The following is a 42794-nucleotide window of genomic DNA, read 5'->3' on the forward strand; positions in this document are numbered from 1 at the left end:
CCCACTCCCCACCCACTCCCCACCCCTTGGAGAAGACCGTGCCGAGCAAGACGTTGCGAGAACTCGCCGGTGCCGACACCAGCACGCCGGCCACCCTCGCGTCCTCGACCCTCGTCCTCGTCGACTACCAGAACACCTACACCCGCGGCGCGATGGAACTCGAAGGCTGGCAGCCCGCCCTGGAGGCGGCCGCGGACCTGCTGACCCGGGCCCGCGCGGCCGGCGCCGCGATCATCCACGTCCAGCACGACGACGGCGAGGGTTCGCTCTACGACATCCGCCAGGACATCGGCCGGATCCACCCGAGCGTGGCGCCGATCGAGGGCGAACCCGTGGTCGTCAAGCAGGCCCCGGACTCCTTCCACGGCACCGACCTGGGCAAACTCGTGGACGAGGCCGGGAACGAGTCCGTGATCATCGCCGGGTTCATGACCCACATGTGCGTCGCGTACACATCCGCGTCAGCGGCGCTGCGCGGCAACAGGCCCACGGTCCCGGCGGACACCTGCGCCACGAGGTCGATCGTCGACGTCACCGCCGACGAACTGCACCGCAGCGCACTGGCGGCCGTGGCGGACGCGTACGGGGTGGTGGTCGCGTCGGGGAGGGAGTTGGTCTGACGGGCCGGGACGGAGGGGACGCGACGGGTAGGACCCGACACGCCCGACCCCCGGACCCCAACTCCCGGACCCCGGGGGCTGGCTCCCCTTGACCTCAAGCAAGCTTGAGGAAGGAGCCTTCCGTCATGGACACCGAAGAGACACAGCGCCGGCAACAGCGACAGTTGCAGACCCTGACCGACCGCGCCGAGATCACCGACCTGCTGGACCGCTACCTGCGTTCCCTGGACGACGGCGTCTTCGACGAGGAATGGGCCGGCGCCTTCCACACCGAGGACGTCACCGCGGAGATGCCCATCGGCACCGTCCACGGCCGCGATGCCCTGCTGGCCCGCGTCCGCCAGGGAATGGCCCTGTTCGACCGCACCGTGCACCTCGGCACCAACACCGTCATCGAGATCGACGGCCCCCGGGCCACGGCCCGCGGCGCCCAGCTCAGCACCCACGTCCTGGCCGACGGCTCGTCCGACGTCTTCATCTCCGCCGGCCACACCGAAACCGAACTGACCAGAACATCCGACGGCTGGCGCATCTCCGCCACCTCCCTCCGAGTGACCTGGACCCGGGGCACTCCCCCGCGCCTACCCGCCGACCTCGACCCGGCCCGCACCTCCTAGCCCCGCACCGGAGCGGCCACCGCAGAGCCACGCCTGACCTGCGCAAACGAGAACCTGCCCACGACCGATCCCGCATCCGCTAGGCTAGGCGCCGGATCTCCGCGAGATCCGTTTGTTCGTCGCCTTCGTGGGATGTGTGGGAAATTCCGTCGCCGCAGGTCAGACCTGGTGGCGTGCGACGCCCCAAAACGCATCAGCCTCGAATCCCAAACGCTTTTCAGCGTTTTCGCAGCTCACGACGTGTGCACAGGGTGCTGTGCGATGCCCGGGTTCAGTGCAACCTGTGCACGCCGACCAGGGCAGGCCGCGGCTTTCGGTACACACGGCACTGCCCGAGTGAACCTGTCACCCCGGGGACGGCACCCAGATTGCTACTTGAGTAGCTAGCCGTCAGCCTGGACCGCATGGCAACCTCCCACGCTCCGTCAGCCCCGTCGGTAGTCGACCGTCGCATCCTCCTGCTGCTCCTGGATGATCAAGATCGCCTGATGCTGTGCGGCGGGTGCTGCGGCGGCTGGACAGTTCCGCAGACACTGCTCGCCGCCGGCACTGGTTTCAAGGACGGGGCCACCCAGCATCTCACCGAGCGATTTCACATCACGAACCCTCGCTTCGGATCCCTCTACGGCATTCACGAAACACGGGATTCGGACTGCTGGGAACATGATCAGAAAACCGTTTCCCGCGTTTACGTCGTGCGGATCAGCGCGGAAGAGTCGGACTCGTTTCAAGCGATGTCTCCGTCACACGCCCGATGGAAAATCAGCGAGCTCAAGGCTCGCCATCGTGACGTATCCCCTGAAGGGGTAGCTCTTCTGATCGCCGGATACGTGGAAGGTTGGCTTCCGGACGGCCCCATCTCGCTCTACTGATCTGGAGTTACTGTGCCTCTGCACGCAATCGAGATCATCCTGACTCGGACCGTACGCGGAGTCGAGCTAAAAGCAGCGCGGCGGATCAGCGGTATGCCGATGGCAGCGTCATCCAATGGAAAGAGCATCGCCGTTCTCGTATCTGCACGAGACGAGGAGCGTGCCATCAAGAAGGTATGGAGACGACTCCAGGACTCCCTTCCCATTGACGTGCTGTGCACTCTCTTCCCAGGCCCGGACGGGATGCTACGGATGAGCATCCCCTTCGCGCCTGGAGTGAAGAGACGAATCCGTGCCTGGGCCAAAGCATCGGGAAAGAGCACGGAGGAGTTCTTGAGCCAGGCGATCAAAGAAGCATTGGCTCGCGATCGTTCCACGGAAGCAGCCCGTCAGGGATGTGCGTTGAATGTCATGCTCCACACCTGTGCTTGGCTGGATTCACCGCTGAGTGTCCCGGACCACGTCCCCGTTTCGCGACTGCCGACGTCGCTCGGAGACCTTGTCCGAAGGATCTCCGATTCCGGAAAGCGCATCGTGTTCACCGACGTCACCGGGCCCATTGCCTCACTGATCAGCGAGCGGGAAATGAGGGGACTCGAGGACGCTCTCGCGATTGCGGAATGTGAGGAACGGAAGACCGACTCCTCGTCCTTCACGCCGCACGACGAAGCGGTTCAGGAGACGCTGGCCGATATCGAGGCCGGGGAGGACAGGGACCCACATGAAACTGGCTGATCCCCGCGTACTGGTGTGCGGCGACCGGCGGTGGGCCTGGCCCGGCACGGTCGCCGCGGTGTTGGACCGCCTGGAGGCGCGTGCCGGAGATCGGCTCGTCGTGATCGAGGGCGCCGCGTCAGGTGCGGACTGGGCGGCGCACATCTGGTGCGAACGGAACGGACTCGGCGATGACCGACACCGCTGTCACCCGGTGGACTGGCAGGCCGAACGACGCGCGAACCCGAGGACCTGGCGCTCGGCCGGGCCAGAGCGGAACACCCGGATGCTCTTGCGGGAGCAACCACAGCTGATCATCGCCTTCCATGCTCGCCTGGCCCCCGGGTCTGGCGGCACGTCGGACATGTGTCTGCGCGGTCTGCTGATCGATGTTCCCACCTGGCTTGTGACCGGGCCGGACCCCGATGTCGGAAGGTGGCTGCTGCTGGAGGAGTTCCCTGAATGGCGCAGGGGCCGTTTGCGTGACGAACTCGATGTGGCCCGGCAGGCCTGGCTCGCTGTTCAAGGTGACGACGATGCCAGCGGGACTGAATAGGGGATGCTGACAGGTCCCGCCCCCGGGCACGTGGGACGAGACCCTCGGACGATCCTTGGCAGTGGCCAGTCGCTGGTTGAGCCAGCGTCGACGACATCTGGGGCCACAGGCCCGCCGTGTGCTGCCAAGCAGACATCCGAACGCTGGAACGACCTGTTGTCGGTGGTGCCGTTTATCGTGTTACCCAGGTGAAGTACCGGTACAGGCCGCGCACTTCAGGGGGACGTGGGCACAAGCCCGAGAGCGGGGCAGCAGTGGCACAAGGGGACAGCAGCCGTATAGAGCCGGACGACCTGATCCGGGACCGCGAGGTCGACAACGCCCAGGGTGACCGGCTGGCTCACAGTCACATCGCTGAGCAGCTGTACGACGTGGTGCTGTCCGTCCCCACGCCGACCAACATCGCCGTATGGGGACCTTGGGGCAGCGGCAAGTCGGGGGTGGCGAATCTCCTGAGAGGGCTGCTCGAGAAGCAACGGGACGTGCGCTTTGTGCGGTTCGACGCTTTCAAGTACGCGGAGAACCCGCTGCGCAGGAACTTCATCATGGCGGTCGCCACCGCCCTGGGGATCAAGGACGCAAAGTTCCACGACGAACTCTATGGCGGACGGGTCGCCGTGAAGCTTCAGTTCGAGCGGGGCGCTGTGTGGCGCCTGCTGAAGATGTTCGGCTGGATGTTCGGCGCTGTTGTCGCTTTCTTCGCCATCACGATGGCGCTCTTTGCCTGGTTGCACGGAGGGGCCTTCCGGCCGACGTTCGCCAACATGCTGGCTGGAGCACTGAAGGCGGGTATCGCGCCGGCGGCCCTGCTGACGTCTCTGATGGTCCTGGTCTCGCGGACGCTCACACGCGAGCACAAGACGGAAGCAGCCGACAGTGATGAGCAGTTCGAAAGGCTCTTCGCCGACCTCGTCACGCGCTCCCGCGTAGAACGGCTCGTCGTCTTCGTCGATGAGCTGGACCGCTGTAAGCCCTCCGATGTCGTGGCGACGCTGGACGCCCTGCGCACGTTCCTGGGAGCTGACCGCTGCGTCTTCGTCGTCGCCGCCGACCAGCAGGTTTTGGAAGAGGCACTCACGCGTGCTCTGGAACAGGCCACGCCCCAAGATGCCGTCAACCCGTACTACAGCAGCGGAAGCGGCTACCTGGACAAGGTGTTCCAGTACCAGCTCAGTCTCCCTCCGCTGCTGGTGCCGAAGGTGACCAGCTTCGCCGCCGACTTGGTTCGTGGGCGGGGCGGGGTGTGGGCGGCAGTGGACGTCAACCTTGTGGTGAGCATTCTCGTGCCCTCGCATGTGCGCAGTCCCCGCCGAGTCAAGGCGCTGCTGAACACATTCGTCCTGACGTACCGGCTGGCTCAGCGGCGGGCTGCGGACGGACTGTTGGAGATTGACCCTGCCAGGCGGGTGGAGGAGATCGCCAAACTGGTCTGTCTTCGGGTGGAGTTCCCATTGTTCGCCAGGGATCTGCTGCTCGATCACCGGCTGTGCGCATTCGTACTGGCGCTGGGTGCCAACCCCGAGGCCGATCTGGGCCCCGTGAGCGAGCGAGTCAAGGACGCCGCCCGCCGCTACGCGAACCTCAACGCACCCGTCGACCAACTTCTCAGTGCCCCTGAAGACCTTGACGAGCACGAGAACGAGGACAGGAAGGCGGCCGACGTCCGAAAGCACCACGGCCAGCAGCTGGTGGCCTATCTCAAGAAGACACGGAACGTGCTGGGCCCAGGGCGTGATCTGATCTTCATGGAGACCAGCGGCAGTGTGTTCCAACTGCCTGCCACTGTGGCCGAGACGTTGGAGCAGCAGGCCCAGAACGCCGAGTTGGACGCGGTGCTCTCCTCCGTCGGCGGTCTTCCGGCCGAGGACCGCTCTGCCGCGCTGGCTCTACTCCTGCAGCAGGCGCGGGACGCGATCGGTCTGGAGGAGGAGAACGTGGCCCATGCCGTCCTGGCCGTCTGCGGTGACACAGCCGTCTCCCTGGACGGCACGGCGGACACCGCGGTCGAGACACTCACCCCGATCCTGGCGAATTCCCCGCACGCGCTGCCGGACGAGGTGCTGCCAGGATGCTGGCGTCTGGCAGTGGCAAGTGACCGTCCGGCGGCAGTCGAGATGCGCACGATCGTCCTGGGGCACTCTTCCGTCCGAGACAGCTCCGCCACCGCCGCCATGGTGATTCGCCAGGTCGAGCCGGCCCTCGCAGCAGACCCCGGCCTCGTGCAACAGCTGGTGTCGCATCATCTGCTGGGTGAGGAGGAGGACATGGCTGACATGCTCGCCGCACTCTCCTCTTCCCAAGCGGCGATCCTCATGGAGCAGGTCGGGCCCCACGTCGCCAAGGAACTGCGGGTGCTGATCGAGACGCATGAAGAATGGACGAAAGCGCAAGGCCAGCCGACAGCTGTACCGTCGGCCCCGCCTACAGAGCCGGCGTCTCCCGACGAGGCACTGCGGAGGCTGGAGGAGCTTCTGGAGCACTGGTGCGAGGAATGTCCTGAAGCGGCACACGCCGTTGTAGGACTGCTGCTGGCCTTGGACAGCAAATCAGGCCGGGACATCGTCGAGCGAAACGCGAACAATATCCCCATCGTGCAGGAGCCCGCCTTGGCCCGGGCGGTGCTGTCCAGCGTCCACCGACGTTCGATCAGCCACTGGCCGACGTGGCTGGGTCTGCTGGATCCGCGATCACCCATCGCCGAAATGACCGTCGAGTTCGACACCTCGCTCAAGAAACTGTGGTCACTGGCCAGCGCGCCCGACAGCACTCCGAAACCCGAGGAGGTCGGCCGCGCCGCGGACAGCTTGATGAGGCTCTTCGACGACCAGCCTCCGGGCCGACATCCGCACATCACGCCTTTCGTCCTGCCTTCGCTGTCCCAACCCTCGACCGACGAGGAAGCCGAGGAGCAACTGCGGCTGCTCGTCGTGCTACAGCCACTGGAGAACAGCGGGCTGCTGCAGCGTGCGGCCTTCGTCCGCCATCAGGCGGCAAATGTCACCCGGTTGCTCACCGACGGGGAGAGCCTCCTCGTTTCCGACGACAGCACGATCGTGACCTACATCGAGTCCCTCGTGAACGACTGCCTGCGTGACCTGGGTTCTCCTGGTCCGGCTCCGTTGTCCCCCGAGGAAGCCCGCGCTCTGGTAACTGCACTTGACGAGGGCGGCTGGCTGCCCGGGAATGAGCACACCCGCCTGCAGGTCCGGGCTCGCCACCTGCTGGTGACCGGCGGCGTTGCCAGGGAAGGTCTTCAGCCGCTGCCGACGGCGGCTGACATGGCCGACTACGCCAGACGCTGTCCCGAGTACGCCGGCGAAACACTGGCCGCGTGGATCGCGCTCGAACAGCCTTTGGCATCGGAGCTGCTCAAGGCCGTCTCGGCGGGGCTGCGGCAACTGTCGCCGATGCAGGCCGACGCTGCGTTGCTTCAGGCAGTGGCGTCACGGCTGGCTGCTCTGCCCGCGCAGGACCAGGCCGGCTTCTGGAGAGATCTGCTGGCAGGCCCGGGCACTCGTCTGCCGGCGCAGATGCTGACCTCGGCCGGATGGCCATCGCTTCCGGACGCCCTTACGGCCGAACTGCTGATCGAGCGGTACGCCCGCGCCTCAAGGAATCCCGACCGCCGCGCCGTTCTCGACCTGTGGCGGGCCGCGAACGTCACGACCCCAGGCGCCCGCCGCGACCTGATCCAGACGATCCTCCTGCCCATGCTCGAGGCCAACCAGGGATCTGCAGAACTCGCCATCCAGTACCTGCCGCAGCTGATGGAGTCCGTCCCCAAGGGGATGGGTAAGGCCGCGCGCGAGGCCGTCGAAGCCAGCGGCAAGAAGTGGCGCAGCCTCGAAGAGCGCGGCATCAAGGCACTGACGGCCGTCGGCTACCGCACCGAGCGCACCGGTCTGCTGAGAACGCGCCGCATCAGCCGCAGCAACGACGACTAGGGGGCCGACGGGGTCAGTCACCCCCCAAGGCCGCACCGTACAGTTGTTTACGTAGAGGCGCTGGTCATGCGGCCCGGCGGTTCTGATCGGTCTGGGCTCGTGCTTCCTGTCGGTCTCCGGCCGACCGAGCCCGCACTCGCGGCCGCACCTCGCCGCTGCTACGTCGACGTGGGATACCCGGCGAGGACGTCGAGCAACCCGCGCACCCTGTCCGTCACCTCGGCCACGGAGCGACGGGAGCAGTCGACGCGGTACACGGTGATGTCGGGCCGGATCTCCCGCAGCCACGTCAGCACCGCGTCATAACGCTGCCGCGTCGCCGACAGGAACGCCGCAGTCTCATGGAGTTCGCTGCCTCGCGTGCGTTCCCCTGTGCGTCGCAGCGCCTCTGGCACCGGCAGGTCGAACAGCAGGACACCGTGCGGCAGAGCGACGCCGAACCGCCGGCTCAGCACGTCCAGGATCTCCCGCCGCGGCCGCGTCCCCAACCTCAGCAGCTCAGTGCCCAGCGGCCAGGGATCCGTACTCCCCGAACACGTCCGGAGCCAGTCGCGCACAGCCCGCGCGGCGTCCGGGTCCTGCCTGTGCCACCATGCCTCCACATCGCCGCCGGGATCGGGGTGCGCTTCGATACGCCCGAACAACGGCAGGTACACGAGTGGGTCGATAAGTGGGTGGCGGTCAGCGAGCAGGAACCGGCTCCGGCCCACCGCCTGCCGCTCCGACGGGCCGTACAGGCACAACTGCAGGTACAGCACGGCGACCTTGAGCTGCACTCTGCCCAGTGCGTCCGCCGCCGCCGAGGCGCCGGCCAGCGCCGTGGACAGGTCGGCACAGGGGCTTCGCGGGTCCTCGTGGGCCCGTATGGCGTGGATGACCGCGATGTCGTCCCGCTCGTGCAGGTGGCGCAGCACCGTGGTCTTGCCGGTGCCGTCAATGCCGACCACCGCTGCCCGCGTCTGCTTCATCTCACCCGCCGTCCTGTGCCTGTTCGAGGTGCCACAGGCGAAACGCGGTCCGCGTCAGCCGCGGCAGGAAGCCGAACTCACGCTGGGTGTGCCCGGCGGCGTACAGCGCCAGACGGGTCGTCAGGAACTCCCGCAGGGCGAGCCGGTAGCCACGCCGCCAGTCGCAGCCGGCGACCAGCGCCGCCGCTGCCGGCGACACCGCCGCCACCGCCCGCGCGTGCACCGTCAGGAAGCGGTCCACGTCGGCCGCGGTCGCGTCCGGGGGCAGGGTGAACGCCAGCAGTTCCACAACGTCTCGCTGGGGCAGGCCGACGGTGGCGAGTTCCCAGTCGTAGGCAACCACCCTCCCGTCCTGGACCGCGATGTTGCGCGGGTTGAGGTCGTTGTGGATCAGTGTCCGGGGTAATGCGTACAGCTCCTGCGTCCAGTGCTCGGCCTCCTCGATGATGCCGAGCAGGAGACCCTCGCGACGGGGGTCCAGCAGGCCTGGCAGGTCCGCGGCGGCGTGCCGCACCAGCGCCTCCCACAGCTCACGGGACTTGGCCAGGTGCGCCGGCTCCGGGACCCGGTGCAGCCAGCCGTCGGCAAGCAGGTCCTGGTCGTGGCCGAGCCAATGTCCGTGGACCCGGGCGACGGCGCGCAGTACAGCGTCGATCCGGTTGTGGGCCCATGGGCCGCCGTCGTCGCGTAGCCGTTCCATGAGGATGACGTAGGCCTCGCGCTCGTCGTCCTCCAGCAGGCCGTAGCAGCGCGGGAGCAAGTCCGTCAGCGCGCTCTCCGTACGCCGGTACACCGACAGCTCACGGCGGTGGGCATCGGTGAACTCGGCGTCGGGACCCCAGCGGCTCCAGGCCCGGTGCACCTCCGGTCCGCACAGCGAGAGCACCTTCGCGATGCCGGCGACGATGTCCTCCCCGCGCGGCTTGATCTTCGCCACCAGGTCGACCGTGACAGGTGTGCCCCCACCGGGGGTCCAAGTCACCGTCAGCGGGTGGAGGCCGGTGACCTTGCGGCGCTCGGCGAGCGCACCGAGCTCGCTGGAGATCCCGTCGCCGACCAGCTGCGGGGCCTGCTTCACCCGGGCCACGTGCAGGCCTGGATCTCCGAGCCCTTGCGCGAGGACCGGTTGCAGCAGCGCCGCGTCGAGGTCGCCGGCCTGGAGGAAGTCGACGCGCCGGGCTCGGCCGAGCCGCTGGTGCGCTTCGGCGAACTGGCCGCTGACCACCGCCGACATGGTCGATACGTCGAGGGCGAGGGCGAACCCGGCGACGATCTCCGCGAACCGGCGTACGCCGCCCGCTCCTGCGCAGCCGAGCGTCGTGAGCAGGTCACGCTGGTGCGGCAGCGCCGTGCCGCCACCGACGGTGCCGACGACCAGGTTGGGCAGCAGGATCGTGGCGACCAGGTCGTCGCCGTCCATCTCCAGGGAGAAGATCGACACCCCTGACTCGTGGACGCAGGCCACGTCCTGGCCCGTCGCCACGAACAGCGCCGCCACGATGTTGGCCGCGTTGACACCGTAGCCGGTCGTTCCGCCCTGCTGCGCCCCGAGGACCGTCGTGACATGGCTTTTGACCATGGCCTCCGGCGCGGTCTTGAGGACGGCGGCCACCACGTCGCGACGCAGCCGGCACTCGGCGGTCACCCGGGTGCCGCGGCCGGACAGCAGGGATGCGGCGGTGACCTTCTTGTCGCCGCTGAGGTTGCCCTCCAGCAGCATGGCCCGGGGGCGCAGGCCGTCCTCGCCGGCGAGCGCGTCGGTCAGCCAGCGGCAGATCTGCCAGGTCGCCGCCGTGGTCATGTTCTGCCCGGCGGCGTCCGCGGTCTCGAAGACGAAGCGGACGTGCAGGTGACGGCCGATCTGGTACGGATCGACGTCGACCAGGCGGGCGTGGCGGGACACCAGGCGGACCTGCTCGTCGAGTCGGCCGCGCTGCTCATGCAGCCAGCCGGTGAAGCGCTGCGCGGTGGCGATGTCGGGGAACTCGAAGGCGGGCGCCCTGGTCATCCGCTGCGCGAGCACCTTCGTCACCACACCTCCGGACTGCGTGAGGGCGCGGGCGCCGCGAGACGCGGACGCGACGAGCGCGCCCTCGGTCGTGGCCAGCGGAGCCGTGACATTCCCGCGTGCCGCGTCCCCCACGAACAACAGGGGGCCGGCGAGGCCCACGGGCACCTCGACCGAACCGACGAAGTTCTCCACGTTGCCGACCAGGTTCTGCGCGTTCAGGCCGGTGGTCTCCAGCGACTCCAGCTCTGTGCCACTGCGCTCGCGCAGCCAGGCCAGGCGCTGTCTGCGGGCGGCTTCGGTGTACTGCCCTCGGCCGGGGATGACGTCGGTCATGCGGCGGCCTCCGGCCGGGTGGCGGTAATCCTCGCCCACGCGTTCTCGTCGGGCAGGAAGACCCGGTCCTTGACCCGAGGCGGGCGTTGCCCGGCGCGCACGGCGCGTTCCCACTCCCGCAGAAAGGCGTCCTCGTGCACGGTGATCACCTCGGCCGGTGCGATCAGCCCGGACTGCCGTCCGGCCCGGTAACCGTGGCACTGCTCCGTCAGCCGCGCGTCAAGAGCCGTGGCCAGCTCCGGTGCCGCCGGCCCCGCGAAGGCGACGGCGACCTGGTAGCGCCCGCCCTTCCCGTGCCCTTCGGCAGCGAGGTGAAAGGTCGCGTTACGGATTTCCGCGCCGGTGTCCAGACAGGCGGCGTGCAGCGCGCGGACGGCGGTGGCCTCGGTCAGGTTCTCTCCCGCCGCGGACCGGGTGATGTCGCGTCCCGCGTACTCGATGCGCGGCGTGCGGCCGGCCCGGCCCACGACCCGGACCACGTCGGTGACGGCGCACCGGTACATCCCGCCGACATGGCTGAAGACGAGGTGGTAGTCCTGATGCTCCTCCAGCTCGGTGGCGAGCAGGGTCTGGCTGTCGGCGGTGACAGGCCCGTCAGCCGGGACGAACTCGTAAAGACAGCCCGGCAGGTACAGCGGCGCGCCGCGATGCCGGTCGACCGGAACGGCGGCCGGTCCTTCGCAGGACGCGACCGGCGCGGAGAACAACTGGACCCCCGGTCCGTAGGTCTCCCGGACCCGCGGGAGGTAGAGGGAGGCGAGCGCGCTGTTCCAGACGATGATCGCCGTCAGCCGCGGCCACAGGTGGTACGGATGGACCGTGCCGAACGTCTTGGCGAAACGCTCGATCTCGTCGGCGCGTTCCGGGTTCGGTGTGGTGTGCGGGAGGCCGTCGAGGGTCCCGGCCCTGATGTCCTCCACGAGCCGGGGCCACAGTTCCCGCAGCTGGTACGGCAGGGCGGCGACCATGGCCGGGTTGATGCCGATGAGCAACCGGATGTCCTGTTCCGCGGCGAGGCGCAACTTGTAGTAGGCACGGTCCCAGGGACCGGCCGCGGCCAGCTCGTCGGGGATGCGGCTCCACGCGGCGTCGTTGCCCGGGCCGACGGCCGAGTCCTCACCGAACTTGCGGTAGTCGACCTGGCTGGCGCCGATGTGTGGCTGGCCTTTCCTGGTCCGGGTGATCGGCGCGGTGGGGTCCTGCCACAGGTTCAGCACACCGTTCGGCACTGCGAGTGCCTGGGGCAGCGTCCGCAGCAACGGGGCGAAGGCGGCGTGGTAGAAGGGCAGGAAGGTCCGCCGCATGTAGGTGGGTGTGACCGGGATGTGCTTCTCCCGGCCGGTGCTCCCGCTGGACGAGAAGTACACGACCGGGTCGTCGGCGGTCAGCACGTTCTTCTCGCCGTCCATGGTCCGCTCGATCCACGGCATGAGTTCCGCATGGGTCCGGATCGGCACCGCCCGCCGCAGTTCGTCGACGGTGCGGACGGCGGCCAGCCCGTGCTCACGGCCGAAGGCCGTGTGCACGTTCTGCTGCAGGATGCCGGTGAGCAGGTCGTGCTGAACCTCCTGGGGGTGGTTCAGGCTGTCCAGAAGTCGGCGGTGCTCCGCCAGCACGCTTTCGGCCTGCATTCAGTCGCCTCCTTCGGGGCGGTTCGAGGTCAGCACGCCGTACAGGCGCGGTCGGTCGGGTGCGGTCCCGCCGGCGATCCGCGTCTGGACAGAGCCGGCCCGGGTGGGGTCGAGGGCGTCGCGGAAGTCGGCTGTGCCGAGTGCGGGCCGGTGCTCGACACGGAGGATGTCGCCGGGGCGGACCAGCCCACGCAGCGCCGCCTCCGCGATCAGGTGATGCACGTGAACGAGGTACTCGGTGGTGCTGACTCCACCGGTAGCGACCGCCGCGTCCACGACGTGCCCCGAGGGAGTTCCGGGGACGGCCACGGTCAGCGGCTCCTTCGGCACGTCGATCAGCCCAGGGCCGCGGAAGGCACGCAGCAGACGCGACAGCGGCCGTAGCTCGCCGCGCGGTTGCGGTCCGTACCAGGCCAGGTCTCCGTCGGCCGTGGCGTACCGGTGCGGATGCCGGGCGGCCACGCTGTCGGGCCGGCCGGCGAGGTAGACGGTCCTGGTGAACGTCCGGTACCACCCGTCCGCCAGGTCGGCCGGGGTCGCCAGGGCGAAAGCGGCCGCGCCCGAGATGAACGCCGCCACGTCGAGATCGGCCACGGCGACGGCGACGGTCAGCCCGCGCTGGACCGCGCGGTCGCCCAGCCCGTCCCCGACGGCCCGCGCCCGGGCCTGCGCGGCGGCTGTCAGCAGCTCGGTGTCGGTCGGCTCCACGGTCGGCGTCCCGCTCATGTGTAGATCGCCCGGAGCGCGGGGACGAGCGGGACGGCCTGTTTGCCGAGCAGGGACACCGTCAGCCGGTACGGGTCGACGTAACCCAACTGGGCCTGCAACCGGGAGAGGGCGGCCGTCAGCCGGGCGGCCGTTTCATCGTGGCCGCCCGGCGGCCGGTCGAGCAGGCGAGCGGCGCGCCCCACGCATCGGCGCAGCAGGTGCATCCGGAACGACTGCACGGAGCGCCGGTGCAGCACTCCGGCGAAGTACAGCCGCATCCCGAGCCGGTACGCGGCCCGGCCCGCCGTGCCCGAGACGGAGGAGAGGTCGGCGAGCGTCGCTCCCTTCCAGCCTCCGTACCGGCTCGAACGCACTGTTCCGCCGAGCGGCACCCTGCCGAGGGCGACACGTACCACCCGCGCCCCGAACCCGGTCAGCAGGCGGTCCAGCAACAGGTAGTCGGCGGTGAGGTCGTGGTCGTGGACGAGCAGGAACGTCCGGTCCTCACGGATCATCGGGATCAGCTCACGCAGGATCGGCAGCAGGTAGTTGGGATGCCCGTCGCTGCCGATCAGCTGCCGCACCGGCATGCCCCAGCGGGGGCCGTCCAGATAGACGGGGCCGCCGAAGCGCCGGTGGTCGATCAGCAGGCCCCGGTCGGCCAGAGCGGCGACCGTCGTCGCGGCCGTGGCGGCCAGCGGACGGTCGTCGGCGAGTCCCAGGTCCCCGACGCCCAGTAACTCCAGCTCGTCGCGCCACAGTTCGAGCATCCGGCGGCCGGCGGGGTGGATCCAGCCGGCCGTGTCGGCGCGGGCCAGGTAGCCGTCGAGGGCCCGGGGGTCGGGTTCCCTGCGCTCGGCGTGGAAACGGACGTACCGCTCGCCAATCCGGGTCGCCGACTCACCGCTCCAGTCCGTGTCCGGCTCGGTGAGGTCGAGGTGGTGCCAGAACGCCGCCGACTGGGTGGTGAGCGTGGCCATGCGGTTGTTCCACACCAGTCGCACTCCGGTGACCTGGGCGCTCGCCTTGACGAGTACGTCGGTCCACAGCAGACCTTTGACGTGGGTCGGCGTGAGCGGTTTCGTCGGGGTGATCGTCACCGGTGCCACGACGAGTTCGGGCAGCGCATCGGGCACCTGGTTCACTTCTCCCCGGCGATGGTGATCCGGCGCGTCGTCTTGATCTGGCCCCTCGGGGCCGGGACGGCCTTGTGCATGACGGAGGCGTTGTCCCATACGAGCAGGTCACCCGCGGTCCAGCGATGGCGGTACACGTTGGAGGGCGCCGTCGCGGTGTCGTACAGCAGACCCAGCAGTTCCCGGCTCTCGGAGTCAGGCTTTCCCACGACGTCGCTCAGCCAGTGCTGGTTGAGGTGCAGGGCCCTGCGGCCCGTCTCGGGGTCCTCGGCGACCAGGGGGCGGGTGAAGTCGTACAGGTGGTCGAGTTGTCTTCGCCGGTCTTCCTCGGAGAGGGTGACCGTCCGCATCATGACCGCCCGCTCCATGTCGCGGGCGGCGATCTGCCGGCACGGGTAGTTGCCGAGCAGACCTGGCAGGGACTCCCGTACGGCGTCCGGCAGGAGCAGATAGGCCCGTCGCATGTCCGCGAAGAGCGTCTCGCCCTCGTCCTGCGGTGCCTCCTCGCAGTAGAGGAGCGTCACCGACGTGGGGACCTCGGCGAAGGATCCGTCGGCGTGCCAGTACTGGCCGCCCGCGTTCGCGCCGCGGCCGCGTACGTTCGTCTGCAGTCTCATGTGCGCGTGGCCGGGCACCTGGTGTTCGGCCGGGAAGACGGGTTCGGGCCGGCCGAACCAGTGTGCGAAGGCGCTGTAGGCGTCGTTGTCGTCCGGGAATCCCGTGAAGTGGAGGACCCCGAACTCCCGCAGCAGCGCCCGGACGGTCGGCCTGGCCAGGTTGCCGGGGCCGGAACCGGCCGGTGAGAAGCCGTCGATCCGCAGTCCGAGACCGTACTCGGTCAGTCCTGTCATCAGCATGGGCGACCTGTTCATGGCGGTGGTACCCGCATTAGCACGGTGTGGTAGCCGGGCGGGTACGGCTCGTCGACGGGTTCACCGTCGACCTCGACCCAGGCGTGCGCGAGGAAGGGGACGACCCGCACGCCGGAACACCAGGTGGGCCAGTGCCCCCGTACCCGGCACAGCAGTGCGGTGGCGATCGAGCGCTGGACGCATCCCTCGCCCGCGCAGGAGACGCTCACCGCGACGACGGCCCGGCGGCTGCGCCGCGCCTCCTCGACGGTCGCGGGCCGTGCCCCCCTGCGCAGGAACAGCAGCACCTTGCGGATCCGCGCCGGTGGCTGGTGCATGAGCAGCCGCGCCGCGGCAGCGGCGAGCCAGGGCAGGGGACGGTGGTGCAGCGGTAGGCGCACCCGTTCCGTGATGGCGACGGGAGTGCTCATGCCCGCACCAGTCCCGCCTGCCGCAGCTTCTCCAGGAGCGCGCGTACATCTCCCTCGGCCCGCTCGGGCGGCACCCGTGTGCCGTTCGCGGCCGTGGCTCCCGCCTGCGCGGCGGTCTGGCCGGCCAGCAGGGCGCTCAGCACCCTGGCGCCAGAACCGTTGAGCTGCCAGTAGCGCCCGGACCGTTCGTCGAGCAGCACGGCCCCGCTCTCGGTCTCGGCCAGTGACACCCCGTCAGCCAGGCTGATGGACACGGTTGTCCTCCTCGTCGAATGCGTAACTCCGCGTGCGCGCCCGCAGCCAGTTCTCGGCCGCCATGGTGGCGTCGAGCGCCGACCAGGGCAGTCCGGGCGGATAGGCGGAAAGCGCCATGTGCCGTAGCGTCCCGGTGTCGACGAGTCCCAGCTCGGCGAGCAGGGGGTCGTCGAAGAGCTCGGCCAACTGGCCGCGATGCCGTTGGTGTCCCTTGAAGAAGTCGTCGGAGAATTCGCCCTTGGTCGCGCGTTTCAGGGACTCGGCAGGCATCGTGTCGCGCATTGCCTCGACCATGAGCGGTTTGTACGACCACGGGGAACTGCGCTCCTCCGGGCGTACGGCGAGACAGGCCTCGATGACACGGTCGTCGAGGTACGGGGCCTGCAGGACCGCGCCCTCCCGTTCGGTGACGGTCTCGGCCAGCCGCACCGCGGCGCCGAGTTGGCGCGCCAGATCGATGGTCGTGTGCGCCGATCTGGCCGGAGCGTAGGGTTGCGCGTTCTCGGCCCGCTCACGGATCCGGTCGGCGAGTGCTCGGACGGCGTCCCGCTTCACCCACGGTGGCAGCCGCAGCGGGTACTCCCAGCCGAACAGCGGCTGGTTGCCCGCCGGGAAGGCGTCGCCCAGGCTGTCGGCCTGGTCCATCAGCCAGGAGGCGTAGGGTTTGCGCTCGGCGAGCGCCCGCAGTACTCCGGACATCGGCCAGCGCCGCAGTGCCCGCATTCCGGTGAGGTGTTCGCGGGCGAGCGCCGGCCGTCTGCGCATGAGGTCGTGGAGGTAGTTGGGCTTGACGGGCAGGACCTCGTCCCCGCCGTGTCCGGTGAGATGGACCACGGCTCCGGCGGCGCCGAGCCGGCGCGCGGTCTCCTCGAGCCGGGCGACGGGACGGATCCAGCGGGTCGGCTCGTCGAGGCCGACGACCGGCTGGGCGACCCGCTCGAACATGTCGGGGAGTTCCCCCGGCCGGAACACGGTGTGCGTGACGTGGCCCCCGTCGAGCAACGACTGCGCCCGCGCGGCCCATATGTGGTCGTCGTGCGTGGGGTCCGCCACGCCTATCCGGACGGTGACCAGCCGCCCGCCGGAGGCCTCGGTCGCGCGAGAGGCGAGGAAGCTCATGGGGGTGGAGTCCAGACCGCCGGACAGGTCCGAACCCACGGTCGTCCCCGTACGGACCCGGGCGTCGACCGCGTCCCGCAGCGCCTGGGCCAGGGCGGGCGCTCCCTCGGCCCGGCTGAGTTCCTGCGCCGGCGGCTGCCACCACGGCCTGACCCGTGTCTCGTCGCGTGGGGAGAGGTGGAGCCAGCTGTCGGGCGGTACGGCGTCCACACCGGACCACAGCGGTTCGATCAGCGCGGACGGGGTGATGGCCAGGAGGCGGGCGGCGATCCGGACGGGGTCCAGACCGGCTCCGGTGAGGGCGGCCAGCACATCGGCCCGGTCCGCGGCGACCGTCGTCCCCTCGACGGAGGCGTAGAAGACCCGTCGTACTCCGGAGACGCTGCCCTGGACGCGGACCTGTCCGTCGACGGAGGCGACGACGTGGACGGAGCCGGCCAGGGACGCGGCGAGCCTGTCGACGTCGGACAGGTGCCTGATGCGCCTGGCCCACGTCCGCAGTTCTTCCTCGCTCAGGGAGTGGGTGCCTGTCACCAGCAGCCGGGTGGTGCCGAGTTCGGCGTGGACGAAGGATGCCACCCCGTGCCGCGTGCCGGGCCCCGAGCCGATGATCCAGGGGCGTCCCGACGCATGGGTGTGGGTGAAGGACGTGTGGGAACGCAGCCTGCCGACCAGTTCGCCGGTGGCGTCACTGTCCGGCAAGGCCATGAACCAGGACCTGCAGGGGGCCGATACCGCTTCCATTGTTCCTCCGCGCTTGAGCAGCTCCCGATTCCCGGGGCTCCGCGATCGAGTGGGCGGGATGCGGCGGACCGCGTTCGCGGGGGACACCAGGCCCGCCGCATCCCGCCCTTCATGGCGCGCTTTCTTCAGCCGGTCTCGACTTAGTCGAAGTGGATGAAGAAGTCGGCCAGCGGAATACCGACGCCCCTGGTCAGGTCGTCGTAGTCGCCGAGTTCCACGAGTTCCGGAATCTCGTAACCCGTCTCCGGCTCAATGATCTCCATGGGAAATCTCCTCTCAGTGTTGCGCACCGATTAAACGCATCGACTCGTCAACTCCCGTGTATTTCCCGGGATTTACTCGCCGACGGAAGCGAGGCTAGCCCGAACGGAATTTCCGAGTCAACGAAATCCCGCCGCTGGCACATTGCTGCCAGGACCTCCGCGTCATTTCCTATTTCTGGCCCAAGAACCGGCCGGAAACCAGTGCCGTGGGCAGCGTCAGGGCCTACCCGGGGCGCCGTGTCCCCATCCGCACAGATGCAGGAACGTGCCAAGAGCGTTGCCGCCGTCACGGCACCAGGGCTACACGCGTTCCCGGACGCACCTCCCACCCTGCGGTTTTCCGCAGGGTGGGAGGTGCGGAGAACCGCACAAGTTCGACGGTAATCCTCATACCCGACCTGAACTGCGGTTTCTAGCGTGGTGAGGAATCGCGGCCCGTGTCCGCTGCGTCCGCCCCACCAGTCTGGAGAAACGCGTATGGACCTCATGACCCTGGCTCTGCCCCAGGAGCCCGCCGGCGGAATCGCGGGGTGGGCAGCCGACCTCGTGGACACCATGGGCGGCCCCGGAGCGGGGCTTGCCATCGCCCTGGAGAACCTCTTTCCGCCCCTGCCCAGTGAAGTCATCCTGCCGCTGACGGGATTCGCGGCGGGGCAGGGCGTCATCAGCCTGTTCTCCGCCCTGTTCTGGACCACGCTGGGGTCGGTGGTGGGCGCAGCCGTCCTGTACTGGATCGGCATGCTGTTCGGTCGTGACCGCATGTACGCCATCTGGGCCCGGCTGCCGCTGGTCAAGACGTCCGACCTGGAACGGACCGAGGCGTGGTTCGCCAAGCACGGCACCAAGGCCGTGTTCTTCGGCCGCATGGTGCCGATCTTCCGCAGCCTGATCTCCGTGCCGGCCGGCCTCGAGCGCATGTCGATGCCGGTCTTCCTGCTCCTGACCACCCTGGGCAGCCTGATCTGGAACTCGGTGCTCGTCATGGCCGGTTACTGGCTGGGTGACCAGTGGGACCTCGTCGAGACGTATGTCGGCATCATTTCCAAGGTCGTCGTCGTGCTGGTCGTCGCGGCCCTCGTGACCTACATCGTCTTCCGGCTGCGCAGCCGCAGCACCGCGCAGCACCGCCGCACGTCGTGACCTCGCCCGTCCTCACCGCGTCCGAACGATGTTGCCCGCACTGTGCGGCCGGACTAGTCTCGGCGCCTGTGCAGGGGGACTCGGCTCACATCACCACCCAGCATCTTCATGGAGCGCTGGGACCCGCGCGACCGGAAGGTGAGGCACCGTCGGCACGGCCCCCCTCGTTTCCGCGCCGGGCCGTGGGCGTGGTGCTCGGGTGCTGCACCGCGCTGTTGGGGCTGCTGTACTTCGGCACGGTCGGCGTCACTCTGGGTCCGCTTCTGCTGTGGCCGCGGACACGGCGGTATGCACTGACCGCGCTGACCGCCGGAGTGCGCCGGCTCGTCGCGGTGGAGCGGCGGCGTCGCTCGGCCTTCTTCGGCGACCGCTTCCCCACCCGCCGGGTCTCCGACCAGCGGGTACTGCGCTACCTCGCGGCACGTACGTACACAGGCCTGTTGACCAGCATCGTCGTCGCACTGCTCGGCTTCGGCATCTTCCTCGCGGGGCTGCTCGTCTCCGGCATCGCCAGGGGCACGCTCAGCTGGCAGGAGCTGCTCACCCAGGTGCTGCTCGGCGGGGTTCTCCTCTTCCTCGACGTGCAGGGCCTGTTCTCGCTGGAGGCTCTCGACACCCGCCTGGCGCGCGACTGTTTCGGCCCCTCGGAGCGGGAGCTGCTGCAGCAGCGCATCACCGAACTGGCCACCAGCCGGGCGGCGGTGCTGCAGGCCGTGGACAGCGAGCGCCGCCGCATCGAGCGCGACCTGCACGACGGGGTCCAGCAGCGTCTGGTCGCGCTGGCCATGCTGCTGGGCCGCGCCCGCCGGGGCGGCCGTACGCCCGAACAGGCCGACGCCCTGCTGGAGCAGGCCCACAGGGAGTCGCAGGAAGTACTGAACGATCTGCGCGAGGTGGCCTGGCGCGTCTACCCGACGGCGCTCGACAACCTGGGCCTCCAGGAGGCCCTCGCCGGGGTCTCCGAACGATGCAGCATCCCCATCCGGATGGACTTCGGTGTCACGGTGCCGCTGCCCGCGTCCGTAGAGACCGCCGCGTACTTCGTCGTGTCCGAGTCCGTGACCAACGCCGCCAAGCACTCCTGCGCCACCGATATCTTCGTGAGCGTGCATCAGCACGGGCCCGTGCTGATCGTCCGGGTCGAGGACAACGGCGTCGGCGGCGCCGATCCAGCCGGCAGCGGCCTCGTCGGGCTGCGCAGCCGGGTCGGCGCCCTGGACGGCCGGCTGTACGTCCACAGCCCCTCCGGGGGCCCCACCACCATCACTGCGGAGCTGCCGTGCGCGTAATGCTGGCCGAGGACTCGACCCTTCTGCGGGAGGGGCTGATCCGGCTGCTCACCGAGGAGGGGCACGAGGTGCTCGCCGCAGTGGGCGACGCCGCCGCCCTGCTGCGCGAGGTCGAGGCCCAGCCCCCGGACATCGTCGTCGTGGACATCCGTATGCCCCCCACCCACACGGACGAGGGGCTGCGCGCCGCTCTCGAGATCCGCAAGCGCTGGCCCCCGGTCGGCGTGCTGGTGCTGTCCCAGCACATAGAACGCAACTACGCCGCCCAGTTGCTGACCTCGAACGCCGAACGGGTCGGCTACCTGCTCAAGGACCGGGTCGCCCAGGTCGAGGAGTTCCTCGACGCCCTGGACCGGATCCACGCGGGCGGAGCCGCCATCGATCCGGAGGTGGTACGGCAGCTCGTGATCCGCACGACGCACACCGACCCACTGGCTCGGCTGACACCGCGCGAGCGAAGTGTCCTGGAGACCCTGGCTCAGGGGCACACCAACGCGGCCATCTCGCAGAAGCTGCACATTTCCATGAGCACGGTCGAGAAGAACCTGAACACGATCTTCGACAAGCTCGAACTGGCCCACGCCACGGGATACAACCGCCGGATCCTGGCCGTGTTGCGCTACCTGGAGTCGTGACCCCGGTCCCGCACCGCGAGCTCCGCTGCCCGGTACGCCGTCGGCGGCCCGGGGCAGCGGAGCTCGTGGCTCACTGGAACGAGTAGGGGTTCAGCGCGTCGTCCGGCAGGTGCTCCAGCTGGACCTGGTCCCCGATGCCCGCCTCCTGGGCGAGTTCGAGGATCACGTCGAGGGCGACGTGATCCTCGAGTGCGAATCCGGTCGAGTCGAAGACGGTCGTGCGGTCCCGGAAGCGGGCCGCCGTCTCCGGCTCGGCACACAGGGTCATCAGATCGGGGCCGAGGTCGCCCGGTTCCAGTTGCTGGCACTCGCCCTCGCGCAGCGCCTGCGCCCTGTGGTCCGGCGTCACGAAGGCCGACTTCAGGACCGACCGGGGCAGCTCGACCTTGCCGATGAGGTCGGCCCCGATGGCGTTGATGTGCACGTGCCGGCGCAGGTGCTCGCCACTGAGCACCGGCCCCTCCCCCACACCGACCGAGGTGACGGTGCAGATGATGTCCGCCTCCGCCTCCAGTTCGGCGCGGTCGACTGAACGGACGTCGAGGCCGAGGAAGTCCACGCGGTCCGCGAAGGAGCGGGCGTGGGCCGGCTCGATGTCGTGGACGAGGATCCGCTCCAGCGGGAACACCCGGCTGAGCGCGTGCGCCTGGGTCACCGCCTGGGCTCCGGCACCTACGAGCCCCAGCACCCGGCTGTCCGGGCGGGCAAGGAGCCGGCTGGCGATCGCCGACGCCGCTCCCGTGCGGATCGCGGTGAGCAGGACGCCGTCGCAGACCGCGAGCAGACGGCCCGTCACATCGTCGTACCGGGTGAGGGATCCGATGATCGTGGGCAGGTGGAATGTGGCCGGGTTCGACGGGGTGTAAGCCACCGTCTTGATCGTTATGGAGCGTCCCGGATCATGATGGGGCATCCATTCGAGGATGGCCGCGTTCCGGGGGCCGCGGACAAAACCGTCGCGGGCCGGGGTCACTCCCTTCGCCGATGCGGTGAATGCCTCCTGGAGTCGGACGATCATCCGGTCCATGAAGCGGTCGTTGCCGCCCTCCTTGACGAGCTTGGCAACATGCTGCCGGGTGAGGACCGTGGTCTCCATATTCTCCCCTCGACTGACATCGCATTCTGGCAACACATTGCCAGAAACACACACTGGCCGTTTTACGCGTTACACTCCGCGATCGGCATGTATTCCAATCGAGCAACCCTCTCGACACCTTTTGCGAGTGCCGCCGATCCGCGTTCACGAACGTAACGGGCCCAGTTTTAGGGGTCAATTGCTTTTCAGGGTTGATACGGTTTCCCGCAGGTTTTACCTGCGGCTTTCCGCAGGGTCGACCCTGCGGTTTTCCGTATGCCCGACATGTGGAAAGCAGCGAGCACCATGATGGTTTACCTCCTATTCCCGCCGATGTCGGCGGACCTAGCGTTTCCCCGTCGGATCGGACCGGCGCCCTGGGGCCGGGAACTGCAGCAACGGAAGGAAGCAAGGTGCGAAAAAAACCGGCAACGGTGCGGATCGCGCGATGGAGCGCGACGCACCCGTGGTCCGCCATCGGCCTGTGGGTCGTGTTCGTCGCCGCGTGCCTCTTCCTCGGCGGGGCGGTCGGCACGAACAAGATCAGCGACGCGGAGTCGGGAGTCCAGGAATCGGGCCGTGCCGGCAAGATCGTGCACTCGGGCCACTTCACCGAGAAGCCCGAGGAGAATGTGCTGATCACCGCCGAGGACGGCGGGAAGCTGGACCGGCCGGCCGCCCAGGCCGCGGCACAGGACGTCATCCGGCGGATGAAGAAGCTCCCGGAGGTGGCGAGCGTGGGCGAGGTGGTCCCCTCGCCGAACGGCAAAGCGCTGCTGGTCCCGGTCACTATGAAGGGTGACACCGAGAACGCCGACCGCCGGGTGCAGCCGCTGCTCGACGCCAGTGCCGCCGTCGAGCGTGCCCACGAGGGGCTGAGGATCGACGAGGTGGGCACAGGCTCGACGGCCAAGGGCCTGTCGGAGACGCTCGGTGAGGACTTCAAGAAGGCCGAACTGATCAGCCTGCCGCTGACCCTGCTGATCCTGCTTGTCGTCTTCGGCGCGATCATCGCCGCCGGAGTGCCGGTGGTGCTGGCACTGTCCTGCGTCGGCGCTGCGATCGGGCTGTCGACGCTGGCCTCGCACGTCATGCCGGAGACCAGCGCCGTGAGCAACGTCATCCTGCTCATGGGCATGGCCGTGGGCGTGGACTACTCGCTCTTCTACCTCAAGCGGGAACGCGAGGAGCGCCAGAGCGGCAAATCCCACGTCGACGCCATCGAGATCGCCGCGGAGACCTCCGGACACACCGTCGTGGTGTCCGGCACCACCGTCATCGTGTCCATGGCCGGTCTCTACCTCGCCAACGAAGCCACCTTCGCGTCGCTGGCCACCGGCTCGATCATCGTCGTGGCGGTCGCCGTGCTCGCCTCGGTGACGGTGCTGCCCGCGCTCCTGGCCAAGCTGGGCCGCTGGGTCGACCGGCCGCGGGTGCCGTTCCTGTGGCGCCTGACCATGCGCTCCGGCGAGTCGCGGGTGTGGCCGGCGCTGCTGCGCCCGGCGCTGTCGAAGCCGATCCTCACGCTCGTGGCGTCCGTGGGGGCGCTGGTGCTGCTGGCCCTGCCGGCCCTGGACATGAAGCTGAAGCAGCCGGGATCCGACGACCTGTCGCGGGACATCCCCGTCGTCCGGGCGATGGACCGGCTGACGGCCGCGTTCCCCAGCAAGGGCACCGTGCACCAGGTGGCCGTGCGGGCCCCGGCGTCCCAGGCCGGCGAGGTGAAGCGGGCCCTGCGCGGTCTGCTGGAGCGGACCTCCGGCAACAAGCTGTTCGCGCACGACCAGACGCCCACGATCGAGGAGTCCGCCGACCACCGGGTCCACACGGTCAACGTGGGAACGCCGTACCAGCCCAAGAGCGACGGGGCCAGGGAGTCCCTGGACGTGCTGCGCACCTGGCTGCCGCAGGCGATGGCCGACGTACCCGACGCCGAGAGCGCGGTCGGCGGCAAGGTCGCGCAGGGCGTGGACTTCACCGGCCATCTCGAGGAGCGCATGCCCTGGGTAGTGGGCTTCGTCCTGCTGCTGACCTTCGCCACCATGGTCTTCATCTTCCGCTCACTTGCCGTGGCGCTCTCCGCGATCCTGCTGAACCTGCTCTCCGCCGCCGCCTCGTTCGGCCTGCTGGTCTCGGTCTTCCAGCACACGTGGGCCGAGGGCCTGCTGGACTTCCACAGTTCGGGCGCGGTCGTCTCCTGGCTCCCGTTGTTCCTGTTCGTCGTACTGTTCGGCCTGTCGATGGACTACCACGTGTTCGTGGTGAGCCGGATCCGGGAGGCCGCGCTCAAGGGCGCCCCCACCAAGGACGCCGTCCGTGAGGGCATCACACGCTCGGCCGGCGTGGTGACCAGTGCCGCGATCGTGATGGTCGGTGTGTTCGCCATCTTCGGCACCCTGAGCATGGTCGAGTTCAAGCAGCTTGGTGTCGGGCTCGCGGCGGCCATCCTGCTCGACGCCGTGGTCATCCGGATCTTCGTACTGCCGGCCCTGATGGCGGCGCTCGGCAGGTGGAACTGGTGGCCGGGCAGGGTCCCCGCCGGCCGCCGTGGCCGCCTGGCGCCCGTCACCACGGCCCCGGCCGGATTCGGACCGGTCCATCACCGGGCCGCGGAGCAGCCGCAGCACGCAACATTCGGGTCGCCACAGGCGTACGACAGGGCCGGGTCCCCGCAGGGGTACGACGGCGTCGGCTATCCGCAGGGGTACGACGGCGTCGGCTATCCGCAGCAGGCGTACGCGCCCGTGCCGCAGGGCGGTGGGCGGCAGCCGTACAACGCCCACCACCACGGGCCGCAGGGGCCGGGGGCGTACGACGCCAACCACGCCCCGAACCCGCAGCAGCCCCACCCGCACCATCACGATGCCACGCGACCTGACTCCTACCAGTAGGCAGTAGAGCAGGTCCCTCCGGCGAGGAGGGAGGGTCACCGTTGCCCCCGAACGGAGACCCTCCCTCCTCTTTGCCGTGCCTGGAGGAGGTCCTAGGAAAGCTCGGCGGTGAGGAACTCCACGATGGTCTTGTTCACCGTGGCGGGGTTCTCCAGGTAGCCGTAGTGGCCGCAGCCCTCGATCAGGTCGTAGCGGGCGCCGGGAATGGCGTCGGCGACCTCACGCCCCAGGCGAGGTGGTGTGACGAGGTCGTCGGCGAAGCCGATGACCTGGCAGGGGACGCGGATGTGCCGGTAGGCGGCGAGCCGGTCGTCGAGCCTGCTGATCTCCATCTGCGCGCGCTGCCCCGGCCCTGCCTCGGCCGTCAGCTCGAACAGGTCGAGCCAGTCGGCCATCGCCACGTCGTCGTCCAGCGTGCGCGGGGAGAGTGATTTCAGCGCACGCAGAACAGCCGCGTACCGGACCGGCAGCCGGATGCCCGAGTCGTACAGGTCGATCTCCGCACGGGTGAGCGCGGCCCGCAGGACGTCTGTGCGGCCGCGGGTCGCCATGAGGACGGCCCTGCTCACCAGCTCCGGCCGGGCGAGCGCCAGCTCCTGAGCGACGAAGGCCCCCATGGAGGTGCCGACGACGTGGCACGGGCCGAGGCCCAGGCGCTCGATGAGCCCGGCCACGTCCCCGACCATGTCCTGTAGCGTGAAACCCTCGGGGCATTCGGAGCTCGGCGGAATCCCCCGGTTGTCGAACGTGATCACACGGAATCCGGCGGATGTCAGCGCGGGCACCTGGTGCAACTGCCACACGGTACGGGTGCCACCGGTGCCTTGGATCATCACGACCGGCCGGCCCGTGCCGGTGTCGTCATAACTGAGCCGAATTCCGTTCACGGTAATGACCGGCATCCTCGCTTCCCCTTTCGTGATGCTCTCGTGGTCTGCGCCGCCCGGGCACGACTGCGGCCCGCGTCCCCTCGGGTTTTCCCGGGAGAGGCGCGGGCCGCACCGGGGCACGGGTCAGGTTGCGTCGGCGCCCTCCATGGCCTGGATGAGGCTCTTGGGGCGCATGTCGGTCCAGTGGGTGTTGACGTACTCGAGCGCCGCGTCGCGGGTGGTCTCTGCGAGGACGGTCCGCCAGCCGGACGGAACGTCGACGAACGCGGGCCACAAAGAGTGTTGGCCCTCGTCGTTGGCCAGAACCAGGTAGGTGCCGTCCGGGTCCTCGAAGGGGTTGCTGCTCATTCGGTCACTCCTTCTCAGCGAATTATTTCTCTCCGGGATCGCGTGACATTCATAGACGGCCCGCGAGGAAACGGCCGATCCGGGCCATATGACGGGAGTCCGTCATCAGATTTCCGTGAGTCGATTCTATAGCGCACACATCAAGCGACCCACCGGTGAACGGTTGCCACAAGTTGACATTCAGGCGCCCCTTCCGGTCGGCCTCCGACTTGTGTTCCGCGGAGACGAAGAGGACGTCTCCGTCGAAGAATTCCGGCACGAATTTGCGCATGATCCGGACATTGTTCACGTACACATCCTTGAGCGCGAGCATGTCCCGCGCCTCCAGCTGACCCAGCGCGCGGTCACCGGCCTGCAGGAACTCCCGAAAACGCAGCAGAACCGCTTCCTGATCTGCTATGAGCTCGGCCATGTCGAATTCGAATCCCATGGCTTGCAGGTTGTGCGCCACCACCTCGTGCTCGACGGGGTCCGAGGTGTCCGCGTTCTCGTCCGGCGGGTAGGCGTCCAGCAGCGCCAGCATCGACACGTCCTCGCCCTCGGCGCGCAGCCGGGTCGCCAGTGCGTGCGCCGCCAGACCGCCGAAGGACCAGCCGGCCAGCCGGTAGGGGCCGTGCGGTTGAACGGATCGGATCCGTGCGAGGTAGTCCTCGGTCATCTCCTCCATGGACCCGGGCAGCCCGCCCTCACCGTCCAGGCCACGCGCCTGGATCCCGTACACCGGCACGTCGGCGCCCAGATGACGGACGAGCCCCGCATAGCACCAGCTGAAACCGCCGCCGGGGTGCAGGCAGAACAGCGGGGCGGCGCTCCCGCGCGCCCGCAGGGGCAGCAGCCCGCCCGTGGAGCGCCGCGCGTCGAGGCCGGCTGTGCCGGTCAGCACGGCGGCCAGACCCGCCGGGGTGGGGGCTTCGAAGACCGCTCGTACGGGCAGGTCCCGGCCGAACTCCGCACGCAGCCGGGCGACAAGGCGGGCGGCGAGGAACGAGTGCCCGCCGAGCTCGAAGAAGTCGTCGTCGGCACCGGCCCGTTCCACCCCGAGCACCTCCCGGTACAAGGCGCACACCGTGTGTTCGGCAGGCGTCCTCGGCGGTGCCGGCTCCCGGTCGGCGGCATACGCGGGGGCGGGCAGCGCGGCCCTGTCCAGCTTCCCGTTGGAGGTGAGCGGAAGGGCGTCGAGGGTGACGAACGCGGCTGGGACCATGAAGGCGGGCAATGCGCGGGCCGTATGGGCACGCAGACCCGCGGGGTCGGGGGGCGTCGGCCCGGCCGGGACGACGTAGCCGACCAGGCGCCGGTCTCCCGGGCTGTCCTCGCGTACGACGACGGCGGCCTGGGCGACGCCGGGGTGCGTGGTGAGCGCGGCCTCCACCTCGCCCGGCTCGATGCGGAAACCACGGATCTTGACCTGGCTGTCCGCCCGGCCCAGGTAGACGAGCAGGCCGTCGCCGGTCAGCCGGGCCAGGTCGCCGGTGCGGTACATGCGCGCGCCCGGCGCCCCGTAGGGGTCGGCGACGAACCGTTCGGCGGTGCGGCCCGCCGGACCCAGGTAGCCGCGGGCCAGCGCGTCGCCCGTGAGGTAGAGCTCGCCCGGGACGCCGTGCGGCACCGGGTTCAGCCACGGGTCGAGGAGCCGGACGGCGGTGTTGTCGATGGGGCGGCCGATCGGCGGCGCCGTCGCGGGCCACTCGGCGGTGTCCCCCGGCAGCTGGTGAGCCGTCACCACGTGGGTCTCGGCCGGGCCGTAGTGGTTGTGCAGGCGCGGTCCCGGGCGGGCGGCGCAGACGGTGCGCACGGCACCGTGCAGGGTCAGTGCCTCACCGGCCTGCACCAGGTCGGTGAGGTCGGGCAGTTCGAGGCCCGCGGCGACGGCCGCCTCGCAGACGGCGTCGATGACGAGGTTCGGCGCGTACAGTTCCCGCACGCGGTGGTCCCGCAGCCAGTGGGCCAGCCGCTGCGGATCGCGTCGGACGTCCTCGGGGCACACCACGAGCGCCTTCCCGGCGAGCAGCGCGGAGAGGATCTCCTGCACGGAGACGTCGAAGCTCACCGCGGTGAACTGCGCGACCCTCGTACCGGGTGCCCCGGGCAGCGCCCGGTCGTGCCAGCCGAGGAGGTTGGCGAGGGCCCGCACGGGCATCGTGAGCCCCTTGGGACGCCCCGTGGAGCCGGAGGTGTAGATCACGTAGGCCGGGTGGGCGGGGTGCAGCGGGGCGGTCCGTTCCGCGTCGGTCACGTCGGTCACCGGCCGGGAGGCGAGGTCGCGTTCGGTGGCGGGGTCGTCCACCACGATCGTGCTCGCCACGAGGCTGCCCGGCAGGGTCACGGCGAGGTCACGGGTGGTCAGGACGCACGCCGGGCGGGCGTCGCCGAGCATATAGGCGATGCGGTCGGCCGGGTACTCCGGGTCGACCGGCAGGTAGCCGGCTCCGGCCTTGAGCACGGCCATGAGCCCGGTGACCAGTTCGGCCGACCGGTGCATGGCCACCGCGACAAGACTCTCCGGTCCCACCCCGCGGGCGATGAGCAACCGCGCCAGACGGTTGGCCCGGGCGTTCAGCTCCGCGTACGTCAGGGTGGCTTCGGGTGACTCCACGGCCACGCTGTCCGGAGCGTGCCGGGCCGCCGCGGCGAAGCGCTCGGCCGGCATACGGCCCGTCACTGGGTGGACGGCTCCGCGCCAGATGGCCAGCAACCGGCCGTGCTCCTCGTCGTCCAGCAGCGGTACCTCACCGATGGCGCGCTGCGGTTCGGCGGTGACCGCGTCCAGCAGCCGCAGCAGCCGCGCGACGAGCGCCTCGGCGGTCTCCCGGTCGAACAGGTCGGTGCTGAATTCCAGCCCGGCGCCGAGCCCGGCGGGCCGGCCCTGGCCGTCGTACCGCTCCGCGAAGGACAGCAGCAGGTCGAACTTGGCGGTGCCGGTGCCGACGGGTACGGATTCGGCGGTCAGCCCGGGCAGCCGTGGTCCGGCGCCCGGGGCCTGCGTCCGCTGCCCGGTGTTGTTGAAGGTGAGCATCGTCTGGAAGAGCGGGTGCCGCGACAGCGAACGCTGCGGGTTGAGCTCCTCCACGAGGCGTTCGAACGGCAGGTCCTGGTGGGCATAGGCGGCCAGGTCCGTCTCCCGGACTCGGGCGACTAGTTCGCGGAACGCGGGGTTGCCGGAGGTGTCGGTGCGCAGCACGAGCGTGTTGACGAAGAAACCGACGAGACCGTCCAGGACGTCGTCGGTGCGACCGGCGACCGGAGTGCCCAGCGGAATGTCGTCGCCCGCACCCAGCCGGGTGAGCAGGGCGGCGACGGCCGCCTGGACCACCATGAAAGGGCTCGCCTGGCAGGCCCGCGCGACCGCGACGATCCGTTCGTGCAGTTCCCGCGGCACCTCGTACAGCACCCGGTCGCCCCGGCCGTTGCCGACCGCGGGGCGCGGCCGGTCGGTGGGCAGCTGGAGCTCGGCGGGGAGTCCCGCCAGTGTCTGCTTCCAGTGGGCGAGCTGGCGGGCGATGGCGCTGTCGGGGTCCTCCTCGGACCCGAGGGCCGCGCGCTGCCAGAGGCTGTAGTCGGCGTACTGGACGGGCAGCGGGCGCCAGCCGGGGGCGCTGCCGCCGTGCCGTGCCGTGTAGGCGGTGGTCAGGTCACGGACGAGGTGCGGGACCGACCAGCCGTCGCCCGCGATGTGGTGGACCAGCACGAGCAGGACGTTCTGCCGCGGTCCCGTCTCGAACAGCCAGGCCCGCAGCGGGATCTCCGACGTCAGGTCGAAGGCGTGCGCGGCAGCGTCCCTGATCCGCTGCTCCAGCTGCGTGGGCGGCACCGACGGGACGACGGTCAGTTCGGGACGGGCCTTGGAGGTGGGCAGCACGACCTGGCGGGGACCGTCGGCGTCCTCGGTGAAGACCGTGCGCAGCGCCTCGTGCCGGTCCGCGACATCGGCGAGCGCGGCGCGCAGCGCCGACCGGTCCAGGTCGCCGGTGAGCCGCAGGGCGAACGGGATGTTGTACGTCGGGCTCGGTCCCTCCAGACGGTGCAGGAACCACAGGCGGCGCTGGGCGTAGGAGGCCGGTATCCGCTCCGGCCTCGGACGGGCGGGCTCCAGGGCGGGGCGGGCCGCGTCCGCGGTGCGCAGGGCGCCGGCCAGAGTTGCCACCGAGGGCGTCTCGAAGAGCTGGCGTACGGTCAGTTCCGCGCCCAGGACCGAGCGGATCCGGCCGACGAGGCGGGTGGCCAGCAACGAGTGTCCGCCGAGTGCGAAGAAGTCGTCGTCGATGCCGACCTGCGGCACGCCGAGGAGTTCGGCGAACAGGCCGCACAGGATCTCCTCCTGCGGCGTGCGCGGCGCGCGCCCCTCGGCGGCTGTGACGGTCTCCGGCACGGGCAGCGCCTTGCGGTCGACCTTGCCGTTGCCCGTCAAGGGCAGCGCGTCCAGCGTCACGTAGGCCGAGGGGACCATGTAGTCGGGCAGTTCGGCGGCGGCATGGGCGCGCAGGGTGGCGGCGTCCAGGACGCTGCGGTGCTCGGGCACGACGTGGGCGACGAGCAGTTTGTCCCCGGGACGCGGCTCCTGCACCGTGACGACGGCCTGCGCGACGTCCGGGTGCCGCCCGAGCACGGACTCGATCTCACCGAGCTCGATGCGGAAGCCGCGGATCTTCACCTGCTCGTCGACCCGGCCCAGGTACGCGAGCGTGCCGTCGGGCTCCCAGCGCACGAGGTCGCCCGTGCGGTACATGCGCGAGCCGGGCGGGCCGAAGGGATCGGCCAGGAAACGCTCGGCGGTAATCCCAGGTCGCTGCCAGTAGCCGCGGGCGAGTCCGGCTCCCGCGATGTAGAGCTCACCGGCCGCTCCCGGCGCCACGGGGCGCAGTCCGGCGTCCAGGACGAGCAGGCGGGTGTTGTCCAGCGCGGTGCCGATGGGCAGGGTGGCCGGGACCGGTGCTCCCGCGGGGAGCCGGTGGCAGACCGCGAAGGTGGTCGTCTCGGTCGGGCCGTAGCCGTCCACGACGGCCGTGGCGGGGCAGGCTTCCCTGACCCGCCGCACCGCGGCGGCCGGTACGACGTCCCCTCCGGTCCACACCTCGCGCAGGCCCGCGAGGTGTCCGGGCGCCTCGTCCGCCAGTAATTGGAAGAGCCCGGAGGTGAGCCAGAGGCCGGTCACCTCCTGATCGGCGAGCACCTTGCCCAGCGTGTCCGCGTCGAGGTCGCCCGGCGGGGCGACGACGACGGTGCCGCCGGACAGCAGCGGCACCCACAGTTCGTAGGTGGAGGCGTCGAAGGCGTGCGGCGAGTGGAGGAGCACCCGGGTGTGCGCACCGCCGGCGAAGGAGCGGTCCCGTGCGAGGTCGATGACATTGCGGTGGGTGGCGGCCACGCCCTTGGGGGTTCCGGTCGACCCGGAGGTGTGCATCACGTAGGCCAGCCGGTCGGCGGTGATGCGTCTGCCGGGCAGGTCCATAGCGGTGCCCGGCCGCTTCGGCGCGTCCCCGGCCGGGGTGCGGTCGGCGCGCACCGGGGTGAGGCCCAGCTCCAGGACGCGCGGCGCGTGCGCCTCGTCGGTGAGGACCAGGGAGACTCCGGCGAGCCCGGTGATCTGACGCAGCCGGTCCGTGGGGTCGCTCTGCCGCAGCGGCACGTAAGCGCCGCCCGCCTTGAGTACGGCGAGTACGCCGGCGACCAGCTCCGCGGAGCGGTCCATGAGCAGTCCCACGGGGGTCTCGTCACCGACCCCCAGCTCGGCCAGGTGCCGCGCCAAGTCGTCGGAGCGGGCGTCGAGTCCGGCGTAGTCCAGTGTGGTGTCACCGCAGACGACGGCGGTGTCGTGCGGTGTGCGGGCGGCCTGGCCACGGAACGCCTCGGGCAGGCTCTGGTCGGCCGTGCCGGTGTCCGCGCCCAGGCCGAGCTGCAGTGCGGCGCGCCGCTCCTCGTCGGAGAGCGGGTCGAGCCGGCCGACGGGCCGCTCCGGGTCGGCGGCGACGGTGCGCAGGATGCGGACGAGCCGGTCGAGGATGTCGCGTGCCGCCTCCTCGGGGATCAGGTCGGGCCGGTGGTCGAGTCGCAGCCGCAGACCGCCGCGGCCGAGGGCGACCAGCGCGAGTGGGTAGTGCGTGGCGTCCCGGTTGCGGCCGCCGGTGACGGTCAGGCTGCGCAGCCCGCCCGGCTCGTCCCGCTCGGCGCCGATGTCGACTGGGTAGTTCTCGAACACCATGGTGGTGTCGAAGAGTTCGCCCACTCCCGCGAGGCGCTGCACTTCGGCGAGGCCCAGCTGCTGGTACGGCTGCATCCTGGTCTGCTCGTCCTGGGCCCGGCGCACCGCCTCGGTGAACGGCTCGTCGGGGCGCAGCCGCACCCGGGCGGGCAGCGTGTTGATGAACAGCCCCACCATGGTCTCGATCCCGGCGATCTCCGGTGGCCGTCCCGACACGGTCGTGCCGAACACCACGTCGTGCCGTCCCGTCAGGCCGCTCAGTACGACGGCCCAGGCGCCCTGCACGAGGGAGTTGAGGGTGAGGGAGCGATGCCGGGCCAGGGCAGTGAGCGCCGCGTGGTCGGCCTCGTCCAGCTCCGTCTCCAGCCGCCCGGGCATGGTGGGCGGGCGCTGCGCCGCCCGGGGAGCGACGAGTGTGGGGCCGTCGAGCCCGGCGAGGGCCGAGCGCCACGCCGCCGTGGCCGCGTCACGGTCCTGTCCGGCGAGCCAGTGGAGGTAGTCGCGGAAGGGACGCACCCGTGGCAGTGCGCTGTCGTCGCCCTTCGCCCGGTACAGCGCGAGCAGTTCGCGCACGAGCATGGGGCGCGACCAGCCGTCGAGAAGGATGTGGTGGTTGGTCAGCACGAAGCGGTACCGGCCGGCACCCAGACGCATCAGCGTGAACCGCATCAGGGGAGGCCTACCGAGGTCGAAGCGGCGCAGCCGGTCCTGCTCCAGTGCCCGGTCCGCGGCCGCGAGGCGCTCGGCCTCGGGCCGCTCGGTGAGGTCCAGCTCCTCCCAGGGCAGGTCCACCTCGTGGGGGATCAACTGCACGGGACGTTTGAGCCCTTGGTAGCGGAAGGCCGCGCGCAGGTTGGCGTGGCGCCGCAGCAGGGCTCGGCAGGCGGCCCGCAGTGCCTGCGCGTCGAGGTCTCCTTCCAGGTCGATGGCCTGCTGCACCAGGTACACGTCCGGGGATTCCTCGTCGTACACGCTGTGGAAGAGCATGCCTTCCTGCAAGGGGGCCAGCGGCAGGATGTCCTGCAGTCCGGGCTGCTTCGCCATCACGAGCTCCTCCACTCGTCTTCCAGCATTTCGATCTCGTTCTGGTCCAGCAGGCTCAGGGACACGTCGGAGACGGTGAGCCCGCCCGCGTCGGGGTCCTCCGCGTGCACGGCGAGCGCCTCCAGCGCCCGGAACCACAGGTCGGCCAGGTCCCGAACCTCGCCCTCGTCGAGAATTCCGCCGGCCCAGGTCCAGGTGGCCGCCAGCTCCGGGCCGCCCGGTCCGTCGTTGGTGCGGGCATTGAGTTCCAGGGCGTGGGCGAGCGGCACGCGCGGGTCGGTGCCCCCGATGCCGGCCGCCGTGGCCAGCACCGTCCAGTCGGGGACCGTGGTGCTGCCGGCGTTCTCGACTCCCGCGGTGGTGAAACGGCCCAGGTAGTTGAACGCCACCTGAGGCATCGGCAAACCTGCGAACTGCGGCGCCGTCCGCGGGTTCAGGTGGCGGGCGAGGCCGTACCCGATGCCCTTGTCGGGCACCTCGCGCAGCTGTTCCTTGACGCGCTTGACGATCGTGCCCGCGGCGGGGCCGCCGGCGAAGGCGTCGGAGAGGTCGGCCGTGCCGGTGTCCAGCCGTACGGGGTACAGGCTGGTAAACCAGCCGACGGTGCGGGACAGGTCGGCCTCGCCGACGAGGTCCTCCTCGCGGCCGTGTCCTTCCAGGTCCAGCAGGGCGCCGGTGCCGCGGCTGCCCTGCCAGCGGGCCCAGGCGAGGCCGAAAGCGGCCAGCAGCACGTGGTTGACGTCGGCCCGGAACACGGCCGGCACCCGGGTCAGTATCCGCTCGGTGGTCGCCGTGGACAGGGTCACCGTCAAGTGGCGCGCCGAGGCGTACGTGTCGGATGCCCCGTCCAGGGGCCGCCGGCCGAGCAGCGGGTCACCGGGTCGCAGCACCGTCTGCCACCAGGTGGCCTCGGCGGTGCGGGCGGGCTCGGCGGCGACCTGGGTGAGGCGCTGCGCCCAGCGCCGCAGTGAGGTGCCCACAGGCTGCAGTGCGGCCGCACGGCCCGCTGCCCGGGCGCGATGTGCTTCGGCGAGGTCCGGTACGAGGATCCGCCAGGACACGCCGTCGACGACCAGGTGGTGAACGATAAGCAAGAGCAGCCCGGGGGTCTCGTCACCGCGGTCGAACCATACGGCCTGGACGACCCGCCCCCGGGCGAGGTCGAGCCGTTCGCGGGCGGCGACGGTCTCGGCACGGACCAGATCCCGCTGGGTCCGCTCGTCGAGCGAGGAGGCGTCGACCCGGCGCAGCACCGAGGCGGCGTCGACGACTCCCGGCTCGGGGATCTCCAGCCGCGGCTGCGGTCCGGCCGTGAGCCGGGCCCGCAACGCGTCGTGATGGTCGAGGACGTCCTGCAGCGCGGCGGTGAGGTGCTCGTGGCGCAGTGAAGCGGGCACCTGGATCAGCCGCGACTGGTTGAACTGGTCGACGGGGCCGCCGCGTTCGAGGAACCACCGCATGATGGGCGTCAGTGGGACCTCGCCGATGCCGGCGCCGGGTTCCTCGACGGCCGTCCCCGTCGTCTCGGTGACGACCTCGGCGAGCGCGGCCACGGTCCGCTGCTCGAACACGTCACGCACCGACAGTTCCAGGCCTGCCCGGCGCGCGCGGCTGACCAGCTGGATCGACATGATGCTGTCGCCGCCCAGGTCGAAGAACCCGTCGTCGACGCCGACCTCGGACAGTCCCAGCACCTCGGCGAACAGGGCGCACAGCACCTTCTCCCGCTCGTTGCGCGGGCCTCGGCGGCCGGTGAGCGCGCCGTAGTCGAGGGCCGGAAGCGCGCGCCGGTCGAGCTTGCCGTTCAGGGTGAGCGGCAGCGCCTGAAGTGGCACGACGGCCGAGGGGACCATGTACTCGGGCAGGGTGGCGGCCACATGAGCACGCAGCACCTCGGGTTCGGCCGTGACACCGGCGGCGCCGACGACGTAGGCCACGAGCCGTTTGTCGCCGGGTCGGTCCTCACGCAGCACCACCGCCGCCTGGCGGACCTCCGGCCGGCCCGCGAGGACCGCCTCGATCTCGCCCGGTTCGATCCGGAAGCCACGCAGCTTGACCTGGTCGTCGACGCGCCCCAGGAATTCCAGGCGCCCGTCGCGCAGCCGCCGTACGACGTCACCGGTGCGGTACATTCGCTCGCCGCCGCCCGCGAACGGGTCGGCCACGAAGCGCTGTGCCGTGAGCGCGGGGCGGCCCAGGTAGCCACGGGCCACCCCGGCCCCGGCGATGTAGAGCTCACCGGCTACGCCGAGCGGCACAGGCCGCAGCCGCTCGTCGAGGACGTGCACGCGGGTGTTCCACAGGGGCCGCCCGATCGGCACGACCGCATCGGGCACCTGCTCCGGGTTCCGCAGCGGGTTCACGGTGGAGAACACCGTGGTCTCGGTCGGCCCGTACTCGTTCGCGACGATCGTGCCCGGGCAGGTCTCGAGGACCCTGCGGACGGCGGACGGCGAGACCACGTCGCCGCCGGCCCAGATCTCCCGCACCCCGCGGAAACACTCGGGCCGTTCTTCAGCGAGCACCCGGAACAGGCCCGCGCTCACGAAGAGGCCGGTGACCCGATGCCCGGCGATGACGGCGGCGAGGTCCGCCGCGTCCAGGCGTCCCGCCGGCGCGACCACGACCGTGCCGCCGGTCAGCAGTGGCGTCCAGATCTCGAACGTCGACGCATCGAACGCGTACGGGGAGTGCATGAGCACCCGCGTGTGACGGCCGCCCTGCCAATACCGGTCGGCCGCGAGGTGGACGACGTTGTGGTGGGTGTTGGCGACACCCTTGGGGGTGCCGGTGGAGCCCGAGGTGTACATCACGTACACGAGTTGTTCGGCGTCTGTCGGCACACCGGGGTTCGTGTCCGCCTCACCGGACAGGTCCGCCGCTCCGACGCGCAGCGCCGGGACCTCGACGGCGAATCCGAGGTCGCTGGGGTCTCGGTCGGTGAGCAAGGTCACGGCGGCGGTGTCCCGCAGGATGAACTCGGAGCGGGACGCGGGCTGCTGAGGGTCGATCGGTACGTACACGCCGCCCGCCTTGAGCACGGCCAGCGTGGAGACGACGAGGTCGGTGGAGCGTTCCTGGAAGACCGCCACGCGGTCCTCCGGGCCGACTCCCCGGCGCAGCAGCAGGTGCGCGAGACGGTTGGCCCGCGCGTTCAGCTCGCCGTAGGTCAGCGTCTCCTCACCTGCGACGACGGCGACGGCGTCCGGATCGGCTGCCGCGCGCTCCTCGAACAGGACGTGCACCGGCGTGCGGTCGGGGTGCTCGACAGCGGTGTCGTTCCACTCGACGAGCATCCGGTGCAGTTCGTCCCCGCCGAGGATCTCCACTTCGCCGACGCGGCGGTGCGGGGCGTCGGCCAGCGCTGTCAGGACCCGGACGAAACGGTCGGCGATGTCCTGGGCTGTTTCCCGGTCGAACAGGTCGGTGCTGTAGTCGAGCGCGCAGCGCAGGCCGGCCTCGCGACCCGGAGCGCTGGACTGCTCGACGATCTCGAAGGACAGGTCGAACTTGGCGGACGACGCTCCCAGGGGCCGCCCGGCGACCCTGAGCCCGTCCACCCCGCCACGCGCCGGGGCTCCGCCGGTCCGTCCGGCGTTGTCGAAGCTCAGCATGGTCTGGAAGAGGGGGTGGCGGGCGAGGGACCGCTCGGGGTTGACCGCCTCCACCAGCCGTTCGAACGGCAGGTCCTGGTGCGCGTACGCCGCCAGGTCCGTGGCCCGTACCCGGTCGATGAGCTCCGCGAACGTCGGGTCACCGGAGGTGTCGGTGCGCAGCACCAGCGTGTTGACGAAGAAGCCCACCAGATCGTCCAGCGCGTCATCCGTCCGGCCCGCGATCGGCGTGCCCAGCGGGATGTCCGTACCCGCGCCCAGCCGCGACAGCAGCGCCGCCAGACCCGCCTGCAGCACCATGAACAGGCTGGCCTGCCGGTCCCGGGCCACGCGCGCGAGCCGCTCGTAGAGCCCGGAGGGCAGGTCGAAGGTGACCCGGTCACCCTGGTAGGTGGCGACGGCCGGACGGGGACGGTCGTAGGGCAGCGCCAGCTCCTCGGGCAGGCCCGCCAGCGTCTCCTTCCAGTAGGTGAATTGGCGGGACAGCTCACTGCCCGCGTCCTCCTCGGTACCCAGCACCTCGCGCTGCCACAGGCTGTAGTCCGCGTACTGCACCGGCAGCGGCGACCACTGCGGCGCGCCACCGGCGGCACGGGCCGCGTAGGCGGTCATGAGGTCCCGGATGAGGACACCGCGCGACCACGCGTCGCTGGCGATGTGATGGGTGAGCAGCAACAGCGCCCGGCGGCCGGGGAGTTCCGGGGACTCGAACAGCCAGACACGCAGCGGCACGTCGGCGGTGAGGTCGAAGACGTGGCGGGCGGCCCGCCGCATGCGGTCGTCGACCGCGGCGGCCTCCGTCACGGTCTCGACCGTCAGCGGCACCCGGGCCTGCTCCAGCGGTAGGACCACCTGGTGGGCACCGCCGCCGTGGTCTTCGGCGAAGACCGTGCGCAGGCTCTCGTGACGTGCGACGACGTCCGTCAGCGCCTGCCGCAGTGCCTCCTCGTCCAACGGGCCCTCGACGTCCAGGGAGATCGGCACGTTGTACGCGTCGCTCGGTCCCTCCAGATGCTGGAGGAACCACAGCCGCTGCTGAGCGTGCGAGAGCGGCACCCTGGCAGGCCTCGCCGCGGGGACCACACGCCTGCGTGAGGTGGTCGCGGCGTCGAGGGTGGTGGCGAGTTCGGCGACGGTGGGCGCCTCGAACAGACGCCGTACCGCGATCTCGGCGTCCAGTACCGACCGGATCCGGCTGACCAGCTTCGTGGCCAGCAGCGAATGCCCGCCCAGCGCGAAGAAGTCGTCGTCGATCGACACCCGCTCCAGGCCCAGCACCTCGGCGAACAGCGCGCACAGGATCTCCTCGCGCGGCGAACGCGGAGCACGCCCCGCCACCTGCGGACCGTATTCCGGCGCCGGCAGCGCACGCCGGTTCAGCTTGCCGTTCGCCGTCAGCGGGAACGCCTCCAGCATCACGAACGCGGCAGGCACCATGTAGTCCGGCAACCGGCCCGCCAGATACTCCCGCAGATGTGCTGACACCGGCTGCCCGCCCGGCTCGGGAATCACATAGGCGACCAGGCGCGTGTCACCGGGGCGGTCCTCACGCACCAGCACCGCCGCCTGACCGACCTGCGGATGCGTCGCAAGCACCGCCTCGATCTCACCCAGCTCGATCCGGAAACCACGCAGCTTGACCTGATCGTCGACCCGCGAGAGGTACTCCAGCTCCCCCTCACCGCTCCACCGCACCAGATCACCCGTGCGATACATCCGCGAACCCATCGGCCCATACGGATCGGCAACAAACCGCTCAGCCGTCAGCCCAGGGCGCGCGTAATACCCGCGCACCACCCCCTCACCCGCGACATACAACTCACCCGGCACACCCACCGGCACCGGCCGCAGACCCGCATCCAGCACATACACCCGCGTGTTCGCGATCGGACGACCGATCCGCGGACGCCGCGCACCCTCGACCGACACCGGCCACGCCGTCGACCAGATCGTCGTCTCCGTCGGCCCGTACAAGTTCGTCACCGAACCCGCCCGCACTGCGAGCTGCGCCGCCAGATCCGCCGGCAACGCCTCACCACCGACCAGAACCCCAAGGCCATCCACAGCGTCCGCATCCTCGGCCAGCAACGCCCGCCACAGACCCGGCGTCGCCTGCATCACCGACGCCCCCGAAGCCCGCACCAGCCGGCCCAGCGCAACCGGATCACGCACCACCTCCCGCTCGGCCACCACAACCGCGGCACCCGCCAGCAGCGGCACGAACAACTCCAGCCCCGCGATGTCGAACCCAACCGTCGTCACCGCCAACAACCGGTCACCCACACCCAGTCCGAACCGGTCCCGCATCGCCACCAGGAAGTTCACCAACGCCCCCTGCGGCACCACCACACCCTTCGGCCGCCCCGTCGAACCCGACGTATAAATCACATACGCCGCATTCGACAGAGCAGGCCCCACCAGCGCACGACCCTCAGAGGCGCGGGAGAGCTCCGCGACCGTGTGCGGCTCGTCCAACAACAGGCAGGGGGCGGCCATCTCCTCCGGCAGAGCGGAACGCACCGCGCTCGTGGTGAGGACGAGGACGGGTGCGGCGTCCTGCAGCATGTACGCCAGCCGGTCGGCCGGATACTCCGTGTCCAGCGGCAGATACCCCGCCCCCGCCTTCCACACCGCCAGCAGTGCCACCACCAGATCCACACCCCGCGGCAGCGCCACCGCCACGAACCGCTCCGGACCAGCCCCCCACTCCACCAGCAACCGCGCCAACCGCTCCGCACGGGCATCCAACTCCCCGTACGACAGCGACACACCACCGCAGACCACGGCCTCCGCCAATGGCGCCCGCGCCATCTGCTCCCCGAACAACTCCACCACCGAACGACCCGGCACCTCACACACCGTGTCGTTCCAGTCGGTGAGGAGGGTGCGGGTCTCGGTCGCGGTCAGCAGGTCCACCTCGTCGACCGGGGCGTCGGGGGTCTCGACCATGGCACGGAGCAGGCGCAGGTAGCGCCGGCCGAGCATCTCGACGGTCTCCCGGTCGAACAGGTCGGTGCTGTACTCCAGAACACCGTGCAGTCCGGCCGTCTGCGTCGCCTGCTCGGCGAACGCGAAGGAGAGGTCGAACTTGCCGACGCCCGTGTCCGCCGTGGCCCGCGACACCGACAGCCCCGGCAGTTTCGTCACGGCTTCCTCGACGGCGGCCGTATCCGTGTTGTTGAACGCCAGCAGTACCTGGAAGAGGGGGTGGCGGGCGAGCGAGCGCTCCGGGTTCAGCACCTCCACCAGCCGCTCGAACGGGACGTCCTGGTGCGCGTACGCGGCCAGGTTCCGCGTACGGACGCGGTCGATGAGAGCACGCGCCGAGGGACGTCCGGAGGTGTCCGTGCGCAGGACCAGCGTGTTGATGAAGACGCCGATCAGGTCGTCGAGGGACTCGTCGGTACGGCCGGCGATCGGCGTGCCGATGGGGATGTCGGTCCCCGCCCCGAGCCGGGTCAGCAGCGCCGCCAGACCCGCCTGCAGCACCATGAACGGACTCGCCTGAGTGTCCCTGGCGAGCGCGACGATCCGCTCGTACAGATCAGCCGGGATCTCAAGGGGCAGGCGGTCGCCGCGGTAGGAGGCGACGGACGGCCGGGGACGGTCGTACGGCAGCTCCAGCTGGTCGGGCAGCCCGGCCAGCGTCTCCTTCCAGTAGGCGAGCTGGCGGGAGGTCTCACTGTCCGGGTCGTCCTCGGCGCCGAGCACCTCACGCTGCCACAGGCTGTAGTCCGCGTACTGCACCGGCAACGGCGACCAGCCAGGGGCCTCACCGGCGACACGAGCCGCGTACGCCGCCGTCAGATCACGCGCCAACGGCGCGCGAGACCACGCGTCACTCACGATGTGGTGCAGGAGCAGCAGCAGGACGTGCTCGTTCTCACCCAGCACGAACAGCGTGGCGCGCAAGGGAAGTTCACCCGACTCGGCGGAGAGGTCGAAGCCACGCCGGGAGGCCTCGCCCAGTCGCCGGCCGATCTCCTCCTCGCCGGTCTCCACCACTGTCAGCTCGGGCTGGGCGTCGGCCGGTTCCCGGACGACCTGGTACGCACCGTCGGGGTCCTCGGCGAAGACCGTGCGCAGGCTCTCGTGCCGCGCGACGACATCCGCCAGCGCCTGCCGCAGCGCGTCCCGGTCCAGCGCCCCCGTCAGCCGCAGCGCCACCGGGATGTTGTACGTCGGGCTGGGTCCTTCGAGGCGGTTGAGGAACCACAGGCGCTGCTGAGCGTACGACAATGGCACACGCGCCGGCCTCGGTTCCACCGCCCGCACGGCCCGCCGCACACCACGGTTCTCGTCACCGAGAGTTGTGGAAAGGCCGGCGATGGTGGGGGTCTCGAACAGCTGCCGGATGGGCAGCTCGACACCGAGGACGGTCCGGATCCGGCTGACCAGCTTCGTGGCCAGCAGCGAATGCCCACCCAGCCGGAAGAAGTCGTCATCGATCGACACCCGCCCCACACCGAGCACCTCGGCGAACAGCGCGCACAGCATCTCCTCGCGAAGGCTCCGCGGAGCACGACCACCCTCGCTCTCCTGCTCGGGCGCCGGAAGAGCACGACGGTCCAGCTTGCCGTTCACGGTGAGCGGCAGCTCATCGAGGGTGACGAATGCCGACGGAACCATGTACGACGGCAGCCGTGCCGCCGCGTGCTCGGCCAGGCCCTCAGCCTCACCGACCACATAAGCGACCAGACGCTTGTCACCGGGCCGGTCCTCACGCACCACCACCGCCACCCGAGACACCCCCGGATGCGCGGCCAGCACCGCCTGCACCTCCCCCAGTTCGATACGGAAACCGCGCACCTTGACCTGGTCATCGACCCGGCCCACATACACCAACTGACCATCCGCGCCCCACCGGGCCACATCACCCGTCCGGTACATCCGCGCACCCGCAGGGCCATACGGGTCAGCGGTAAACCGCTCCGCGGTCAGACCAGGCCGCCGCCAATACCCACGCGCCAGCACCACACCGGACACATAGAGTTCACCCGCCACACCCGGCGGCACCGGCTTGAGCCGCTCATCCAGCACATAAGCGCGGGTGTTCCAAAATGGCCGCCCGATCGGCACCGCACCCGACCCCACCTCCTGCCCCGGCGGGATGCGGAAGTCGGTGCAGTTCACCGTCGCCTCGGTCGGACCATACGCATTGACCACCGTGACGTCCGGATGCGCGGCCCGCCAGGCAGCAAGCGCCTCACCCACCAGCGCCTCACCACCCGTGATCAACATCCCCGACGGCGACACCTCACCCGGCAACGCCTCCAACAACCCCAGATGAGACGGCGTCACCTTCATGAACGACGGCCGCCCCGCAACCACAGCGCCCTCGTCCAGATCGGCCAGCACCACCCGGCCACCGGACACCAACGGCGTATACAACGCCGTCACCGTCAGATCGAACGCCACCGACGAGTGCAACAACGCCGTTCCGGACGCATCCCGATACACCTCCCGCGCCCGCTCCAGATACGCCCCCACCGAACGGTGCTCCACCACCACACCCTTCGGCCGACCCGTCGACCCCGACGTATAAATCACATACGCCGCATCCGAGGGATGCACAGCCACCTCGACAGCCGCACCCGAGAAGCCCTCCGCCTCACCCAGCACAGACATGTCGTCAATGACGAGAACCGGGTCCGCATCACCCAGGACGTAACTCACCCGCTCCGCCGGAGACTCCACATCCACCGGCACATACGCCCCACCGGCCTTCACCACCCCCAACAGCGCCACCACCAACTCCACCGACGGCGGCAGCACCACCCCCACAAACGACCCACGCCCAACCCCCCGAGCCCGCAACCACCGCGCCACCCGGTTCGACCACGCCTCCAACTCCCCATACGACACACGGCATTCACCACACACCACCGCCTCCGCA

General features: G+C 70.1%; 25 protein-coding genes. 10 read left to right on the forward strand and 15 right to left on the reverse strand.

Annotation, left to right across the window (positions count from 1 at the left end; translation table 11 throughout):
• Positions 1-38 precede the first annotated feature (38 nt).
• The 6 genes from L0P92_RS15455 (at position 39) to L0P92_RS15480 (ending at position 7323) form a co-directional block, all read left to right on the forward strand.
• The gene (locus tag L0P92_RS15455) at positions 39-620 is read left to right on the forward strand and encodes an isochorismatase family protein (RefSeq protein WP_234763299.1); all 582 of its coding nucleotides are present in this window, start codon (positions 39-41) and stop codon (positions 618-620) included.
• A gap of 125 nt (positions 621-745) precedes the next feature.
• Positions 746-1237 (forward strand): nuclear transport factor 2 family protein, encoded by a 492-nt coding sequence (locus L0P92_RS15460; RefSeq protein WP_234763277.1) that lies wholly within the window; start codon positions 746-748, stop codon positions 1235-1237.
• A 404-nt stretch (positions 1238-1641) separates the two neighbouring features.
• Positions 1642-2109 (forward strand): hypothetical protein, encoded by a 468-nt coding sequence (locus L0P92_RS15465; RefSeq protein WP_234763278.1) that lies wholly within the window; start codon positions 1642-1644, stop codon positions 2107-2109.
• 252 nt (positions 2110-2361) lie between these two features.
• Positions 2362-2844, forward strand: a complete 483-nt coding sequence (locus L0P92_RS15470; protein ID WP_234763279.1) for a hypothetical protein — start codon at positions 2362-2364, stop codon at positions 2842-2844.
• Positions 2831-3379 (forward strand): SLOG family protein, encoded by a 549-nt coding sequence (locus L0P92_RS15475; RefSeq protein ID WP_273634040.1) that lies wholly within the window; start codon positions 2831-2833, stop codon positions 3377-3379. Before L0P92_RS15470 ends, L0P92_RS15475 begins: the two co-directional genes overlap by 14 nt.
• Positions 3380-3633: 254 nt before the next feature.
• Positions 3634-7323, forward strand: coding sequence for a KAP family P-loop NTPase fold protein (locus tag L0P92_RS15480; protein ID WP_234763281.1), 3690 nt, complete (start codon positions 3634-3636; stop codon positions 7321-7323).
• A 158-nt stretch (positions 7324-7481) separates the two neighbouring features.
• Here L0P92_RS15480 and L0P92_RS15485 read toward each other — a convergent pair whose 3' ends face one another.
• The 10 genes from L0P92_RS15485 to L0P92_RS15530 form a co-directional block, all read right to left on the reverse strand.
• Positions 7482-8291, reverse strand: coding sequence for a hypothetical protein (locus L0P92_RS15485; protein ID WP_234763282.1), 810 nt, complete (start codon positions 8289-8291; stop codon positions 7482-7484).
• Between the two features lies 1 nt (position 8292).
• Positions 8293-10635 (reverse strand): hydroxymethylglutaryl-coenzyme A reductase family protein, encoded by a 2343-nt coding sequence (locus tag L0P92_RS15490; RefSeq protein ID WP_234763283.1) that lies wholly within the window; start codon positions 10633-10635, stop codon positions 8293-8295.
• The gene (locus tag L0P92_RS15495; protein WP_234763284.1) at positions 10632-12266 is read right to left on the reverse strand and encodes a GH3 family acyl-acid amido synthetase; all 1635 of its coding nucleotides are present in this window, start codon (positions 12264-12266) and stop codon (positions 10632-10634) included. Before L0P92_RS15495 ends, L0P92_RS15490 begins: the two co-directional genes overlap by 4 nt.
• Complete coding sequence (locus tag L0P92_RS15500; protein ID WP_234763285.1) at positions 12267-12992, reverse strand: DUF6182 family protein; 726 nt, start codon at positions 12990-12992, stop codon at positions 12267-12269. It lies immediately after the preceding gene.
• Complete coding sequence (locus L0P92_RS15505) at positions 12989-14110, reverse strand: hypothetical protein (RefSeq protein WP_234763286.1); 1122 nt, start codon at positions 14108-14110, stop codon at positions 12989-12991. The genes L0P92_RS15500 and L0P92_RS15505 overlap by 4 nt, the downstream gene beginning before the upstream one ends.
• Before the next feature lie 5 nt (positions 14111-14115).
• On the reverse strand, positions 14116-14961 hold the full coding sequence (locus tag L0P92_RS15510; protein ID WP_234763287.1) for a TauD/TfdA dioxygenase family protein: 846 nt from the start codon (positions 14959-14961) through the stop codon (positions 14116-14118).
• A 17-nt stretch (positions 14962-14978) separates the two neighbouring features.
• Positions 14979-15392, reverse strand: coding sequence for a lasso peptide biosynthesis B2 protein (locus L0P92_RS15515; protein ID WP_234763288.1), 414 nt, complete (start codon positions 15390-15392; stop codon positions 14979-14981).
• Positions 15389-15646, reverse strand: coding sequence for a lasso peptide biosynthesis PqqD family chaperone (locus tag L0P92_RS15520; protein WP_234763289.1), 258 nt, complete (start codon positions 15644-15646; stop codon positions 15389-15391). Before L0P92_RS15520 ends, L0P92_RS15515 begins: the two co-directional genes overlap by 4 nt.
• On the reverse strand, positions 15627-17474 hold the full coding sequence (locus L0P92_RS15525) for an asparagine synthase-related protein (RefSeq protein WP_234763290.1): 1848 nt from the start codon (positions 17472-17474) through the stop codon (positions 15627-15629). The genes L0P92_RS15520 and L0P92_RS15525 overlap by 20 nt, the downstream gene beginning before the upstream one ends.
• Before the next feature lie 176 nt (positions 17475-17650).
• Entirely contained in the window at positions 17651-17773 is a 123-nt protein-coding gene (locus L0P92_RS15530) for a lasso RiPP family leader peptide-containing protein (RefSeq protein ID WP_234763291.1), read from the reverse strand.
• Positions 17774-18250: 477 nt separating this feature from the next.
• On the opposite strand from L0P92_RS15530, the gene L0P92_RS15535 reads away from it, so the two are divergent.
• The 3 genes from L0P92_RS15535 to L0P92_RS15545 all read left to right on the forward strand — a co-directional run bounded on the left by L0P92_RS15535 (position 18251) and on the right by L0P92_RS15545 (position 20837).
• Positions 18251-18913, forward strand: coding sequence for a DedA family protein (locus tag L0P92_RS15535; RefSeq protein ID WP_234763292.1), 663 nt, complete (start codon positions 18251-18253; stop codon positions 18911-18913).
• Between the two features lie 68 nt (positions 18914-18981).
• Positions 18982-20202 carry a sensor histidine kinase gene (locus L0P92_RS15540; protein WP_372497265.1) on the forward strand — a complete coding sequence of 407 codons (1221 nt, stop codon included), beginning with the start codon at positions 18982-18984 and terminating at the stop codon, positions 20200-20202.
• Positions 20202-20837 carry a response regulator transcription factor gene (locus L0P92_RS15545; protein WP_234763301.1) on the forward strand — a complete coding sequence of 212 codons (636 nt, stop codon included), beginning with the start codon at positions 20202-20204 and terminating at the stop codon, positions 20835-20837. The genes L0P92_RS15540 and L0P92_RS15545 overlap by 1 nt, the downstream gene beginning before the upstream one ends.
• 70 nt (positions 20838-20907) lie before the next feature.
• Here the strand turns inward: L0P92_RS15545 and L0P92_RS15550 are convergent, their stop codons facing one another.
• Complete coding sequence (locus tag L0P92_RS15550) at positions 20908-21933, reverse strand: ornithine cyclodeaminase family protein (RefSeq protein ID WP_234763293.1); 1026 nt, start codon at positions 21931-21933, stop codon at positions 20908-20910.
• A 392-nt stretch (positions 21934-22325) separates the two neighbouring features.
• On the opposite strand from L0P92_RS15550, the gene L0P92_RS15555 reads away from it, so the two are divergent.
• Positions 22326-24803 carry an MMPL family transporter gene (locus L0P92_RS15555; protein WP_234763294.1) on the forward strand — a complete coding sequence of 826 codons (2478 nt, stop codon included), beginning with the start codon at positions 22326-22328 and terminating at the stop codon, positions 24801-24803.
• A gap of 92 nt (positions 24804-24895) precedes the next feature.
• Here L0P92_RS15555 and L0P92_RS15560 read toward each other — a convergent pair whose 3' ends face one another.
• The 4 genes from L0P92_RS15560 to L0P92_RS15575 form a co-directional block, all read right to left on the reverse strand.
• The gene (locus L0P92_RS15560) at positions 24896-25705 is read right to left on the reverse strand and encodes an alpha/beta fold hydrolase (protein ID WP_234763295.1); all 810 of its coding nucleotides are present in this window, start codon (positions 25703-25705) and stop codon (positions 24896-24898) included.
• Between the two features lie 111 nt (positions 25706-25816).
• Complete coding sequence (locus L0P92_RS15565) at positions 25817-26041, reverse strand: MbtH family protein (protein ID WP_234763296.1); 225 nt, start codon at positions 26039-26041, stop codon at positions 25817-25819.
• A 49-nt stretch (positions 26042-26090) separates the two neighbouring features.
• Complete coding sequence (locus L0P92_RS15570) at positions 26091-33284, reverse strand: non-ribosomal peptide synthetase (protein ID WP_234763297.1); 7194 nt, start codon at positions 33282-33284, stop codon at positions 26091-26093.
• Positions 33284-42794, reverse strand: a 9511-nt coding sequence (locus tag L0P92_RS15575) for a non-ribosomal peptide synthetase (protein WP_273634041.1), incomplete at its 5' end; no start/stop codon positions are given. The genes L0P92_RS15575 and L0P92_RS15570, both read right to left, overlap by 1 nt.

The sequence above is a fragment of the Streptomyces muensis genome (assembly GCF_021474425.1).
Taxonomy (GTDB): Bacteria; Actinomycetota; Actinomycetes; order Streptomycetales; family Streptomycetaceae; genus Streptomyces; species Streptomyces muensis.

Coding starts and splice junctions, on each gene's coding strand:
- L0P92_RS15460 (WP_234763277.1), top strand. CDS start 746: ATGGACACCGAAGAGACACAGCGCCGGCAACAGCGACAGTTGCAGACC.
- L0P92_RS15465 (WP_234763278.1), top strand. CDS start 1,642: ATGGCAACCTCCCACGCTCCGTCAGCCCCGTCGGTAGTCGACCGTCGC.
- L0P92_RS15470 (WP_234763279.1), top strand. CDS start 2,362: ATGAGCATCCCCTTCGCGCCTGGAGTGAAGAGACGAATCCGTGCCTGG.
- L0P92_RS15475 (WP_273634040.1), top strand. CDS start 2,831: ATGAAACTGGCTGATCCCCGCGTACTGGTGTGCGGCGACCGGCGGTGG.
- L0P92_RS15485 (WP_234763282.1), bottom strand. CDS start 8,291: ATGAAGCAGACGCGGGCAGCGGTGGTCGGCATTGACGGCACCGGCAAG.
- L0P92_RS15490 (WP_234763283.1), bottom strand. CDS start 10,635: ATGACCGACGTCATCCCCGGCCGAGGGCAGTACACCGAAGCCGCCCGC.
- L0P92_RS15495 (WP_234763284.1), bottom strand. CDS start 12,266: ATGCAGGCCGAAAGCGTGCTGGCGGAGCACCGCCGACTTCTGGACAGC.
- L0P92_RS15500 (WP_234763285.1), bottom strand. CDS start 12,992: ATGAGCGGGACGCCGACCGTGGAGCCGACCGACACCGAGCTGCTGACA.
- L0P92_RS15510 (WP_234763287.1), bottom strand. CDS start 14,961: ATGACAGGACTGACCGAGTACGGTCTCGGACTGCGGATCGACGGCTTC.
- L0P92_RS15515 (WP_234763288.1), bottom strand. CDS start 15,392: ATGAGCACTCCCGTCGCCATCACGGAACGGGTGCGCCTACCGCTGCAC.
- L0P92_RS15525 (WP_234763290.1), bottom strand. CDS start 17,474: ATGGCCTTGCCGGACAGTGACGCCACCGGCGAACTGGTCGGCAGGCTG.
- L0P92_RS15530 (WP_234763291.1), bottom strand. CDS start 17,773: ATGGAGATCATTGAGCCGGAGACGGGTTACGAGATTCCGGAACTCGTG.
- L0P92_RS15535 (WP_234763292.1), top strand. CDS start 18,251: ATGGACCTCATGACCCTGGCTCTGCCCCAGGAGCCCGCCGGCGGAATC.
- L0P92_RS15545 (WP_234763301.1), top strand. CDS start 20,202: ATGCTGGCCGAGGACTCGACCCTTCTGCGGGAGGGGCTGATCCGGCTG.
- L0P92_RS15550 (WP_234763293.1), bottom strand. CDS start 21,933: ATGGAGACCACGGTCCTCACCCGGCAGCATGTTGCCAAGCTCGTCAAG.
- L0P92_RS15560 (WP_234763295.1), bottom strand. CDS start 25,705: ATGCCGGTCATTACCGTGAACGGAATTCGGCTCAGTTATGACGACACC.
- L0P92_RS15565 (WP_234763296.1), bottom strand. CDS start 26,041: ATGAGCAGCAACCCCTTCGAGGACCCGGACGGCACCTACCTGGTTCTG.
- L0P92_RS15570 (WP_234763297.1), bottom strand. CDS start 33,284: ATGGCGAAGCAGCCCGGACTGCAGGACATCCTGCCGCTGGCCCCCTTG.